The 57002-nt window shown below is 53.2% G+C and carries 63 protein-coding genes and 3 tRNA genes (1 of these 66 running past the window's edge); 25 read left to right on the top strand and 41 right to left on the bottom strand.

Annotated features, from left to right (window positions below; translation table 11 throughout):
• Positions 1-66: 66 nt before the first annotated feature.
• The 9 genes from ORD20_RS02575 to ureA form a co-directional block, all read right to left on the bottom strand.
• Positions 67-1350 (bottom strand): MFS transporter, encoded by a 1284-nt coding sequence (locus ORD20_RS02575; RefSeq protein ID WP_207654687.1) that lies wholly within the window; start codon positions 1348-1350, stop codon positions 67-69.
• A 127-nt stretch (positions 1351-1477) separates the two neighbouring features.
• Complete coding sequence (locus ORD20_RS02570; RefSeq protein WP_103376318.1) at positions 1478-2350, bottom strand: acyl-ACP desaturase; 873 nt, start codon at positions 2348-2350, stop codon at positions 1478-1480.
• 257 nt (positions 2351-2607) lie between these two features.
• Positions 2608-3450, bottom strand: coding sequence for an urease accessory protein UreD (locus tag ORD20_RS02565; RefSeq protein WP_103376319.1), 843 nt, complete (start codon positions 3448-3450; stop codon positions 2608-2610).
• Positions 3440-4066 carry an urease accessory protein UreG gene (ureG, locus tag ORD20_RS02560; RefSeq protein ID WP_103376320.1) on the bottom strand — a complete coding sequence of 209 codons (627 nt, stop codon included), beginning with the start codon at positions 4064-4066 and terminating at the stop codon, positions 3440-3442. Before ureG ends, ORD20_RS02565 begins: the two co-directional genes overlap by 11 nt.
• A 71-nt stretch (positions 4067-4137) precedes the next feature.
• Positions 4138-4830, bottom strand: a complete 693-nt coding sequence (locus tag ORD20_RS02555) for an urease accessory protein UreF (protein WP_103376321.1) — start codon at positions 4828-4830, stop codon at positions 4138-4140.
• Entirely contained in the window at positions 4820-5284 is a 465-nt protein-coding gene (locus ORD20_RS02550; RefSeq protein ID WP_103376322.1) for an urease accessory protein UreE, read from the bottom strand. Before ORD20_RS02550 ends, ORD20_RS02555 begins: the two co-directional genes overlap by 11 nt.
• Before the next feature lie 23 nt (positions 5285-5307).
• Complete coding sequence (gene ureC / locus ORD20_RS02545; protein ID WP_103376323.1) at positions 5308-7023, bottom strand: urease subunit alpha; 1716 nt, start codon at positions 7021-7023, stop codon at positions 5308-5310.
• Complete coding sequence (locus ORD20_RS02540) at positions 7020-7394, bottom strand: urease subunit beta (RefSeq protein WP_103376324.1); 375 nt, start codon at positions 7392-7394, stop codon at positions 7020-7022. Before ORD20_RS02540 ends, ureC begins: the two co-directional genes overlap by 4 nt.
• Positions 7391-7714 carry an urease subunit gamma gene (gene ureA / locus ORD20_RS02535; RefSeq protein WP_103376325.1) on the bottom strand — a complete coding sequence of 108 codons (324 nt, stop codon included), beginning with the start codon at positions 7712-7714 and terminating at the stop codon, positions 7391-7393. Before ureA ends, ORD20_RS02540 begins: the two co-directional genes overlap by 4 nt.
• A 148-nt stretch (positions 7715-7862) precedes the next feature.
• Between ureA and ORD20_RS02530 the strand changes: the two genes are divergently transcribed.
• Positions 7863-9380 (top strand): phytoene desaturase family protein, encoded by a 1518-nt coding sequence (locus ORD20_RS02530; protein WP_103376326.1) that lies wholly within the window; start codon positions 7863-7865, stop codon positions 9378-9380.
• A 66-nt stretch (positions 9381-9446) separates the two neighbouring features.
• Here the strand turns inward: ORD20_RS02530 and surE are convergent, their stop codons facing one another.
• From surE to ORD20_RS02515, 3 genes are all read right to left on the bottom strand, one after another.
• Entirely contained in the window at positions 9447-10202 is a 756-nt protein-coding gene (gene surE, locus ORD20_RS02525; RefSeq protein WP_158246352.1) for a 5'/3'-nucleotidase SurE, read from the bottom strand.
• A gap of 93 nt (positions 10203-10295) precedes the next feature.
• Entirely contained in the window at positions 10296-10943 is a 648-nt protein-coding gene (locus ORD20_RS02520; RefSeq protein WP_146039084.1) for a winged helix-turn-helix domain-containing protein, read from the bottom strand.
• Between the two features lie 307 nt (positions 10944-11250).
• Entirely contained in the window at positions 11251-11595 is a 345-nt protein-coding gene (locus ORD20_RS02515) for a hypothetical protein (protein ID WP_103376329.1), read from the bottom strand.
• Positions 11596-12207: 612 nt separating this feature from the next.
• On the opposite strand from ORD20_RS02515, the gene ORD20_RS02510 reads away from it, so the two are divergent.
• From ORD20_RS02510 to ORD20_RS02485, 6 genes are all read left to right on the top strand, one after another.
• Positions 12208-13092, top strand: a complete 885-nt coding sequence (locus tag ORD20_RS02510) for a cytochrome c oxidase subunit II (RefSeq protein WP_103376330.1) — start codon at positions 12208-12210, stop codon at positions 13090-13092.
• Positions 13093-13127: 35 nt separating this feature from the next.
• Positions 13128-15095: a cytochrome c oxidase subunit I gene (locus ORD20_RS02505; RefSeq protein ID WP_103376331.1), complete on the top strand. Its 1968-nt coding sequence runs from the start codon at positions 13128-13130 to the stop codon at positions 15093-15095.
• Entirely contained in the window at positions 15092-15712 is a 621-nt protein-coding gene (locus ORD20_RS02500) for a cytochrome (ubi)quinol oxidase subunit III (RefSeq protein ID WP_103376332.1), read from the top strand. Before ORD20_RS02505 ends, ORD20_RS02500 begins: the two co-directional genes overlap by 4 nt.
• Positions 15713-15738: 26 nt before the next feature.
• The gene (locus ORD20_RS02495) at positions 15739-16140 is read left to right on the top strand and encodes a cytochrome C oxidase subunit IV family protein (protein ID WP_103376333.1); all 402 of its coding nucleotides are present in this window, start codon (positions 15739-15741) and stop codon (positions 16138-16140) included.
• A 47-nt stretch (positions 16141-16187) separates the two neighbouring features.
• Complete coding sequence (locus ORD20_RS02490) at positions 16188-16601, top strand: hypothetical protein (protein WP_103376334.1); 414 nt, start codon at positions 16188-16190, stop codon at positions 16599-16601.
• Between the two features lie 172 nt (positions 16602-16773).
• Positions 16774-17490, top strand: a complete 717-nt coding sequence (locus tag ORD20_RS02485; RefSeq protein ID WP_146039085.1) for a zinc ribbon domain-containing protein — start codon at positions 16774-16776, stop codon at positions 17488-17490.
• Here ORD20_RS02485 and ORD20_RS02480 read toward each other — a convergent pair.
• The 12 genes from ORD20_RS02480 to ORD20_RS02425 all read right to left on the bottom strand — a co-directional run bounded on the left by ORD20_RS02480 (position 17487) and on the right by ORD20_RS02425 (position 32927).
• Positions 17487-19814: a M1 family aminopeptidase gene (locus tag ORD20_RS02480; protein WP_430626491.1), complete on the bottom strand. Its 2328-nt coding sequence runs from the start codon at positions 19812-19814 to the stop codon at positions 17487-17489. The two genes, ORD20_RS02485 and ORD20_RS02480, sit on opposite strands and share 4 nt — an antisense overlap.
• A 1485-nt stretch (positions 19815-21299) precedes the next feature.
• Positions 21300-22799, bottom strand: a complete 1500-nt coding sequence (locus tag ORD20_RS02475; RefSeq protein WP_103376337.1) for a DHA2 family efflux MFS transporter permease subunit — start codon at positions 22797-22799, stop codon at positions 21300-21302.
• A gap of 44 nt (positions 22800-22843) precedes the next feature.
• Positions 22844-23830 (bottom strand): dimethyl sulfoxide reductase anchor subunit family protein, encoded by a 987-nt coding sequence (locus ORD20_RS02470; protein ID WP_430626490.1) that lies wholly within the window; start codon positions 23828-23830, stop codon positions 22844-22846.
• The gene (locus tag ORD20_RS02465; protein ID WP_103374507.1) at positions 23830-24492 is read right to left on the bottom strand and encodes a 4Fe-4S dicluster domain-containing protein; all 663 of its coding nucleotides are present in this window, start codon (positions 24490-24492) and stop codon (positions 23830-23832) included. Before ORD20_RS02465 ends, ORD20_RS02470 begins: the two co-directional genes overlap by 1 nt.
• The gene (locus ORD20_RS02460; RefSeq protein WP_430626671.1) at positions 24492-27383 is read right to left on the bottom strand and encodes a molybdopterin-dependent oxidoreductase; all 2892 of its coding nucleotides are present in this window, start codon (positions 27381-27383) and stop codon (positions 24492-24494) included. Before ORD20_RS02460 ends, ORD20_RS02465 begins: the two co-directional genes overlap by 1 nt.
• 62 nt (positions 27384-27445) lie before the next feature.
• Positions 27446-27988: a YceI family protein gene (locus tag ORD20_RS02455; protein WP_103375853.1), complete on the bottom strand. Its 543-nt coding sequence runs from the start codon at positions 27986-27988 to the stop codon at positions 27446-27448.
• Between the two features lie 52 nt (positions 27989-28040).
• Positions 28041-28364 carry a winged helix-turn-helix transcriptional regulator gene (locus ORD20_RS02450; RefSeq protein ID WP_103375852.1) on the bottom strand — a complete coding sequence of 108 codons (324 nt, stop codon included), beginning with the start codon at positions 28362-28364 and terminating at the stop codon, positions 28041-28043.
• A gap of 468 nt (positions 28365-28832) precedes the next feature.
• Positions 28833-29354 carry an inorganic phosphate transporter gene (locus ORD20_RS02445; RefSeq protein ID WP_430626489.1) on the bottom strand — a complete coding sequence of 174 codons (522 nt, stop codon included), beginning with the start codon at positions 29352-29354 and terminating at the stop codon, positions 28833-28835.
• Between the two features lie 234 nt (positions 29355-29588).
• On the bottom strand, positions 29589-30683 hold the full coding sequence (locus tag ORD20_RS02440) for an MBL fold metallo-hydrolase (protein WP_103375851.1): 1095 nt from the start codon (positions 30681-30683) through the stop codon (positions 29589-29591).
• 418 nt (positions 30684-31101) lie between these two features.
• The gene (locus ORD20_RS02435; RefSeq protein WP_103375850.1) at positions 31102-31314 is read right to left on the bottom strand and encodes a YwbE family protein; all 213 of its coding nucleotides are present in this window, start codon (positions 31312-31314) and stop codon (positions 31102-31104) included.
• Between the two features lie 18 nt (positions 31315-31332).
• Complete coding sequence (locus tag ORD20_RS02430) at positions 31333-31842, bottom strand: MarR family winged helix-turn-helix transcriptional regulator (protein WP_103375849.1); 510 nt, start codon at positions 31840-31842, stop codon at positions 31333-31335.
• A gap of 8 nt (positions 31843-31850) precedes the next feature.
• Positions 31851-32927 carry an alkene reductase gene (locus ORD20_RS02425; RefSeq protein WP_103375848.1) on the bottom strand — a complete coding sequence of 359 codons (1077 nt, stop codon included), beginning with the start codon at positions 32925-32927 and terminating at the stop codon, positions 31851-31853.
• 666 nt (positions 32928-33593) lie between these two features.
• Between ORD20_RS02425 and ORD20_RS02420 the strand changes: the two genes are divergently transcribed.
• From ORD20_RS02420 to ORD20_RS02400, 5 genes are all read left to right on the top strand, one after another.
• Entirely contained in the window at positions 33594-33794 is a 201-nt protein-coding gene (locus tag ORD20_RS02420) for a hypothetical protein (RefSeq protein WP_146039057.1), read from the top strand.
• A 173-nt stretch (positions 33795-33967) separates the two neighbouring features.
• A complete protein-coding gene (locus ORD20_RS02415) occupies positions 33968-34930 on the top strand; it encodes a glycosyltransferase family 2 protein (RefSeq protein ID WP_103375846.1) in 963 nt (320 codons plus the stop codon).
• Positions 34927-35289 carry a hypothetical protein gene (locus ORD20_RS02410; RefSeq protein ID WP_103375845.1) on the top strand — a complete coding sequence of 121 codons (363 nt, stop codon included), beginning with the start codon at positions 34927-34929 and terminating at the stop codon, positions 35287-35289. Before ORD20_RS02415 ends, ORD20_RS02410 begins: the two co-directional genes overlap by 4 nt.
• 123 nt (positions 35290-35412) lie before the next feature.
• Positions 35413-36327, top strand: coding sequence for a hypothetical protein (locus ORD20_RS02405; RefSeq protein ID WP_103375844.1), 915 nt, complete (start codon positions 35413-35415; stop codon positions 36325-36327).
• Between the two features lie 802 nt (positions 36328-37129).
• A complete protein-coding gene (locus ORD20_RS02400) occupies positions 37130-38224 on the top strand; it encodes a hypothetical protein (RefSeq protein WP_103375843.1) in 1095 nt (364 codons plus the stop codon).
• Positions 38225-38628: 404 nt separating this feature from the next.
• On the opposite strand, the gene ORD20_RS02395 is transcribed toward ORD20_RS02400, so the two are convergent.
• The 3 genes from ORD20_RS02395 to ORD20_RS02385 all read right to left on the bottom strand — a co-directional run bounded on the left by ORD20_RS02395 (position 38629) and on the right by ORD20_RS02385 (position 38872).
• Positions 38629-38704, bottom strand: a tRNA-Lys gene (locus ORD20_RS02395).
• A 13-nt stretch (positions 38705-38717) separates the two neighbouring features.
• A tRNA-Met gene (locus tag ORD20_RS02390) sits at positions 38718-38794 on the bottom strand.
• A gap of 1 nt (position 38795) precedes the next feature.
• A tRNA-Met gene (locus tag ORD20_RS02385) sits at positions 38796-38872 on the bottom strand.
• Positions 38873-39064: 192 nt separating this feature from the next.
• Here ORD20_RS02385 and ORD20_RS02380 point away from each other — a divergent pair.
• The 8 genes from ORD20_RS02380 (at position 39065) to csrA (ending at position 43816) form a co-directional block, all read left to right on the top strand.
• Positions 39065-39280 (top strand): hypothetical protein, encoded by a 216-nt coding sequence (locus ORD20_RS02380; RefSeq protein WP_103375841.1) that lies wholly within the window; start codon positions 39065-39067, stop codon positions 39278-39280.
• Positions 39281-39366: 86 nt separating this feature from the next.
• Entirely contained in the window at positions 39367-39564 is a 198-nt protein-coding gene (locus ORD20_RS02375; RefSeq protein ID WP_242968556.1) for an aspartyl-phosphate phosphatase Spo0E family protein, read from the top strand.
• A gap of 365 nt (positions 39565-39929) precedes the next feature.
• Positions 39930-40307 (top strand): DUF327 family protein, encoded by a 378-nt coding sequence (locus tag ORD20_RS02370; RefSeq protein WP_103375838.1) that lies wholly within the window; start codon positions 39930-39932, stop codon positions 40305-40307.
• 22 nt (positions 40308-40329) lie between these two features.
• A complete protein-coding gene (locus ORD20_RS02365; protein WP_103375837.1) occupies positions 40330-40659 on the top strand; it encodes a hypothetical protein in 330 nt (109 codons plus the stop codon).
• A gap of 26 nt (positions 40660-40685) precedes the next feature.
• On the top strand, positions 40686-42125 hold the full coding sequence (gene flgK / locus ORD20_RS02360) for a flagellar hook-associated protein FlgK (RefSeq protein ID WP_103375836.1): 1440 nt from the start codon (positions 40686-40688) through the stop codon (positions 42123-42125).
• A gap of 48 nt (positions 42126-42173) precedes the next feature.
• A complete protein-coding gene (locus ORD20_RS02355; RefSeq protein WP_103375835.1) occupies positions 42174-43070 on the top strand; it encodes a flagellar biosynthesis protein FlgL in 897 nt (298 codons plus the stop codon).
• A gap of 43 nt (positions 43071-43113) precedes the next feature.
• Positions 43114-43581, top strand: a complete 468-nt coding sequence (fliW, locus tag ORD20_RS02350) for a flagellar assembly protein FliW (protein ID WP_103375834.1) — start codon at positions 43114-43116, stop codon at positions 43579-43581.
• Positions 43553-43816, top strand: coding sequence for a carbon storage regulator CsrA (csrA, locus tag ORD20_RS02345; protein WP_103375833.1), 264 nt, complete (start codon positions 43553-43555; stop codon positions 43814-43816). Before fliW ends, csrA begins: the two co-directional genes overlap by 29 nt.
• Here csrA and fliN read toward each other — a convergent pair.
• The 3 genes from fliN to ORD20_RS02330 are packed head-to-tail and all read right to left on the bottom strand — an operon-like array spanning position 43752 to position 45599.
• Positions 43752-44177, bottom strand: coding sequence for a flagellar motor switch protein FliN (fliN, locus tag ORD20_RS02340; RefSeq protein ID WP_103375832.1), 426 nt, complete (start codon positions 44175-44177; stop codon positions 43752-43754). The genes csrA and fliN overlap by 65 nt on opposite strands.
• Entirely contained in the window at positions 44161-45081 is a 921-nt protein-coding gene (locus ORD20_RS02335; RefSeq protein ID WP_103375831.1) for a flagellar motor switch protein FliM, read from the bottom strand. The genes fliN and ORD20_RS02335 overlap by 17 nt, the downstream gene beginning before the upstream one ends.
• A 41-nt stretch (positions 45082-45122) precedes the next feature.
• On the bottom strand, positions 45123-45599 hold the full coding sequence (locus ORD20_RS02330) for a flagellar basal body-associated FliL family protein (protein ID WP_103375830.1): 477 nt from the start codon (positions 45597-45599) through the stop codon (positions 45123-45125).
• 87 nt (positions 45600-45686) lie between these two features.
• On the opposite strand from ORD20_RS02330, the gene ORD20_RS02325 reads away from it, so the two are divergent.
• Positions 45687-46223: a lytic transglycosylase domain-containing protein gene (locus ORD20_RS02325; protein WP_103375829.1), complete on the top strand. Its 537-nt coding sequence runs from the start codon at positions 45687-45689 to the stop codon at positions 46221-46223.
• Here ORD20_RS02325 and ORD20_RS02320 read toward each other — a convergent pair.
• From ORD20_RS02320 to fliO, 11 genes are read right to left on the bottom strand one after another with little or no spacing between them, the layout of a single operon-like run.
• Positions 46220-46996: a flagellar hook-basal body protein gene (locus ORD20_RS02320; protein WP_103375828.1), complete on the bottom strand. Its 777-nt coding sequence runs from the start codon at positions 46994-46996 to the stop codon at positions 46220-46222. The genes ORD20_RS02325 and ORD20_RS02320 overlap by 4 nt on opposite strands.
• Positions 46997-47036: 40 nt before the next feature.
• Entirely contained in the window at positions 47037-47765 is a 729-nt protein-coding gene (locus tag ORD20_RS02315) for a flagellar hook basal-body protein (RefSeq protein WP_103375827.1), read from the bottom strand.
• A 16-nt stretch (positions 47766-47781) separates the two neighbouring features.
• Positions 47782-48681 (bottom strand): MinD/ParA family protein, encoded by a 900-nt coding sequence (locus ORD20_RS02310; protein WP_103375826.1) that lies wholly within the window; start codon positions 48679-48681, stop codon positions 47782-47784.
• Positions 48674-49249: a hypothetical protein gene (locus ORD20_RS02305; protein ID WP_430626670.1), complete on the bottom strand. Its 576-nt coding sequence runs from the start codon at positions 49247-49249 to the stop codon at positions 48674-48676. The genes ORD20_RS02310 and ORD20_RS02305 overlap by 8 nt, the downstream gene beginning before the upstream one ends.
• 57 nt (positions 49250-49306) lie before the next feature.
• A complete protein-coding gene (locus ORD20_RS02300) occupies positions 49307-50080 on the bottom strand; it encodes an FHIPEP family type III secretion protein (RefSeq protein ID WP_430626488.1) in 774 nt (257 codons plus the stop codon).
• Positions 49987-50946, bottom strand: a complete 960-nt coding sequence (locus ORD20_RS02295) for an FHIPEP family type III secretion protein (RefSeq protein ID WP_430626487.1) — start codon at positions 50944-50946, stop codon at positions 49987-49989. The genes ORD20_RS02300 and ORD20_RS02295 overlap by 94 nt, the downstream gene beginning before the upstream one ends.
• Positions 50943-52034, bottom strand: a complete 1092-nt coding sequence (locus tag ORD20_RS02290) for an EscU/YscU/HrcU family type III secretion system export apparatus switch protein (RefSeq protein WP_103375823.1) — start codon at positions 52032-52034, stop codon at positions 50943-50945. Before ORD20_RS02290 ends, ORD20_RS02295 begins: the two co-directional genes overlap by 4 nt.
• Positions 52031-52519, bottom strand: coding sequence for a flagellar biosynthetic protein FliR (locus ORD20_RS02285; protein ID WP_430626486.1), 489 nt, complete (start codon positions 52517-52519; stop codon positions 52031-52033). Before ORD20_RS02285 ends, ORD20_RS02290 begins: the two co-directional genes overlap by 4 nt.
• The gene (locus ORD20_RS02280; protein WP_430626485.1) at positions 52506-52631 is read right to left on the bottom strand and encodes a hypothetical protein; all 126 of its coding nucleotides are present in this window, start codon (positions 52629-52631) and stop codon (positions 52506-52508) included. Before ORD20_RS02280 ends, ORD20_RS02285 begins: the two co-directional genes overlap by 14 nt.
• A complete protein-coding gene (gene fliP, locus ORD20_RS02275) occupies positions 52632-53402 on the bottom strand; it encodes a flagellar type III secretion system pore protein FliP (protein ID WP_242968555.1) in 771 nt (256 codons plus the stop codon). It lies immediately after the preceding gene.
• Positions 53399-53758 carry a flagellar biosynthetic protein FliO gene (gene fliO, locus ORD20_RS02270; protein WP_242968554.1) on the bottom strand — a complete coding sequence of 120 codons (360 nt, stop codon included), beginning with the start codon at positions 53756-53758 and terminating at the stop codon, positions 53399-53401. The genes fliP and fliO overlap by 4 nt, the downstream gene beginning before the upstream one ends.
• 375 nt (positions 53759-54133) lie before the next feature.
• Between fliO and ORD20_RS02265 the strand changes: the two genes are divergently transcribed.
• The 4 genes in view from ORD20_RS02265 to ORD20_RS02250 are tightly spaced (at most 43 nt apart) and all read left to right on the top strand, a layout consistent with a single transcriptional unit that may run on beyond the window.
• Entirely contained in the window at positions 54134-54874 is a 741-nt protein-coding gene (locus ORD20_RS02265) for a GntR family transcriptional regulator (RefSeq protein ID WP_103375820.1), read from the top strand.
• The gene (locus ORD20_RS02260; protein WP_103375819.1) at positions 54871-55755 is read left to right on the top strand and encodes a carbohydrate ABC transporter permease; all 885 of its coding nucleotides are present in this window, start codon (positions 54871-54873) and stop codon (positions 55753-55755) included. Before ORD20_RS02265 ends, ORD20_RS02260 begins: the two co-directional genes overlap by 4 nt.
• Positions 55756-55759: 4 nt before the next feature.
• Entirely contained in the window at positions 55760-56578 is an 819-nt protein-coding gene (locus tag ORD20_RS02255) for a carbohydrate ABC transporter permease (protein WP_103375818.1), read from the top strand.
• 43 nt (positions 56579-56621) lie between these two features.
• Positions 56622-57002: the 5' portion of an ABC transporter substrate-binding protein gene (locus ORD20_RS02250; protein WP_158246297.1), read on the top strand. 930 nt of this gene lie beyond the right edge of the window; 381 of the gene's 1311 nt are visible here — the first part of the coding sequence; the start codon lies at positions 56622-56624; its stop codon lies off the right edge, out of view.

Raw genomic sequence — 57002 nt, 5'->3', positions numbered from 1 at the left:
CAGCTCGTATGTCGTTCGCGCTAAGCGTTTACGCGGGGCTTCTTTTAAAGGCAATAGAGGCGAATCTCAGGCACTTTCTGCCACCAGGGTTTGCCTACGGTACGCCAACAAGAAACCCAACGCTGCGATTAACAACACGACAGGCAGTCCGCCAAGCAAAATCCGAAATCCCCAAATTGCCCGCGCACTTTGGATAGTGCGCCGGGAATCAAATCCACTGACGGCGAAGAACAGCGCCATGATGGCATATTGCACGGATAATCCAATCCGTACAATGAAGCCATTCATGCCTAAATACATACCCTCTCGGCGCTGACCGGTTTGTTTCGCATCATAGTCAATAACGTCGGCTAACAGCACATTTAGCAAGACAAGAAATCCTGATATCGACAGCCCCAAAATCACTCCCGTACCAATGACGGCGCTCGGAGAGTGGTCAAACAAAAATGAGAGCAATGTGAGTGCACACAATGCCGTACTGAGAAGGGTCGCAGTCGCATTGGAGAAGCGATTAGCGATTTTAGCCCACAAAAACGACACAGGAATCGCCACAACAAAAATTGCGCCCATAAAAAGGCTATACTGCAAGGGAGACAAGGGCACCACATACTTCGTGTAAAAGGCTGCAATCGTCGTCAGCATGGTGGTGACCAGTTGAATCAAAAAGCTAGCCACCACATAAAAGACAAATTGACGATTTGAGAAGGTGGCCCGTATCGCATCCTTAAAAGCCAACGCGGGCACAGCCCGATATGCAGGATCTTCAAAACTGCCGAAAAGGGCGAGATATACGGAAGAACTGCCCAGCAATCCAAACGCCAACGCCATGGCTCCCCACCCAATGAGTTGGCCTAAAGACTTGGACAACGCAACCCCTAAAATGAGACCCACAATTCCAAAGACCTGCGACAAAGCCGAGACAAAATTACGTTGGTGCGACTCTTGATACATTTCGGGAAACAAGGCCATGATGTTGAGTGTTGTGACGGTAAAAAAGAAATCAAAGAGAAAGGTCAATGTCAAAAAATAATAAATCAATGTCGTAACCCCCAGCCGAGGCGGGCTAAACAGAAAATAAAAGGCGAGTCCAAAGGGCAATGCGGACACCAGCACATAAGGAATACGGCGCCCCCACCGCGTCGTCGTGCGGTCACTCAGGTAGCCGGCAAACAAATTGAAAAATGCGTTAATAATTCCAAAAGCAATCAAGCCGAGCGATAAAGCGGCGCCCGGCACGTTCAACACGGTGACATAATAAAATACCGCCACCGTATTGAACGCTTGCCACAATAAATTTACGCCAAGTTGGTTGCTGCTGTAAAAAATCATTTTCCACATTGGCACCCGCACGACCTACGCCACCTTATTCCCGCACTGAACAGCTCTTGGATATCAGCATAGCGAACTTGCTAGCGTTTGTCTTTGAAAAAAACGGGGTGGTACACGAAAGGTCACCCTACGTGACCCCTGTGCGGATTTAATCCATTGCAGGCGCTTGACGCCCTGCGAGACGCTGAAGCTTCACAAGATATTGATCGAGTGTCCGCCTTGCTTCACGAGTTCCTGCCGACACATCATAATGGAGCACTCCCCAAAATTCGAGAACCACTTTCAGGACATTTTGGTAATACGCGTAGATGCCGTAATTCGCGTACTTTGCAATGACGTGCAGGCGCTGGCGAAAATTGGGCATACCAAATCCGGGCATGACAAACTTCGGAATGATACGACACACGGTGGCAATCCGAGACGGGTCGTCATCAATATAAGCCTTTGCCGCATCCCGGTAAAAGGCATAATGGAGCGTCTCGTCTTTCGCAATCACACGGAGGATCTTTGATAACACTGGATCTTGACTCTCGGCAGCCCGTGCTAAGTTGAGATAAAAAACACGGGTGGCTAATTCCTGCAAGCTCGTATAGACCATTACCGCAAATGGATCCCCTTCGTCGTTTTGCCACCCGTTACTAATCACATTTTTGCGGACTTGGTCCCGCGCTTCAGGCTCCCCATTACGACTCAGCAAGAGATAGACATCTAATATCCGTCCATGCTGGTCCTCTTCGCGCGTCCATGTATGAACGAATGCCTTTAACGCGGACGGAGCTTGAGCAAACACCGCCTTAAGGCCCGCCGTAAACCATGGCAAATTAATCTCCGTCAACATGGCGGTTTCAACAGCAACCGTCAATTCAGGACTAATCGTTCCTTGATTCGGGCTCCACGGATGCTCATTAAAATTTTTCCCACGTTCCCACGGCAAAAGGTTGTGATATCCCCAGTCCACCTTGTTGCTAAGTTCTAGATGACGTTGATACAAGGTGTCTAGAGTACTCTCAAGATGACTCACGATCTTTCGCCCCTTTGGAATTTTTCCTACTTTACCACATCGGGCGTTAGAAGTCATTACCGTGTTCATGAGCTCCGTTTACCCCAGAGCTTTCAGCTCAAAGGGCAGACGATCAGGGTATGGATTTACGGAGAACTGTGCGCCCAAAAGCCCTGGCCCCCACCGAAGAAGCACTGGGACGAATCATTCTACAGAACGTTCTGATCGTTCAAACGTCTATTTTTGGAAGGAATTAAGGTCCAACCTCTCGTTTTTACTCACTGCCATTGTCCACCTTGTCCCAGCAGCATAAAAGGTTCTCCCATTTCAGGCCACGCCACCCTTTTCATAACCGCTATTAAATGTCTCTCCACCGTCGCCCCGTCGTCCGCCAACATGCGCCACAGCATGCCTCCCGCAATGGGAGAGGCACCCCAATAAATCTCCTGATTTTCTTGACGCTTTGCTAACGGATTATCTCCGTATGGTCCAGGCAAGATATCGGCCTGCGGTAACGCCGTCGTAACGCCGTTTGCCTTCCATCCCACCGCTAAGAGCTCGCCCCAAGCCTGAAAGGATCCCCAGTAGCCCTGCTGTTGAAGACGGACCCTGGCCGGTTCAAAAACTTGACGCGAATGATAGCTCGGCCATAGAGCCCCGTCTTGATGCACGGTCACGGTGCTGCTAAACGACTGGAATCCAAAGGCCTCACCCGAAGCAATCCGCCCTGCGACGATCTGTTCTCCCGTCATCAACCGACTCCGCTCTCCCACCGTACATACCATTGTCTGGCTATAATTAGCGTCTTTAAACGGAATAAAAAGCCCTGGGACCATCACGAGAGTTGCGTGGTCTTTGACATGAATTCGTCGGTCGTGACGTCCTGATCCATCAGGCATACTGAAAATCTTAGTCGCGGCTTGCTGGACCACAACAAGTTGGGCGCCCGGTTCCACCGTGATTTCTGTTTCCCAATGGTCGTCCTCCAAGATGCCCCCCAGTTCTGCCGCCACGACATAGGCCGGATCACGCTGTCGCAAAACAAATAGATGAAGCGGAGGCTCCGCGTACACCTCCACTCGGTCGGGGAAGGCGTGAATCCATTGCCGATTAGTCCCCACCTACAGCGCCATCCAATCCGGTAAAGAGTGCATCGCGTTTGACAATTCTCAAGAGTTCCCAAAACCCGTCCCCGGTTTTAAGGTTGGTCAAGACGTAAGGCTTGTGACGCATGCGCTCGGTGTCTGCACGCATCACCTCAAGCCGTGCTCCCACGAACGGGGCCAAATCTGTCTTGTTAATGACTAAGAGATCCGATTTTTGAATACCCGGTCCTCCCTTACGCGGCAATTTCTCTCCAGCCGCCACATCTATGACATAAATGACAAAATCGGCCAATTCGGGACTAAAGGTCGCGGCCAAGTTATCGCCGCCACTCTCAATGAGGAGAATGTCGAGATCTGGAAACAGGGCACACAAATCATCCATCGCATCTAAATTCACCGATGCATCTTCGCGAATCGCCGTATGGGGGCATCCCCCCGTTTCCACACCCCTTATCCTGTCTGAAGGCAATACTCCACTTTCCACTAAAATCCGTTCGTCCTCGCGGGTATAAATATCATTCGTGATAACAGCCACGCTATACTCCTCTTTCAACGCCCGCGCCAACCATTCTACGACCGTTGTTTTCCCCGACCCTACTGGTCCCGCCACGCCAATCCGCACAGGCTTCATGCCACCGCCTCCTTTGATTAACAACTCCGCCTGGCAGGGCGGACATTTTCACACAAACGGACTTAACGGCCTTAGGAGCGAAATAGACGGGAATACAATCCCTGATGACGCATGCCGGCAATTTCCCACATCGGCATATGATTACAAAGGTCATCCAGTGTAGTGTTTTGAACAGCCTGCAGGGCTGTGAATGCCACAGGCCGCAAGTGATGCAACATCCGTTGGCCCGCCGACTGACCCAAGGGGATTAGACGCACCAGTGCCTGCACCATGCCTGACAGAGAGAAATAGGCGTATCCTGTTAATGTCGCACGTTCCCCCCACCCTCTCACTCGGCCTAGAAGTGCAATTATGACTGCAGCGTTACCCAGCTCTTTGTAAACCCGCGTTAAATTTCGGTAGGCTTGCAGTTCCCTACTGTCTAACAACGCAGCCGCTTCTTGCAAAATCCGGCGTCCCGTTAATAAAGACCCTTCCCGGGATTCTTGACTAGCCCGGCTTGCACTCAACACCCCATCGATGGACGCTACCTCCTCCACAAGCGCATTATCATGCCCCCGCCATACCTGGGTTGCCGCGAGAGCATCTGTCCAAGCCCAGCTATCCTCAAGAACTTTTCTCAGATACTCCATCCAGCAATCCTCCCCGGAAACCCACCCTTCTTGCACAATCGTCTCCAACCCAAAAGAGTGGGCAAATGTCCCCGAGGGGAACAAGCCATCGAGAAATTGCAACATTTCCCAGAGGTGATGTTCAGAGGGCATGGCGATGCCCGCTCCGACTTCTGGTCGCAAAGCCCCGCGGCAAAATCCGTTCTTCTTGACGACACGAAACCTTCAGCGCGTGCGCTAATGCCCGCAAGCTTTCTTCCGGTGGCGCTAGCACCGTGTGCCCCTCCACCAAACACGGCTGGTGCAAATTGCCGATGTGATAACACAAAGTTCCCATTTCCTCAAACGTCTTGGGTTCCATAACCCACACCGCAACTGGCTGCATCCGCGCCACAATTTGATAGTGCCCATCATCATAAAGAACATCGTGATGGCCAATGGTCGTAAAGCGAGGTAAATCGACGAGCAGTAAGCGGCCTTGTTCTGTCTCTTTCTTCCAACGCAATTTGTCGCACAGCTCTACATCAATGTCCACCCAATCAATGGTTTTCTCCGTCTGATGCTCCTCATATATCCCAATCACGGCGGTCACCGATACGGGTTCCATAGACCTGTCTCCTCTCCCCAAGCTCAGAATAAGAAATACCGCTGCGCTAAAGGTAAAGCGGCGGCCGGTTTGGACGTCACACGCTCGCCATCCACATAGACGCGGTACGTTTCGGGATCTACGCGAATATCTGGAGTTTCGTGATTAAGAACCATGTCCCGCTTCGAAATCGCACGACAATGTTGGACAGGATACAAGGGGCGCTGTAAGTCATAGGATTGGACTTGGCCGCTATCAAACGCCGTGCGAGATACAAACGTCCATGCCAAGTGAGACGGCGCCGACCCTTGGGCCGCAAACATTTCCCGCATCAATACCGGCTCAACCGTGGGCACTGAGGCATTCGCATCCCCCATCATGGCCGCCACAATGAGTCCTCCTTTGATAACCAAAGACGGTTTTACGCCAAAAAACGCCGGATGCCATAACACTAAATCGGCCCATTTGCCAACCTCGACCGAACCGACGAGTTCCGCAATCCCATGGGTTATCGCGGGATTTATCGTATATTTCGCCAGGTAGCGGCGAATTCTCCAATTATCGCTCTCGCCATCATCTTCTCTTAAAGAACCCCGTTCCTCTTTCATCTTGTGCGCGGTTTGCCATGTTCGCAAAATGACTTCCCCGATCCGGCCCATGGCCATGGAATCAGACGAAATCATGGACAAGACCCCCAAGTCATGCAACACATCTTCCGCCGCAATGGTTTCGCCGCGAATCCGGGAATCTGCAAACGCCACATCTTCACGTAACCGCGGGTCCAAATGGTGGCACACCATCAACATATCCAGATGCTCTGCAAGGGTATTCACGGTATAAGGACGTGTAGGGTTTGTTGATGACGGCAACACATTGGCAAATGCGGCGACGCGCAATATATCCGGTGCATGGCCACCTCCTGCGCCTTCGGTGTGATACGTATGAATCGTACGGCCGCCTATAGCGTCCAGTGTCCGCTCGACAAACCCCGCTTCATTGAGCGTATCCGTATGAATTGTGACTTGGACATCGTATGCATCGGCAACCGTTAGACACGTGTCAATAGCTCGGGGCGTAGTGCCCCAATCTTCATGAAGTTTTAAGCCAATCGCCCCGGCTTGCACCTGCTCCACTAAGGGGTTTGGAAACGCAGCATTGCCCTTTCCCGTCAACCCGACGTTAACCGGGACATTACGCAAAGCTTGAAGCATCCGCTCGATATTCCATGGGCCTGGCGTGGCCGTCGTCGCATTCGTGCCTGTAGCTGGTCCCGTACCGCCACCAATAAGCGTTGTCAGACCGGACATAAGGGCTTGACGAGCCAGTGTGGGAGTAATCCAATGGACATGGCTATCAATACCGCCCGCGGTAAGAATCAGCCCTTCCGCTGAAATCACTTCCGTGCCTGGGCCTATCACGAGAGCGGGATGGACGCCGCCCATGATGTCCGGATTTCCAGACTTCCCTAAGGCAACAATTCTTCCGTTTTTGATGCCCACATCGGCTTTGACAATGCCCCAAGTATCCATAACAACAACATTGGTGATAACCAGATCGGGCGCACCCTCCGCCGATGTTTTCCATCCGGATTGGCCCATGCCATCGCGCACCACCTTACCTCCACCAAATTTGGCTTCATCACCCGGCACAGTCCAATCCGCCTCAACTTTGGCCCACAAATTCGTATCCGCCAACCGGATGCGGTCTCCGGTTGACGGACCATAGGCATGGGCATAGTGCTGGCGGCTCATGCGGCTCATTGGCTTTCCCCCATAAACCCCTGTTTGCGCGCAGCTTCCAATGCCGCCTTACGGACAAGGGGATCGTCCAACGACCCTTCCGTCAACCCATTGAGCCCAAAAATCCGACGAGCGCCTCCAATAGGGATCAGTGATACCTCTTGACTTGTTCCCGGCTCAAAGCGCACCGCAGTTCCCGCCGGTATGTCTAAGCGCATTCCAAAAGCTGTTGGGCGATCAAAGGCTAAAGCGGCATTGACCTCAAAAAAGTGAAAATGCGAGCCCACCTGCACAGGACGATCACCCCGGTTACTTACCGACAATACGACGGGATCGTTGTCCCCATTGATGACCCGCTGACCCTCGCCATAGCAAATCTCGCCAGGAATCATTTTGCCGCCTCCTTGGTCGCTCGAATGGGCTGGTGCACGGTCACCAGTTTAGAGCCATCGGGAAATGTCGCTTCAATTTGCACACTGTCCACCATTTCAGGCACCCCTTCCATGACCTGGCCCCTGTTTAGTAAGGTAGCGCCATAAGACATCAACTCTGGAACGCTCATACCGTCGCGCGCTCCTTCCATCAATGCCGCAGCAATATACGCAACGGCTTCGGGATAATTGAGGCGAAGACCTCGTTCTAGTCGCCGAGCCGCCAAGTCACCGGCCACGACAATCATCAACTTTTCTTGCTCGCTGGGACTTAGCAGCATGCCTTCCCCTCCTAATGCGCGCATTATATCAATCAATTCCAACAAATCTCTTGTTCCGCCTGCTAAAAATTTAGTGAACCACAGCCGTTTTTTATTAAATTGATGCCCGCAGTATAATAAAATGGTCAAACGACAGGAGCGATAACATTTGGTCAAACGAAGCGTCGGCATTATTGGCGGAGGGCTCGCAGGCCTGACAGCTGCCGCTTTTCTCACGCAAGAAGGTTGGTCCGTGGACGTCTTCGAACGCGCCGACGCCCCCGGAGGATGCGCCAGCGATTATCTTTTAGGGGGATGCCGGTTTCCAACCGGGGCGACTATTGCCTTTGGGCTTGAGGAGCATGGAGCGTTACAAAAACTGCTGACCGCTTTGGACATTAACGTGACGGCGCATGTCTTGCACCACCCCTTAGATATTGTGTTAGCTGATCGTGCCGTGGGCATTTATACTGAGACCTCTGTGCAAACGCAAGAATGGCAACAAAAATTCCCGTCCATTGCCCCACAAATATCTCGTCTCTTTCATCAAAGCCAGCTCATCGCCGATAGCCTATACGCATTAGCCAAGGTGCAATGGTCTTGGCCACTTAGCTCTTGGCATGACGTGTGGATAGCCGCAAGCACCCTATGGCAATATCCGCGGTCTTGGTGGGGCCTGGCTCGTTATTTCACCCAGCCTTGGCGTAGCCTGTTGTCGACTTATCACCTGTATCCTCCCAAGACGCCCGACCAACAAGCCTTTATGCAAATGCTGGACGCCTTATTAATCGATAGTATCCAAACCACCAGCGAAAACGCATCGGCACTCATGGCATCCCTCGCTTTGGATATGTATCGCCGGGGAAGTTACACGATAACTGGCGGCCTTCGCACGCTTGCAGACGCTTTAGTACAACGCATTGAGAGATCGGGCGGGCGTTTGCATTACCGCAGCATCGTCAAAATGTGTCGCTGGGACGAATCGTTAAAGCAGTGGTCTATCAGTACCGGTCCTCAAGAGCCCAACGAGTGTTCCGACGTGATTAATGCCACCGGGCGTCCGTTACCCGGGCCGTCCGCTCACGTGACGCACACCCCTTGGTCGCCCATGACCCCATCTACCGGGGCCTTTCGCGTTGATGGGGTCATAGCGCGTCGCCACTTGCCTATGCCGTTGGCCTCCCATTTGCCCCGTTCATTTCAAATCGTATTGCCTGATATAACAGGCCGCCCCTCTTATTTGCATGGGGCCGTCTACCTGACGTTCCATCACAACTTGTGCTCTAATGCTCAAGACATTTTGTGGACAGCAACAGCCCATACAGCCGTACAGTATTGGCACCCTCGGTTGCCAAGGTCCGTTTACCACGCCCGCAAAGAGCAAGCGGCGGCGCAGGTCATGGCCGCATGCGACCGGGTCCTGCCTCATCTCGCAGCGCTTTCCAGCGCGGTCTATGTCGCCACCCCTGTTACCTATTACCGCTTTCTCCATAAGCACGGCGTCGGTGGCATCCCGCTGACGGCCCAACAATTGCTTCATATCGCAGGGTCACGTACCGCCCACCCCCATCTCTATCAAGCCGGGGATACGGTATTTCCGGGTCCTGGCACCCTCTCTGCCGTGTTAAGCGGATTCTTAGCCGCCCAGAACGTCGTAGGCCACCGAATCCGCTTGCGTTCTTCCTAAAATACTTATAGGCACTAAAAAAGCCGCCCCAAGGCGGCTGAGGTGGATCCTCACCGTGATAAAATCCTATCCGTTAGATACATCCCAGTTATCGTCGGAGAATGGGGCAGCATCATCTTGAGTTGCGTGAAGAGCAGTGACGGATATCAAGCCCTCGGCGACCGCCTCACGGTCACCTAAAATCCCAGGCACACGAAGCGGGCCTTCATCCACCCACTCATACTCAATACGGTCCCCTAACAGACTCGGCTGAATATTCATTACCCGCATCGTGACCGGCCGTGCATCTAAGGCCGTCCACCGCCACTGTTTGGTTGCAGCTTCGGGAAGATTAATGTTGAGGTAGGTTCCTGGGCGACTTGCCGCATACGCAATCCAGTCGTCCAAATGCCGCGCAATCATGGGAGCAACATGATCCCAACTACAATGCTGCGAAGCCGAAAATGCTATAGCAGGAACACCATGCGCCGCAGCCTCACGTGCCGCCGCCACAGTCGCTGATGTCATCACATGCCTTCCCAAGTTCCACCCGAGATTAATCCCTGACAGGACACACAATGGACTTCTGTCGAAATACGACGACAGCCCCAATCGTACACAATCCACGGGCGTCCCTTTCACCGCAAACCAGCGCTGATCGCCTCGGCTAGCTATCCGGCGGACATGAAGATCCCCAAAACTAATTGAATGCGCTCGGCCGCTATGATTTTCTTCCGGTGCAATCACATACGTTTGAAATCGCGCCCCGGTTGCAATCTCTGCGAGTAGCTCAATGCCCATGGACTGATATCCGTCATCATTCGTGACAATAATGCGCTCCACGTTAGGGCCCCCTTTGGTATGCGAAAACGTTAAGACCTTTTGCGGTTCGAGTACAGTGTGGCAAGACCGCATTAAAGGCACGCGTCCATCGGATTAATCTCTCGTGATGATTGCGTTAAAAGACGATGCTTCATGCATTTCACACGGCACAAATAGATACCCATGACGCCTAATGGTCTCGACGTGTTCTTCCCCTAAGGCCCGCCGAATTTGATACACTGCGGCCTTCGTGGTGGCTTCCGTCCATAATGGCCAGCCAATTTCCAAAGACATCTGGTTGATATTGTCTAACGTCGCTGGAATACCAGGCCGCTGGCCAAGAAGCGCGAGCAGTTCTGCAGCTCGCCATGGTAGCGCAAGTTCCATACCATGATGCCAAACTTTACGGTGTTTGGCATCGAGCACAATGCACCCCACAGACTCTGGCGTACAGAAAAGACTCGACGAGGACGGATTGCCCAAGGGCACCCAGCGACGCTGTTCATATTCCACGAGCAGAAAAAGATTGATAGACGTCATCCAGCTATGGGCTAAAATTGCGGACAACCACGCGACATCATCAAACCACGTCAACTCCAAGGCCAATGCGTCCACTACGCCGTCACGCAAAGCATCAAAAATTTGGTTGACGGAAACCAACTCTCTCCACCGCACCGGACACGAAACATCACACTTCCATTGCGCTGGGTTTTGGGCCACAATGCCTACGATCTGCAGTCGAGCATCCCTCCTTCGTCCCACCGCCTTGTGGAAATGACAGCTTTGGGCAAGATACTGACCGAATAACGACATCTCAAATTATTGCGCCACGACGTTAAGGTCGAGTGTTGGGCACATGAAGAATCGGTTAACATCTGGTTACTTCTTGGTGAACCATGTTGTCCGTGGATACGGTAAGCACGAGGGAAAAAGACGCGCAAAAACCAAAAAGCGCCGCTCGTCATTGTGCGGCGTTCTAAAATGAGTGAACCGTAGAGCTTTATCCCCGAGGCTCTTTCTAGGCCACGTCACGGCAAGACTATGGTGACTATCCCCCTAGGATGTTGGCTTAAGAACTTGGAGGTAACAATGCAATGGTCAATTCACCGTGTGCCCTAAACCCCTGCACGACGCCTAATTCGGCTCCTTGAGGCGGTCGGCGCCGCAGAAACTGCAAATGTTTCCACGCAATGCCACGGACTACCATCCCCTCTTGGGACAAAACAGCCCGCACCGATTCCGCACTATCACGGTCCTCAAAAAGGGGGATCACCGTATGCCCTGCTTGATACACGGTCCAAAATTGGCCCGTCAGCTGCCCGTCATGCGTGGCCATGATGGCCCAATAGGGTTCTCCTAACGTGGTGTCATCGGGAAGAACCATCGAAAGTAATCGCGACATATCGGGTTGCACAAGACAGCCTCCTCTTCGTCCATTTCGCCCTATCTTACCACACCTTGTAAAATTCTCTCGGAAGTTCAGAGTCTCGTATAACTCCTTTCGACTAATCGCTTTTGAAGTTTTAACTTTACGTTCTTATTTGAACAAGTCCTTAAGTCTTTAATACATAACGCTCAATAACGCTGAACTTTCTCGTTTTTGCACACTCCTACCGACCGGTTTATCCATCGCGTTATCCCTTGTTGTGCCTTATAACTATACTATTTAACTCAGTTTAAACTCACTCGATTATCACGCGCTAAAAAGTCACTCTACACTTGATTATCAAGACCTCAGAACCCTTATGTTCCGCCTTCTGTGTACACATAAAAAATTATAATGAGGCCGCGCTATTTGAACTTATTGATCTTGCGATTTAACTAGATTATACTCAAAGCGAGATTTACGCCGTTGGCGATTAATCCCTATTGCATAAGCGTTTTGAGCTCGTTGTTTCTAGCACCAACCAAAGTTCATTTAAAGCATCACCGTTAACGATTCGCATTTAATCTTAGTAGACTAAATTTTCTCTATTTTCAAGGCTTAACCACTTGTACAACACCACCTGATGAAGGAGTGTTCGAGATGTCCCTTAAGCGCTCGAAACGAGCGATCCGCTTTACCGTCCTTGCGCTTGCCATAGGCTTATCGGTGTCGGGGTGTGGAAATGATTTTGTCATTCTCCATCCTGCCGGACCGGTGGCTGCCAGTGAATTAAACTTGATTGAAATTACCGCGGCGACAATGATAGTGATTATCCTTCTGGTTTGGGTTCTCTTTGGCATTGCTTTGGTCCGATTTCGTGAAAAGCCCGGTAATCAAGCTCCTTACCGTCCCCTATGGGATCACAACCGTGCTCTGGAACTGGGAGTGATTGCCGTGTCGGTTGTGGCCGCCACCATCATCGCCATTCCAACATGGAATAAGACCTTTGCCTTAGACCGCATACCCGCAGGAAAAACCCCTATCGTCATCGACGTGACCTCGTTGGATTGGAAATGGCTGTTCGAATATCCCGGCCAACATATCGCCACCGTCAACTATATTGACGTTCCCACCAACCGCCCCGTTCTCTTCGAATTAACCGCGAACTCTCCGATGAATACCTTTTGGGTGCCCCAGCTGGGCGGCATGGAATATACCATGCCCAGTGAAGTCTTGCCCTTATGGCTAGAGGCCAGCAAACCGGGACTTTATTGGGGCCGCAGCGGCAACTTTTCGGGTTCGGGTTTTGTGCATATGACGTTCGACGTGCATGCCGTATCTCAAGCCGCCTTCGATACCTGGGTCCACACCGTGCGCACCACGAAACCCCCCATGACGATGGCCGACTACAGACAGCTCTTAAAGTTTAACTGGATAGCCCCGCGCTATTACTCAGCCTACCCCGCTGCCACATTCCCAGCGGAAACCCATGGCTTTACCTTAGAAGGCGGAATGTACATGGAAATGCAGCCCACTCCGAAGTAGCTGTGGAGCATCTTTAATGAAAGGTGGACACTCTCATGTCTTCTCTCCTTGCCCAGCTGTTTCCGCCCAGCACTACGCGCAACATGGAGCTGAGCGCCGATGTGCTTATCATCCTAACCTCGGCCGCCATCATTTATTACCTCACCCGATGGCACCGGTGGAAGTATCTCTGGCGTGAATGGCTCACGACGGTGGATCATAAAAAAATCGGGATTATGTATCTGATCGCAGCGGTCACCATGCTGTTTCGCGGTGGCGTTGATGCATTGCTGCTACGAGCCCAGTTAGCTGTGCCCAACAATCACTTTTTGGGGCCCTTGCACTATGACGAGATTTTTACGACACATGGTACGATCATGATTTTCTTCATGGCAATGCCCTTGATTTTTGCCATGTTCAATATCGCCATTCCCCTCATGATTGGAGCGCGCGATGTCGCCTTTCCGCGCCTTAATGCTATCAGCTTTTGGCTTTTTGCCTTTGCAGGATTCTTGTTTAATATCTCCTTTGTTATCGGTGGATCACCCAACGCTGGCTGGACGTCTTATCCTCCTTTAACCGAACTTGCGTTTAACCCAGGCGTCGGTCAAAATTACTACCTCATGGCGCTGATTGTCACGGGTATTGGAACCACCGCCACTGGTATAAATTTTCTGGTCACGATCTTGCGTATGCGCGCCCCAGGCATGACATTGATGCGCATGCCCATGTTCGCTTGGACGACACTGGTAACCTCTGTCTTGATTCTTTTCGCTTTTCCGCCCTTGACGGTCGCTATGGTGCTCACCTTATTTGACCGCTTGTTTGGCACCGCTTTCTTCACAATAGGCCGAGGCGGCATGCCCATGATGTATGTCAATTTGTTTTGGCTATTCGGTCACCCAGAAGTGTATATCCTGGTTTTACCTTCATTTGGCATATTTTCAGAAGTTGTCGCCACGTTTTCTCGAAAAAAACTCTTCGGGTATTCCACCATGGTTTATTCCGTGTTGGCTATTACGTTTTTGAGTTACGGCACATGGGTGCATCACTTCTTTACGATGGGTGCGGGAGCCGCGGTTAACGTGTTTTTCGGCCTCTCAACAATTCTCATTGCGATTCCCACAGGCATTAAGATTTTTAACTGGATCTTCACTATGTGGAACGGTCGGATCAAAATGACCGTGGCTATGATGTGGGCATTGGCCTTTATTCCCACATTTGTCGTGGGAGGTGCGACCGGGGTCATGTTAGGGGCAGTACCTGCTGACTACCAGTTCCACAACAGTTATTTCCTCATTGCCCACTTCCACAATGTCATTATCGGGGGAACCGTCTTTGGCCTACTATCTGGCGTGTATTATTGGTGGCCAAAAATGACCGGACGCCTTCTCAATGAACGTCAGGGTAAATGGGCATTTTGGCTGTTCTTCTTAGGATTTTGGGTCACGTTCATGCCCCAGTACGCGCTGGGATTTATGGGGATGACGCGGCGGATGTATACCTATTCCCATGGATTTGGATGGAGCAGTCTCAATTTGATGTCAACGATCGGGGCCTTCGTGATGGGCGCAGGCTTCGTGGTGATGGTTTATAACTTTGTATGGAGTCAAATCCACGGGGAAATTGACGTGACTGGAGATCCGTGGGATGGACGTACGCTGGAGTGGTCAACTCCCTCACCGGCTCCCGAATACAACTTCGCACGTATCCCAGTTGTCACGGACCGCGATGCGTGGTGGGCGATTAAGCAAGACCACAAGAGCAACGTCATCCAAATTAAGCCACAAGAAATCCAGGATATTGAATTGCCAAAATCCTCAGCGATTCCTTTCTTAATGGGCCTCAGCTTCTTCGTGTTCTCGGTTGGAATGGTTTTCTCGTGGTGGTGGATAGCGGTCGTTGGGTTCTTGGGATTTGTGGTGTGTATGTTGGTAGGAACCTTTGACTACGACGATCACAAGGAAGTCCCGCGCCAAGTCATTCAAAACACAGAATCTGCACTGGGGAGGTTGCAAGGATGAATTTACCCGTTGAGCCCAACGCCACTCAGACCAAACTACCCTTGGAGTTTACCGACAACCATGAAAGTCTCAAAATTCTAGGATTCTGGTCCTTTTTGGCCACCGACCTCTTGCTCTTCGCCAGCTTATTTGCGGTCTATGCCGTCTACCAAAGCCGCATTGGCATGGCGGGGCCCTCACCTGATCAATTATTTAAACTGGGCCCCGCGGTCGTGGAAACCTTATTACTGCTGACCAGCAGCTTTACGTGTGGACTCGCCGTCTATGAAATGCGGCACGGTCACAAAACAGGCACCATTGCTTGGCTCATTGTCACGATTTTGCTGGGCATCGGATTTGTTACCACCGAAATTCGCGAGTTCGTGTCCTATATTGCCCTCGGTGATTCTTGGCATCACAGCGCGTTTTTATCGGCTTTCTTCACCTTAGTCGGCACCCACGGCGCCCACGTGTCCTTTGGCATCTTGTGGGCCATTACCCTTATCATCCAACTGGCAGGACGTGGTCTGACCACGATTACAACACGCAAAATGTATATGTTCGCACTCTACTGGCACTTTCTTGACATCATCTGGGTCTTCATTTTCACCGTTGTGTATTTAAACGGCAAAATTTAGTCGAGCGGAAAGGAGGATTTTCCACCATGTTCAATCGTGGATCACAACGTGGACGCCGCGTCATTGCGATCTCGCCCAATGGCCCTACCGGAAACGGCGATGAAGTCGAAGCGCGTTTTCTAGCCCCGCATTTTGAATCGGAAGGGTTTCCTTGGCTGCAGATCTTCGGCTATATAGGCTCTCTTCTTCTGACTATCGCTGCACTCTTGGCCGTTGTTCAACACATTTTGTCGCCCATTGGCCTACTTACGGTGATTCTCATCTTAGCCGTAGCACAGGCGGCGTTGCAGTTGGGAATCTTTATGCACTTACGCGAAAGCCGCGGGTCAACGTGGCACATTATCACCCTAGGGCTTGGCATCGTGATTGCCCTTGGATTAGTGGGCATGTCGATGTGGATTATGACGTTTAAATCAGGGGTTTCGTAAGAGCCTAAGCACCCAGAAATATATCGCGCCGAAAGGACACAGACGCCATGTCGATCTCTTGTGGATTGGAACAACTTGCCGCCCACCAAGCCATTCACACCTCTGTGACTGCCGACCTTGATGCGGCCATGCGTCTATTGCATGTATCGATGCGCTCAGGTTCCCACAACGAAGCCTACGAACTCGCTGGGGTGATTGTGGCCATCTGGACAGAGCGAGAATTATGGCACGTTCACACCGAAGAGGCGGCCCTATACCGCCATATTCCGGCGATGGCTCCTCTCCAGCGCGATCACGATTTAATGGAGCAGTGGGTCTGCGAAGCGCGTAGTGCGCTTGAACGCGAAGGACAGGTCTCAGCCTTTGTGCTTAGCCGATTAGAGGCCTTAGCAGCTTTGCTCCATACCCATAACCAAGAGGAACTGCGCCAACTTCGCCTCTCATTGCACGATCCGCTTTAAACTGGTTTGGGACAGATATCAGAGCTCCCAGAGACCCGACGCGGGTCTCTGGGAGCTCTGTTGCTAACAAAGCGACCGGTCAAGAGGATCTAAATCTAACCGCAGACTTCGCCAAAACAACGCCATTTCTTAGGATTACAATAGAAAAAAACGACAGGAGGCGCTTGCGACGTTGCGTGAAGACTCCCCAAAAACACCCCAACCCCTGGTTTGTCCACAGTGCCAGCATGCCATACGTGCGGATGACCGTTTTTGTCAGCACTGTGGAACCGCCCTTTTCCCCCAAGGGCCAACCAGGACTCAGCCTCGCTCCCTCAAGGTGGTTTTATGGGTCGCTTCAGCCCTCACCGCCGGGCTCTTAATCCTTGGCGTCGTCATCGTTCATAGCCTTCTCACGACGCGACTAGCCACCGGTCCGCTCCCCTTCCCTAAGCCCCATCCGCAGATCGCTGTGAAGAACAAACCGACGACGATTCCTGCAGCCCACTTACAAACGACGTCGGCTCCGACACCTCAAGCCAAGGCGCCGAGCTCAGTGTCAACGACATGGAAATCCGTCTCCGTGAATTTTAACGGGGCCACCATTTCGCTCACCCTGCCGTCACAAGTGAAGCCAATAGCTCCCCAAGCTTCCGGCCAGTGGGCATGGACCACTTCTCCCGCCACGACCCAAATTGTGCTTGACATTACCGCGGCGAAGTCCCCTCAAGCTACGCAACCTTTAGGCCCCGAAGCCTTTGGTTCCCCCATTACCCGCACTCCTCAGAGCGCATCTCAAATTTTAGATGTAGCGTGGGCGGGGCACGGATATGTTGCCTTATCCATGACGGTGCCCCTTCACGATATGGCCTGGCTGGGCACGATTGCCCAAAGCCTTCGTATTACTTAACCCCGGACCCACTCGCTGAGGTGGCCGTGAATGCGTCGGGCCAGCGCCTGATGAATGCCTTGGAATTCCAAGGTTTGTGTGATTTGGCGGGACGCCTCGGGGATCGGATGACTTTGCAGCCATGCTGCCGTACGCGAAGCCAGGTGCTCTTCAACAATCGCGGCAACTGGCGTCACCAGCGGCTGCAGCATAAACGGGGGATATTTGGCCAATAAAGCATCCCAATGCTCCTCAACAAGATCCCAGACCAACGCCCGTACATGCCGATTGCGCAGAGCCCGGCCTATCGCATAAGACCCATCTTGCACGCGTACTTCGGAGGAAAGGCATAAGTCAAAGGTCCGCTGTGCCAGAAGAGGATCCGGAAAATCTGCTAAGGCATACAAATAGCGGACGGCATCTTGTGGCGTTGCCGCGTCATTGAATTGCTGATACATGACCTCCCACTGCTCCTCATCTCCCGTATCGGCCACGACCATAACAACCGCGTTGAGCAAATCAGGCGCAATGCTCATACTCTTCTCGAGGTATGAGATAAAGCGTTGACGGGCTTTTGCACGAACCGCTTCATCGGCCCCCAGCGTTCCTAAAAGACGGATGACGACCGCCCGCAGTCGGGATTGGCTGACGTCTTCATCGGGCGATCCCTCCCACTTCACCTCCGCCAGCACGGGATGCGCTATGTGCCTGACGAACTCTTGTAACGCCTGTTGTCCGGACTTATCCGCCATGCTAAACAGTAGGCCAATATGGTCCGCGACGAGATTCCACACATTCGGATCCCGCTCGTCTTTCATCGTCCGCCACAACTGAATGGCTTGTGTCACAGGGATTTCATCAGCCAGCACGCCGGCCCACACATCGTCTACAATGCTCAGGCGCTCGAGTGGTGTCAAGCTCCCAAAGGCTTGGGTGAGACGTTGCCATAGCGGCGCATCGTAAGCCACCCGGTAGAATCCCCATCCCCCTTGATTCACCAATACCCACGCAGTGTTATCAGGTAGCGTCATGGTCAAGGGATCAGGGCCCAACAACACATTGCGTGTATCATGCGTCCCGTCTTGTTGGTGGATGCCTAGGACGACGGGTACTTGCCAGGTACCACTGCCCGCCCCTTGATAACGAAATGGCTTTTGAGATAAGGTCAATACCCTGTCCTGTGAGAACACGGCTTGCACTAACGGATAGCCAGGTTGGAAGACCCACGAGTCCATGACATCACGAATAGGTTGTCCCGAAACCTCCCCCAAGGCCTGCCACAAGTCTCCCGTCTCCGTATTACCAAAACGGTGTTGGTTCAAATAGGTGGTGACACCCTGACGGAACATCTCAGGCCCTAAATATTGCTCCATCATGCGTAAAACCGATCCACCCTTTTCATAAGTCAACACATCAAACATCGCCCAGGCCTCGCTAGGGGGACCCACAGGATATTCAATGGGTCGCGTAGAGGCCAGACCATCCACCGCAAACGCATGTGCGCGTCCCAGTCCAAAATGCGTCCAAATATTCCACTCTGGGTGCAAAGCATCGGTCGCCAACATTTGCATGAATGTCGCAAAGGCCTCGTTCAGCCATAGCCCATTCCACCAGCGCATGGTCACCATATCCCCAAACCACATATGCGCCGTTTCATGAGCAATCGTACTGACGACTTGCATCTTTTCCATGGCCGATGCCTGATTTTCATCCAGCAGCAACGCCTCTTCCCGATACGTCACGCACCCTAAGTTTTCCATCGCGCCGGCCGCAAAATCTGGGATGGCAACGTGGTCCAGTTTATCTGCCGGATAGGGGATATTAAAGTAGCTTTCAAAAAATGCCAAGGCATCCACGGCAGCCTGATGAGCATAACGTGTGAGATGCATAAATTCTGGGCGTGCGGCAATCCGCACCGGCACATCACGCACGGTGCGAGGAACGGTGAGCTCTAAAGGCCCCACGACAAGCGCCACAAGGTACGTGGACATGGGCATGGTTTCCGCAAAGCTCACGCGCTTCATTCCTGGTGCATCTAGCATGCTTGAGGTCTCATGCGCGTTGGACAAAACCGTTAGAGGCTCAGGCACTACCATTGTAATGGCGAATGTGGCCTTAAAATCGGGTTCATCCCAGCAGGGGAAAATGCGGCGGGCATCGGTTGACTCACATTGGGTCGAGGCAATAATCTCGTCACCATTTGTACCCTTAACGGTCGTGCGATAAAAGCCGCGCAAATCATTACCGAGTACTCCGCGAAACTCAAGCGATAACGTCCAAGTCCCAGACGCCAATGGCGCGCTTACGCGCAAAACCGCCTGCTCTTCTTCTTTTTTGTACGCCACAGAAGCGGGCCATGGTGTGGGGGGGGGGGGGGGTTGGGGGTGGGGGTGGGGGGGGGGGTGGGGGAGGGGGGGGGGAGGGGGGGGGGGGGGGGTGGATGGGGGGGGGGGGGGGGTGGGGGGGGGTGGGGGGGGGGGGGGGGGGGGGGGAGGGGGGGGGGGGGGGGTGGGGGGGGGGGGGGGGGGGGGGGGGGGAGTGGGGGGGGGGGGTGGGGGGGGGTTGGGGGGGGGGGGCTGGGGGGGGGGGGTGAGGGGTGGGGGGGGGGGGGGGGTGGGGGGGGGGGGGGGGGGGGGGGGGGGGGGGGGGGGGGGGGGGGTGGGGGGGGGGGGGGGGGGGTTGGGGGGGGGGGGGATTTTGGGGGGGGGGGGGGGGGGGGGGGGGGGGGGTGGGGGTGGGGGGGGGGGGGGGGGGGGGGGGGGGGGGGGGGGGGGGGGGGGGGGGGGGGGGGGGGGGGGGGGGGGGGGGGGGGGGGGGGGGGGGGGGGGTTGGGGGGGGGGGGGGGGGGGGGGGGGGGTGGGGGTGGGGGGGGGGGGGGGGGGGGGGGGGGGGGGGGGGGGGGGGGGGGGGGGTGGGGGGGGGGGGGGGTGGGGGGGGGGGGGGGGGGGTGGGGGGGGGGGGGGGTGTGGGGGGGGGGGGGGGGGGGGGGGGGGGGGGGGGGGGGGGGGGGGGGGGGGGGTGGGAGGGGGGGGGGGGGGGGGGGGGGGGGGGGTGGGGGCGGGGGGGGGGGGGGTGTGGTGGTGGGGGGGGGGGGGGGGTGTGGGGGTGGGGGGGGGGGGGGGGGGGGGGGGGGGGGGGGGGGGGGGGGGGTTGGGGGGGGGGGGGGGGGGGGGGGGGGGGTGGGGTGGGGGGGGGGAGGGGGGTGGGGGGGGGGGGGGTGGGGGGGGGGGGGGGGGGGGGGTGGGGGGGGGGGGGGGGGGGGGGGGGGGGGGGGGGGGGGGGGGGGGGGGGGGGGAGGGTTTTGGTGGGGGGGGGGGGCGGGGGGGGGGGGGGGGGGGGGGGGGGGGGGGGGGGGGTGGGGGGGAGGGGGGGGGGGGGGGGGGGGGGGGGGGGGGGGGGGGGGGGGGGGGGGGGGGGGGGTGGGGGGCCTGGTTCTTCAGCATGCACCACAACATTCTCAAGTGTTAAGTTCACAGCATTTAATACAATATCTTGCGTGGGTGTTAAGACCTCAATAGCAATTTCGGCCCTTCCCCAAAACACGCCTTGTGATAAATTGGGGTGAAATTCTAATTGATATCGGTGTGGCACCACAGTGCGCGGTAGTCGGTAGGGAAGTTGTTCGGCCACGCGTCATACCTCCTCACAAATAGGTGTTGCTCGTAGAACCACAACACCCCCTTCTTACTATGGATATTGTGTCCTATGCCTATTCGTGGTTGCGCTACCAAATTCCTGCCATTCCAAAAAAGTTGTCCCATGGAAGTGTTTAATAAAAAAAACCGCCGTAATCGCCGGCGGTGTCCTATGCATTTCACCTTATTTATTGATTACCATTCTAAAGGCATGCTTTCTTGCGACTGTCCCGAGGCAGGTCGACTGTTCCCTGCCACTCGAAAAATGGATAGCACCGCGGCTAAGGCAGACAGCCCCACTAAAACCAACAGCGCCACGCGGGTTGAAGGAATCCATGGCGCTTTGGGACCTCCTGGCTGCTCAATGCCCCCATGCGCCGTTAACAAGATGGCCAGCACCGTACCGGAAACAGCCGTCCCCAAGGCCATCCCAAGTGAGCGGGCCATATTGAGAATGCCTCCCCCAACGCCTAACCGAGAACTCGGCAAGCTCCCCATGACCGATGAATTATTAGGAGGTGTAAACATCCCCAATCCCACCCCCACCATGACCAACTCCATAACAATAAGAATGACCTGAGCATGAAGACTAATGGTCCACGCGAGCATCAACGTCGCCAAACCGGTTAAGGCCATCCCTCCCGTAGTTAACAACCGCGGGCCATAGCGGTCGGCTAAAGCGCCCGACTTAGGCGCAGCTACGGTCATCCCCAAAGGCACTGCGGTAAGAATCAACCCCGTAACGGCCGAATGATAGTTCAAGACGCGTTCAAAATAAAATGGCATGAGAAACAACACCCCAAACATCGCCAAATACGACAACAATCCCGTGAAGTTGCCCAAACTAAAAATGGCAATTTTGAACAACCGCATATCCACAAGCGGCGCCCGAAACGACAGCTCTCGTACAATAAACCCTGTAAGGAACAGTGCTGCTGCGACAAACATTCCGATGACAGCAGGTGATGTCCAGCCCCAGCTCTGTCCTTCGGTCAGGGCCATCATGAGTAACACCAGAAACGGTGTCATGAGCAAGGTCCCCCACCAATCAAATGTCGCGTGGTGTCCTTGTAGCCTGTCTTTTGGCAAGATCATAGCCGCCATAAGCGTCCCAATCAGCCCCACCGGTACATTGACATAGAAAATGGCTCGCCATCCAAAGAGGCCAATCAATGCTCCTCCAATCGCCGGACCAAGAGACAGCCCAATGGCTTGGGCCGATCCTTGAAACCCAATAGCCCGGCCGCGAACGGATGCTGGCACCGCGGCGGTGATAATAGCCACGGAATTGGCTTGCAACATGGCGGCACCCGCTGCTTGAAAAATTCTCGAAATAATTAACATCGGCAAATTGACAGCCGCCCCGCACGCCGCCGATCCCACAATAAAGACCAAAAATCCAAAGGTATAAAGGGGTCTTCTGCCCAAAATGTCGGCTAACCGGCCAAATAGTGTGAGCAACGTGGCCAAGGTTAATAGGTAGGCTATCAATACCCAACTCACCAACGACGCACTCGAATGGAAATAGGTGCTTAAATCCGGTAATGCCACATTGACAATGCTGGCATCTAGGGCTGCCATAAAGGCCCCAATGCACACGGTGGCCACAACGAGCCAGATATAGTTCTCTCGTGTACTAAATCGCTCAAGCGGCAACGAGTGCCATAACTGTCGAAGTCCCGCGGCTCTTGCCACAGCCTCATCTCCTCCAGATAGTTTCACAGGCCAGGCTGTCCTCTTTATACACTGTCTTCCCGGCGTCGTCCGTAAGGCCGCCCCGGCTCACGGCGGACGGGCGACGGGGTTTTGGGTTGATCGGCAAACCACACCCGCGAGCTATGTGTCGCATCCGCAAAGAACATCCAGCGGCTGAGCGCTACCCCCAGCCACGCGCTCCCTGCGCCCCACACCAGGCCTGTGGTCCCCTGCGCGGCCGCCAGACACGGCCCCACCACGGCCAAGACCAAGACAGCGGCATAGCCACTGGTGCGAACCGCGGCCGGCAGGACCGGCCAGATTTGTGTCTGCGTGCGGTACGGCGGCCGACTCCCGCCCGCGTCTTGCAACCGGTAGGGCCGCCCCGCGAGCCCCGTCCCCGTCGCCGCCAGCACCCCGGCGGCCGCCACGCGAAACGCCCGAATTTGCAAACTCACGAGCGCGCCAAAGACCAGCGCGAATGCCGCGTCCAGCCCCGGCCAGCCGCCCCAACCCGGTCCCCCGATGATCACGGCCACCGCCCCAGCTCCGGCCCCGCCACTCAGCAGCGCGGCCGCAAAGAACACCACCACCGTGAGCGGCGAATGCCAACTCCGCATCGCCGGAATCGTCGCATATAGCATGGCGGTGATATACACCGCCACCGCGCCGAGCCCCGCCGCGAGCAGCGTCGCGGCTTCCCACAGGCCGCGCGCCTGCGGCCACAGCACACGCAGGGCGACCGCGACCGACAACACGGCCATGTATCCTCCCGTGCTCAAGGCCTCGCGACTCAGCCAGGAACTGCGTAACCGGCGTAAGACATAGCGGGCCGCCGCCAACCGGTGCATGTGAAACACCGACGCGCTGCCCCCGAGGGCGCCCGTGCCCCACGCGAGCCACTCCCATGCCTGCACCGTGCCCGTCGACACCGGCCACCCGCCCACCAGCGCCGCGGCCACGACCGCCATCACGCCCCACGACACGCCTTGCAATAACGTTAATGCCAATAATGGCCACGTCGGACGCATTACGATCCCTCCCCAAGGACCCGATCAATCGTCTCGGGATCCACGATCCCCGGCGCATGCCGCCGGGGCAGATAATGGATGGCCGGGCGCGCGCCCAACTCGGGCAACAAGACAAACCCTTGCCGCTCGGCCACCAAATGCGCGACGGCCGAATCCGGGTCCTCTAAATCGCCAAAGGTGCGGGCGTGCGTGGGACAACTTTGCACGCACGCGGGCTGCCGGTCTTCGGGCGGCAGGCTCTCATCTTCGATCCGGTCTATGCACAGCGTGCATTTCTTGACCACGCCCTCATGCTCATCAAATTCCCGCACGCCATAGGGACACGCCCACATGCACAACTGACACCCAATACAGGCCTCGTAATCGACCAGCACCACCCCGTTATCGTCGCGCTTGTACGAGGCGCCGGTCGGACAGACCGGGACGCAGGGCGCGTCATAACAATGCATGCAGGCCTTGGGCAAGTACATGACCCCGACGTGTGGGTATTCCCCCGCCTCCATGCCGATGACCCGGTTCCACCACATGCCTTCGGCCTCCCGGTACGGGTCGTGATCGGGCACGGGCCCAAAGTCGCCGGAGGTATTGTGCTCTTTACAGGAGACTTGGCAACTCTTGCAGCCCACACATTTGTTCAAGTCCGTGATAATCGTCAGTTGCATTAACGTCCTCCCCCTTTGCGGGTCGTATACCGTAAGTGCGGCAAGTTCACCATGTCCGCCCGCCGGGGTTTCAGCGGGGCCACTTTCGGCCATACCTCGTGCAGCTCCGAGGGGTACACGCGGACCTTCGTGTCATACCATCCCGCTTGCCCGGTAATCGGATCATTGTTAAACGTCACCGTGCCATCACGCGACGTCAAGGTGTCGGGCACAATATGATTGACTAAAATGGCCTGCTGGCTTTCCGGGGCGTCGGGATGCAGCCCCCAGGCCCCCGGCGCCTTGGCAATCGCATTCCACGTCCACACGGTCCCCGGTTCCACCGCATCCGAGAAGCGCAGCTTCGCCGTCATCCGCCCCTGGCGCGATTCTATCCACACCCATTGCCCGTCCGTCAGTCCTAACGCGTGGGCCGCTTGCGGATTGATAAAGAGCGGATTCTCCATCAAGAGTTGCCGCAGCCACGCATTTTGCGAGCCCCACGAATGATAGTGGGTCATGGGCCGCTGCGTAATTAATATCAACGGATACGCCGCCGCCGTCGTCTCCTGCTCTTCTAAGGGCGGATACCAAAACGGCAAGGGATCACAGTAGGTGGCCAAACGCGCGCGAAGAGCGGGATGGGTCGGCTGCTTCCCGGGCCACAGGCCTTGCCCGGCCAGCCGAAAGGTCTGTAAGGGCTCGGAATAAAATTGCAGCACAATCGGATCGGCTGTCGGCACAAACCGCACACTCTGGGCCCAGTCCAGATACGCTTGGTTGGCCATCCGGTAATATTTGCGCTCCGCGGGAATCTCGTCATACCAAAAGGCGTGATGGGTCGCATACGCCTGCAACTGCTGGGGATTGGGGGCGCCGACATACTGGTCGGTACCTTGCGGCCCCCGAAAGCCCGCTAAGAGCCCCACGCCCGAGCCGGGGGATGTTTCCCATCCTTGCAAAAAGTCGGCGTAGGTCTGGTAGCGGCGCTGCCCGTTTTCCACAAATCCCGGCAACTGCAGCCGGTTGGCTAATTCAATCAGCGTGTCGGCCGCCGGCCGCACGCCCGGCGGCGGCGCGACGACGGGCTGGCGGATCGAGTCCGCTGGGCCATCCGGTTCCGAGATGGGCCGATCCTGTAACGAGGCCGCATCCCACCGTTCGAGGTACGTCGTATCGGGAAAAACAATATCCGCAAAGGCCACGGTTTCCGAATCATACGCGTCGAACACGACCACATGGGGAATGACATAGTTGCCGTCATCATCCTGGGCCTGCAGCATCGCCCGCGTCTCCAACGTATTCCAGCTCGAATTCCACGCCAGATTCGACATGTAGATCATCAGCGTGTCAATCCCATAGGGCCTCCGGTCATAGGCATTGCGAATCACGTTTTGAATCACGCCGTGGGCCGCCAGCGGATATTTCCACGAATACGCCTCGTCAATCCGCAACGGCGTATCGCCGTCGACCAATAAATCGTCGGGAGTCTGGGGATACCCAAGTAACGGCCCCGGCGCCGGCTGGCCCGGCTGATAATCACGGCGGTTAGCGGGAGGGGTCCACGGAGGCGGCGCTGCTTTGGGATAGGGGCTCTTATACCGAAAGCCGCCCGGCCGGTCAATCGTCCCCAACATCATCATTAAATCAAACAGCGCGCGCACGGTCTGAAAGCCGTTGGTATGCGCCGCCAAGCCCCGCATCGCATGAAACGCCACGGGGCGGCCCACGGTCTGCGGATGCGTCACTCCATAAAAGTCGGTCCAAGGCTGCGGCACCACCACCGGATGCTGCAAGGCCGTCGTCCCCATTTCCAAGGCCAGCCGGACGATCGTCCGGCGGGGGATGCCCGTAATCGCTTCTGCCCAGGCGGGCGTACAGGTGGTCAACCGCTCTTGGAACACCGCAAAGGCCGGCCGATAGGTCCGACCGGCGTGGGTGTAGACCCCCTCTAAGCGGCCGTGGCCACCCGCTTGCCGAAAGGGGGTAAAGGTCTGCGCCCCGGTGGCCACCAGCACCTCCCCGTGGGCATCCTTCCACAGCAGACCATCCTCCGGCTGGCCCGGTGCCACGGTCACCAATCCCGCGGCATTCGTGTACCGCGTCAAGAATTCCCGGTCATAGAGCCCCTCGCGTTCCAGCACATGCATCATGGCCATGAGCAACGCCCCATCGGTCCCGGGACGAATAGGCACCCATTCGTCCGCCAACGCGCCATAGCCGCTCCGCACCGGATTCACGACCACAAACCGGCCCCCGCGGTCTTTCAGCCGGCCAATCGCCAGCTTCAACGGATTGGAGGGATGATCTTCCGCCACCCCCAGCAACATGAACCACCGGGCCGCGTCCAAATCCGGCCACCCAAACTCCCAAAAGCTGCCCCCGACCGAATACATCCCCCCGGCCGCCATGTTGACCGAGCAAAACCCGCCATGCGCTGCCCAGTTCGGCGTCCCAAACTGCCGCGCCCAATAGCCATTGAAGGCCTGCATTTGATCCCGGCCCGTAAAGTACGCCAACTGCGCCGGATCCGTGTCCCGAATCTGCTGCAACCACCCGGCCACCGTGCGGAGCGCTGTTTCCCAGTCGACGGGCACTAAGTCTCCGCTCCCGCGTTGGCTGCCCGGCGCCCGCATCAAGGGCGTCATCAGCCGTGCCGGCGAATATTGGGTCATGATGCCCGCGCCGCCTTTCGCGCACCACACCCCCTTATTCACGGGCGAGTCTTTGATCCCGGCAATAAAGCGAATCTGTTCCTGTTCGACGGTCACTTCAATCCCGCACCGACAGGCGCACATATAGCAGGTGGTATGGACCTTCCGTGTTCCCTCGACCGGTTCAGACTCCGCCTGCGCTGCTTGGCGAATTGTATGGCTGACTTCTCTCCCGTCACGCGCCCATGCTGGGCGCACCAAAAAAGAGCGTGTTGCCTCATCGCAACACGCTCGGTATAAAAACTTTTTGGCTCAGCCCTTTAATCTTTTAGTACAGTCTCCAACTCTACCGATAGTTTTACCTTGTCTCCAACAAGTACGCCACCCGTTTCCAGCGCTTGATTCCACTGTAACCCAAAGTCTTTGCGATTGAGTTCCGCTGTCGCCGAAAACCCTGCGCGTACGTTGCCCCACGGGTCTTTGCTTGTCCCCATGTACTCGGCGCGCACCACCAACGGCTTGGTCACCCCATGAATCGTCATGTTACCTTCAATGTCATAGACATTTTCCGACACACGCCGAATGTTAGTGCTATCAAAGGTCATAGTAGGGTAATGTTCAACATCAAAAAAGTCTGCCGACCGTAAATGAGCATCACGATCTTTCTGACGCGTGTCGACGGTACTAACGTCAATCGACACATGCGCCTTGGCCGTGGTCAAGTCATTCACATCAGCAATAATTTCTCCGGATAACCCAGGAAAAGAGCCTCGCACCGTAGAAATCATCATATGCCGGATAGAAAATTCCGCAAGACTGTGATCCGGATCAATCGCCCATGTCTTTATTTCTGATGTAGCCACTATGACACACTCCTCATCATCAAATAATTTCGCATATCCTGAGGGCGGCAAGCTACTCATGCGTCCACTTTTCCCCAAATTGTCGCAATGCCTCAATCACCGGCAGCAAGTCCCTACCTTTAATTGTGAGACTATATTCGACTCTAGGCGGAATTTCCGGGTACACCACGCGTTCGACAATCTGTTCAGTCTCCAGCATCCGGAGTCGCGCAGTCAAAGTACGCGCAGTCACCCCCAGCGATTCTTCTAATTCTCCAAATCGCTTCGAGCCCTCAGCCAAGTCTCGGACAATCAGAAGAATATAGAGATCTCCCACCAGTGCCGCACCACGGGCAACGGGGCAAAGCGCGTTCGACCCATGCAAGCTACTGCTCATGATATTGTCCCTCGCTCTCAGCAAAATCTAGTGTAACGATATATAAATATCGTGTCAATACTAACTTAAATAATATTTATTTATATACCCTTACTATACTAATGTATACTATTTAGTCTACCTGCAACGGCGAGAAGAACACCAAGTGCCCACCACCGGTTCCTGAAATCGCGCAGGGCGACCTCTTCCTACCCTTTTGCGCGGGCCATCTCTTTTGGGATCATCCCCTATGTCGGCCGTTGTCATCATGCCATACCCTTGCATAGGCTATAGTTTTTCTGTTGCTTGAATAATTCAGGGCGGAGTTTAACTTGTGATAGCGCCGGTGACCATCTGACGTGATTTCGCCTGACTGTAATTGGCCTTCTTTTTCCGGTGTGTCGGGAACGACAAGCCCAACACTTTAGAGACTTCACCTATCGTGACTAATCGTGGCATATGATCAGTATGGCATAATTTTAGGCCCATTTAAAAGAAAGCGTGTGATCCCTGCGAAAGACGAACAAGCATCATGAGCACAGCCCCCATCGCCAAAGCAATAGGCATCGTAATGATCCACACGCCAATAATCTTACGAACAACTTTCCAGTGCACACGGTGACGATTAATCATCGTGCCTGATCCAAAAATGCACCCATCAGTAGCCTGCGTCGTACTCACCGGAAACCCTAAAATCGCCGCTAAACTCACGGTAATCGCCGCTGCTAATTGCGTGGTGACCGATGTTTCCGGACGCAGATGAATAATTTGTGTGCCCACCGTATTTGCAATGCGCGATCCCCCTAAAGCCAGTCCCACGGACCAGCTTGCCAACGGGAATAGGATATCAAAAGAACTCACATGATACACGGCATCATGACTCAACAACATCATGACAATCGCTGTAAGGCCAATGATTCGGTAGGTCGCAACCAAATTGCCCCCATCATTAAACCCAGAGACCATCGCAAAGGCTGATAAACTAAGAAGGAGTAAGACGATTACCGCCACTGCGTCTCCCTTCCTTCCTGCCTAGCCAAACTCGCTTATAGACCGTGACTTGCGAATCCGGATTATGAGGTAAATCGGCACTAGACGGCCTGACATTCAATAGGCCCACTGTACCCAACACAAAATCACACGTCAAGCATGACAAAACGTGGCAGAAACCATAGAAAAAGCCTAAAGGGGGAGGAAACCCCTTTAGACTTTCCGTTATTAGCCGATAGAGCTTTTCTCTTTTCTTTATGCCGGCGCGGCACACCGGTTAGGGCCAATTTCCCACGACCGCAAGATCGCTGGATCTAGGGGACCCTTCTGAGACACATTAAACGCCACAATCGGTTCATAATTCGGCGGCGTCATCGCTGACGCTGAAGCCTCGACGTGGTTGACAAAGGATTCAAGGGGTTCATGCAATAAAGGGTTTTGCGCCTGCAGGTCGCCTAAAGTGCCTGCCACAATTCCATGGTCATTGATTTCTGACCAATGGGCATAATGCGCAGGCAAAATCACGGTTTCAGGGGCTAATGATTGCAATTGCTGCAATGACCGGTGAAGATCTTCGCCCCACTCCTTAGCGTGGCCTCCAAGATCTGGCCGACCCACACCTGAAACGAATAACGCATCACCTGTCAATAAATAACGGCCGGCAATAAGAAACGAAAACGAATCCGGCGTATGTCCGGGACTGGCGATCGCTTTAACCGTCACCGCACCCACTTTAAATTCCTGGCCATCTTGCAACAAAGAAACCCCTGGGCTATTTTGACCACGCCAAAACGGAACATGGTAGCGTTCACTAAGAAAGAACCCACCTGTAATATGGTCGGCATGAACGTGAGTGTCTGCCACCGCTTTTAGTCGCCATCCGTTTTGATCAAGAATCCTTTGGTACACGTCCACAAACTGAGAAGGATCAAAGAGCATAGCTTCTCCATTTGAAGCCAATAGGTACGACAGGCAGCCTTTGCCCCGGCGCTGAATTTGGAATAACGAAAATGTGGGTTCTTCCGCCACCGCATGCAGTTCATGATACCGGTTCCAAGCTGCCATGCCTCCTTCAAGCACCGTTACATCATAGCCCTCACGGTCCATGACAGCCCCCACAGCCTTAGCCGTTTCGCCTAAAGCACACACCACGACCCACGGCGTCTCAGAGTCGAGAGCTTGTAGCGTTTTGGCATCTCGCAAAATCGAGGTTCCATCGAGGTGCTGACTTTCAATCCGTGGTCCCTCAATGTGCCAGGCCTGATAATCATCAAATGGCCTGATATCCACAACAGCTAAGGGCTTTTGGTTCATAGCCTGCCCGAACTCTTCGACAGATATGGTACGCATGAAACCCCTCCTATTCGCTAAGATACTGCATATGCAATTTAATCGTATATGCGAAACGCCTTGAAAACAATGCCTCTCATATCCTAGATGCTAAGAACTAGTGCTTTCGCAAAGCTTCAACATCCTCTGCTGAATTCTCACTTGCTCTATAGCCATTCCCATAAAGGATTTCGTCAATACCAAAACAAAACAGCAATATAACTATGCGGATAGGAGGTGATTATAATGGCATATCCCATATCCCAAGAAACAGGCGACAATCGGCAAAATGCGTAGCCCCAAAGCGAGAAACAAGACGTCAATTTAACCCGAACGCAACAAGGACAACCTTTACTATGTAGTAGTAAATAGGCACATCCTAGTAGTTTCAGAGGATGGAAGCATCCCTGAGATCAACCTCATATTTGATGCCCAACCCTTATGCGTCATCTTCGATGATTTCTTGCACACGTCCCACTTGTCCGTCAACCAAGCGCACCTTAATGCCGTGCGGATGTGTCGGGGATTTCGTCAAAATGTCTTGAATAACCCCGCGTGTAAGCCGCCCCGTCGGCTGATCCGCCTTCAACACAATATCGACGGTGAGTCCCGGTCGCAAGTCCTTACGGATCTTCCCGCTCTTCCCAGCCATAGGGTTCCCCCTGTTCTTCTAATCATGGTCGCACGACTTTGGTGAATGGGCACCAGACGATCTTAGAGACCTTCTTAATGTCCTAGAAATTTTCTCCGTCACCTCTAAAAAACACCGACGCTCGTCGGCCGTCAAGGTCGACACGGTAACCTCTTCCAGCCGCCGAAAGATTTCTCGAACTTGCCCCTCTAAGGCACGCCCGGCCTCTGTCAACATGACAAGGGTCACTCGACCATCTTGCTCCGAACGCATGCGCTGTATGAAGCCCGCGCACTCCAGCCGACTCAACGATTTCGTTACAGTCGAGTGATCTAGCTGTAAAGCCTGGCTCAAGCACTGCTGAGATTGACCGTCTTGCTTCCCTAATTCCAGCAACAACATTTCTTGGCCAGGAAATAGCCCCAATTCCCGCAGCAACTCCGCCGCTAAGCTTCGGTGAGCACGAGCCAGTAAAATAACATTCGCACTGATGAGGCAATCGGGGGACCCAGCGGGCCCCTCGTTACCTCCTTCCTCATGATAAGGCATTCAGATCCTCAGCTTTCCTGCTGGAGTTCCGCTAACGTTGGATAATCGATATAGCCGTGAGCATCGCCTCCAAAAAATGTGGCGGTATCGGCCGGATTAAGCGAGGCCCCCGCCTTCAAACGCTCAACGAAATCAGGATTCGCAAGCGCCCATGCGCCAATTGGTGCAATGTCCGCTAAGTTTGCTTCAATGTCGCTAGCAATCTGATCCAACGGTCGGCCCGCACGATTCACTAACAATACATGCGGCCATAAGGCACGAATTTCTTTCAGAAATGGATCATTGCCGCCATGCATGACATGGAGATAAACTAAATTCAGTTTGGCCAATTCCGAAATTAAATACCGGTAGAGATCCGGGCCACTTGCCCCTTCATCGAGTCCTCCCAACGTCATCCCTGGCGAAATACGAAATCCAGTCCTGTCCGCTCCAATCTCTTGAGCAACCGCCGCTGCCACCTCAATGGCAAATCGCGCGCGATTTTCTATAGACCCTCCATATTGATCCTGGCGCTGATTGGCATTTTCAGCCATGAACTGTTGAATAAGATACCCGTTAGCGCCATGAATCTCCACACCATCAGCACCCGCCCGAATAGCCGCAGCTGCTGCCTGTCGAAATTCGTCAATAGTCCTGTGAATATCGGTTATGCTCATTTCCCGCGGTACAGGAATCTCTTGCATTCCTGTCGCTGTGAACATTTCAAGCCCCGGCGCTACCGCAGACGGAGCCAAACCCAGTCGATGATGGGGTGTGTTATCCGGATGTGACATGCGTCCAACGTGCATCAGCTGAATAAAGAGGTAGCCACCCTTGTCATGCACAGCGTCGGCTACTTTTTTCCAACCCGCCACATGATTATCCGTATAAATTCCCGGTGTGAACAAGTAACCTTGTCCATCTTCCGACGGCTGTGTGCCTTCGCTAATCAACAGTCCTAGAGATGCCCGTTGGGAATAGTATACGGGCGCTAAATCACCTGGCGTACCATCAGCCTGTGCCCGACTTCGAGTCATAGGCGCCATCACCAAACGGTGAGACAACGTCATACGTCCGACCGTTACCGTCTCCCATAACTTGTCCACGTTCTCACTCCTAACTCACTATGTAATATCACTGACAATAATCAGCATGATGTTGCCTGCACTACTGTATCAGATAAATACGTGGCTAGCCACATATTTTAATCAAGGCGGTTTATAACGCGGGTAACATAGCCCCTATCCGACCAACGATGGCTGGGTTCCAAGATATTCAAAAAATTTTTGGCATTTTTCTATGAAGATCACGAATAGGCAGGATTTTAACGCGCGACTGTCGAACTTTTGCACAATTATGACCAGAGAGGGCATTATTGTCAATCCGGTTCACATTGACCATAATTCGCCGCAAGATTCGAGAATTCCCCCGACCTCAGTGGTGGGTTTTGGGCATGTCGCTGCTTTGGACTATGGGATGGACCTTACTCAAAATCCGAAGGTATACGGAGGGGCACGCCACCGTGTTTGATTTAGGCAATACGGCACCGAGCCTTTATGTTATTTCGCACGGACACTCTTTAGCATGCAATTCATTTTTAAATGAACCCATTGTACTCAATACCGACGCATATATCTTATACCTTCTAGCGCGGCCTTTTCGATTTTTGAGTGGCCCTTACTTTTTGCTTGCACTTCAATTTAAGCAACAGGGAATGGTACTATGGAGCACCAACCAAGTTGTATCGGTCTGGCCGCCCTATGTGGGCTTTTTTGCCACAAGGCAGTGCCGGTCTCAAAATCAATGCCTTCGTCTGGCAAGCTTTGACCCATCATTACACCATAATGGCACAAACCCCAGTTGGCGTTGTCTTGTCGGGCCACCAGACCTTTCCCGGTTACCCTGTATTGGCGAATGCAACCCAATTAGACGACCTCTCCGTGCCGCTTTCTCGTCTGGCAGTGGACATTTGAACCTATACGTCGTCGGCACATGCTTCTATCAGGCCAACTTGACGGCAATTTCGGTAGGATTGTTTTGGATTGGCGAAATGGAAAGAATCAATGGGTCATCCCTGCAGTCGTATTGGATAGACAAGGTCGCATAAGTCTATCTGCGTGATTATCCAAAAGAAATGAGGACAAGTATGAAACTCGCAATTGTGGTACCAGTCTACAACGAACAAGATGGACTAGAATCGTTTTACATGGCCTTACGGGATGTCATGATGACCCTAAATTATTTCTGGCAAGTATTATTTGTCGACGACGGCAGTGAGGACAACTCATGGTCCGTCATTCAGAAACTCTCAACACGGGACCCAAAAGTTAAGGGGATTCGGCTTTCACGCAATTTCGGGCATCAGACAGCCCTGGCCGCAGGATTAACACATATTAGTGCTGATGCTGTAATCACCATGGATGCGGATTTACAACATCCTCCTGACCTTATTCCTCAACTCGTGGCCCAATGGCAACAAGGATACGCTGTCGTCAACACCATTCGACTCGAAACCGACTCAGTCCATTCATTGAAACGGTATTCCTCGGCGATATTTTACCGTCTCATCAATCTAATCTCCGAGGTGCCCATTACACCAGGAGGTGCCGACTTCCGATTGTTAAGCGAAACAGCATTACAGGCCTTGCAGTCCATGCCGGAACGCCAACGATTTCTTCGGGGCATGGTGAGTTGGATCGGGTTTTCTCAGACCGCTATACCCTTTGTTCCACGGCCTCGACAGTATGGTCAGTCTAAATATACATGGCGCAAAATGATGCATCTCGGACTGAACGGATTAACGTCTTTCTCTATAGCTCCACTACGCTTGTCTCTTCTGTTCGGAGTAATGAGCATCGCTGTCGCATTGCTGTACGCAATTTATGTCCTGGGGGTCAAAGTCTTTTCCCACACCGCACAACCGGGATGGGCCTCCATCATTGGTATCGGCTTATTTTTTGGCGGCGTTCAGTTGTTTAGCCTTGGGATACTAGGAGAATATTTAGGGCACGTGTTCGCGGAAGTCAAACATCGACCGTTGTTCTTTGTTCAGGAAACGGCGGGGATCATGACGCCGACTACGTCAAATATACCCGCGGAGTCGCAATGACGCTGACTAACTGGTTGCTTATCATCTTCTATGCTATTCTATCGTCCAGCGCTCTGATGCTCATGAAGGCGGGGCTAGCAAATCCCTCATTCCACCTACAAGTACGACCCCAATTCTCCATTATGCTCTCTTATACAGCGGTAGTTGGTATAGTTCTATATATTGCGAGTTTTATCACTTGGCTCGGTATCATCCGGAACACTACCATCGTGCTCGCCTATCCATTGAGCATCGGCCTCGTCCAATTAGTGTTGGTAGCCACATACCGTTTATTACTGCACCAACGTTTGTCAGTCCCCATTGTTCTTGGATCGGCTCTAATTCTCGCCGGGATCGTTGTGCTATCGCGGGCATCGTAACGCCCATAGGCTTTGTAGCATCATCCGCGCCGGGCACCATGGAGGCAATTCTTGACAGGCCGCGCACGTCTGCCAGACAATTCCATTAGATCGTATTCCTAGGATATTGGAGGTCTACTCCCTATGAAAAAGCATGTCTTGTCGATCGGTCTTGCGCTTGGATATGTCGCGGGCATGGTCTCAGGCCCTGTCCAGGCCGCGACGGTTCCCACCACACCCGGATCGCTCGTGCGGTTTATTGGGGAACCCGATGTCTATCAACTCATCAATCACCAACTTTATTGGATTCCCTCGGGCAAGCTGTTTCAAGCCGCTAGTGAGAATTGGCATTACGTGACCGTCCTGCCCGATACCGTGCCGCGTCCCCCGATTGGCGGAACGCTACGCGTGTATACGAATGACGCGCATATCCTCGCATCCGGGTCCCCCACACTGCCATCGGAGGTGGAACCGGTTTGGCTCTACAATGTCCATTCCCAGACGCTCTACCGGTGGCCGGTGAATGGCACGGTGGGCAATGATCCATGGTTTATGACGGTCCTTCGTGCCAATGGCATCGCCCCCAATCCGCCGAACGATATGATCCTGAGTCTCGGTACGGCGGGACAAACCTTTGGCACCATCACCAATCCGTTACCCGTGCCCTTGAGTCCATGGCCAACAAATCCCGCGTCCGTCTCCTTCGTCTCCCATGAAACCAGCGCGCAAGGCGTGACCTATCGGTTGGCAGGCAGTCCTCGGGTCTACTGGGCCTCCGGGGGCACCTTGCACTGGATTCCCAATCCGGCCACCTTTGACGCGGCGGGATTTCGCTGGACCCGCGTCGACACCGTATCCCACCTGACGGCCCCGATAGGCTATCCTGTTTTAGTTCGTGCACAGACAGCCCCTCAAGTGTACGTCGAAGGCTCCCACACACTACATTGGGTGCCTTCACCGAGCCAGCTCACTGCCGACGGCTTCCGATGGGCGGACGTACTGACCGTCTCCCATCTCCCCGAACCCGTTGGGAATCCATGGGCACCCTCCACACCGTAAAAAACGCGGCAAAACTGGCCCCATGACGCGCCAATGTCTCCCAGCCTGGGAGAAGATTGGTCATCGGGGCCGTTTTTCGCGTCTTAGGTTCTTCAAGGGTCATCAGAGACGGGGTGTGAGAATTCCTGCCTAGATTGATCCCTTCATCCTGATTAGTCGTCGGTACCCAACACCAGTTGAACCGCTTGTTCTTTAAACGTTCTGTCATACGGATTGGCCACCGGATTCACCTCCCGTGAAAAAGGTTGTATCATCCTGTCAATTCGGGGTGTCCACAATTAGACTGACATCCAAACTGATCAGAATTCCCCATTTCCACCACGCGATCCGGAATCGGCCGGTGTCATCATTCTATCTACACTACACAAATCCTTAACTACCTAAACCAAGACAAGGACTGGAAAGCCATAAATATTTGCGTTCGCACTATAGGCTCATCCAGTTATTTTTGATCGGGTCCTGCGTTACAAATTCAACCCCACATACGACATCCCGGTCTTCCCGCCGCATGTCGATGTACGCCAGCGCCGTCCTCCTCATATGATTGAGGATCTGGTGAATTATCGCACCATCTAGAAACGCCCCTGCGTTCCATCCCGCAGAGCATCGTCAAAAACGAGACCTAGGACGCCGTCGTCCCACGCTGCGCGCAAAATCAGCCCCTGAAGCCAAATCTTTCGGATCTCACGACATATCAGGGGCCGAGCCTTCCTCCGGCGCGGCTCCTGTCAAACATTGCTGGTAACCGGCGTAGGCCGGGGGGCGTTATTCTAAGGTAGAGCGGATTAGGAGGCTTGATGACATGATCATACGACACAATGGACTCGTCGGCGCAGCCATTTTGTTGGGCAGTATAGTCCTCACTGGCTGCGGTACGACCGCGCCTCCCGTGGCCAGTGCTCTCCCTCCGCATTCACACACGGTGAGTCCCGCGCCTAGTACATCCCCGCGGTCATCCCGTCCTATGTCCCCTTCCCCCACATCGTCGCCCGCCGCGTTGAGGGCTTCCACACCCGCGGCCCCATTGTCATACGTGACCTATCACAACAGCATTTGGGGATATTCTGTAGCCGTGCCCCAATCGTTTACCGAATCGGGACCCGTCGAAGATCGGGATGGAAGGTCATGGAGTTCCGGCTCGGTAAATATTGTCGTGTACGGGGAATATAGTAACGCCATGGGACACATTGAAACGGTCACATCTGCGTTGAGCACTTTGGACCATCAGAAACACCCTGCGTATCAGGCCCATGGATCCGATTGGCTCGTCGTGTCTGGAATCCATGGCTCCCAAATCTATTACACCAAAGAATTCATTGGATCCACTCATAGGGATGTGCTGTCCATCTCGTATCCTGCAATCGACAAGAACCATTGGTCATCGATAGTCAGTGCGGTATCCCGTTCATTTACTCCTGGGGAGCTATCTAACGTGACCCCTGCACCGGGTTTATTCCAAACACAACGGGTCACGATCCCCCCCAGTATTACCGTACAATTAGAGGTTCCATCGGGTTGGACAAAACAACGCTGGAGTGCGGGAGATGCTGGGGGCTTCGTATGGGTTAACCCATTGAATTCCGCTGAATGGGTTCGGATGCTATTTAGTGGCAATGCTGGAGCCCTGTTAAATAATCAAGGGCACTATGACGTAACCCAGTTTATTAATAACCCCGGTGTACAATGGCGTGTTATTCAGGCGACTCAACTCTCTGGCCAATTCACCATTCCGATCGGTGGCATTTCTATTCCCATCGGGAACATCAATTTCAATAAATATGTTGTCTATGGCTATGCCGCAGTCATTACACGTCCAAGCCCTTTGGGCGTGGAAATTGATGCAGTCGCTCCGAAAACTGTGGCGAAAGTCATTTCGACTAGTGTGATAATTCGTTGACAAGTGCCGCATCAATTATCCATAGTGATACCTCCTTCTCGCCAATTTTAACCGGTAGTTCGACAGCCATTAGCTTCGACGCATTGGAAATCGTTGACGTTGATAAAATGACAGAAAAATAAGTCCGCCATCAGGATGTTAGTCTAAATTGTGGACACCTCGAATTGCGACAGGATGATACAATCATTTTCACGGGTTTTGTGGATAGCGGACATTGGAAAGCGGAGGACCAAGCTCTGCGCAATTGGCCCCGGCGTATTCGGGATCTCGAAAAAAGGCCCACCGACCTGCGCTGGGCGGAAATTGTGCGGAAGACCGCAGGTATTTCATCAGATTTGGAGCTATTTTTCGGCCTACCATGGCCCGACTGAAACCCCGGAAAGTAAAGCAGGGAAGGAAAAACATGGTGGGCGCGCACAGATTCGAACTGTGGACCCGCTGATTAAGAGTCAGCTGCTCTACCAACTGAGCTACGCGCCCGCATTATATGATATGGTAGCGGCGGGTGGACTCGAACCACCGACATCACGGGTATGAACCGTGTGCTCTAACCAACTGAGCTACGCCGCCATGGTTGCGGGGACAGGATTTGAACCTGCGACCTCCGGGTTATGAGCCCGACGAGCTACCAGACTGCTCTACCCCGCGATATTAAGTCTTCCCACGCACAAATGATAGTATAGGAGCGTCATGATTATTTGTCAAGGAGCTTTTCTCGACAACTGACCGCTCTTCCAATGACGATACACTTAAACACCGCTGTATTGGTCACCATTTTTTACGCGGTGTGATACACTATGTCATATCAAACTACCGGACAGTGCACAAGGAGGCGCAGCGATGGCGCGTAAAACAAGACTGGGTGGTTACGACATTAGTATTGAAAAAAACCAAGAAGGTATTCATCTTGCTGTCAAACCCACTCCGGGCCATGCTCAAGCACAGGCTGAAGTCTTCCAAATGTTTGACCAGTTCCGCAATACAGCCCGACAAGCAGGAGTAGGGGGCGCAGAAATTTTCGCCTACTGGCTCAAGAAACAGTTGCGGATAAAGTAACATTTTTTTCCATAAATACCACGATCTTGAATATCTTAAGGATCGTGGTATAATTTTTTTATTCAAATCCACAAAGGGAGGGCATCATGAGCCCACTTAAGAGTGTTGCGGAATATCACCGTGCCATTGAACGCATTCGCATTCTGCAAGGAGTGCTCGATACTTTAGCTAAAATGAAGGGGAACATGGATCCCGACGTTCTCGCTGTGAGTCAAGAGATCGATTTGTACATTGTACGAGTGCAACAGTATTGGCAATCGCAATGCCAAAAAGGTGCTATGTAATAGCATCCGATATGTCGGAGACTACACCTTGGCTTCGTAGATAGTGGACAAATAGTGCATCTAACTCGTGGCTTACAGCCGCTAAGGTGTCGTCTGACAAATCATTAGTCACTGCATAGATACGGTCAAGTTCATTTTGTAGTTGCCGTATGGTTTCTAACATGGTGTTTGCATGGGAATTTGCCATTCTTTTTTTCTCCCCTTCTACAGTATGTCGGATAAAGAATGCGCCTAGACATTTCTACATTTTTTCCAAAAAATCCTTCCTCTTTTTGCAAAAACCGCAAAGAATTTTCGCTAAACCCGCCCTATTTTTCGTACTTTCGACAATCGTCTCGTACAATAAAAATATGGAAGCACAAAAAGTGTCGACGCGCTTGGCCCATACGACCTCTAGCTTGTCATCGCCACCCACTGCCCGTCAGCCGAAAGTTGATCTGACCAAGCAGTGGGAACGACTCGACCAACAAGAACATCGTGTGCTCACGCGCATGACACTGGAAGCCGTAGACGCTTATACGCGGACGGTTAAAGAGATGTTGCGCGGGGCGCTGGACGAGCAGCAAACGGAAATCGGAGGATATTTCTCTCCATCTGGGGGGTTTCGCTATATGGTCCGGATCAAATCGGTATCTACGGAACTGGAAAATCTGCGTCAGGCCATCCTTCATCACTCCCCCGCTAGTGTGGTCATGCAGCGGATGGATCTAATTCGCGGATTACTTTGTGATATTTTGCTATAGCGCACAGACCAAAGGAGAACTCATGACTGTTTTTGAAACTATCATGGATGCCTTAACACAACTCGAGGAATTGACCGAACGAAAAATTGAAGCGGCTACCCAGAGAAATTCGACGGTGCTCTTGCAATTGCTTCAATCGGAATTGGATCCACTAACTCAAGTCAATCGGTATCTTTTTGACATTGCTCGCCTCACTGACGAAGAGCGAGACGTCTTGCGCCGTCATGCGGAACATTGGCAAGCACGCTCCCAGCTTTTAAGTACGGTGCTACAAAGCCAATTAGGCTATTGTGATTTTGTCCTCACTCTACTCGGGCAGTCACAGCAACCATCCGTCAATGTTAATTTTTAGGACATTTCGTGAAGGAAGGTGATCGCATGTCATTTATGATGTTGAATATTGCAGGCCGCAGCCTCTCTGCCCAGCAATTAGCGATGGAAGTAACCGGAAATAACTTGGCCAACGCCACGACCACCGGCTATCACAATGAAATAGCGAATCTCGTCGAAACACCACCCATCCCATCGTCTCAGCTCAATGGCTCCTTGCAAGGGCAAGGCGTCAGTGTCGATGCCATTACGCGGGCATCTAATGCGTTCTTGGCTCGCAGTGTACGGACCCAACTCGGAACTACCGGCTATTGGCAGAGCATGAACACCAGTTTGTCTCAAATCCAAAATGTCTTTCAAGAGCCTTCCGCCAGTGGCTTGTCTGAGGCGATGGGAGCCTTTTTTAATGCCTGGCTGACGTTATCCCAGACCCCTTCAAGTTTGTCAGCGCGCCAAGCCGTCATTGACCAAGGAAAAAATTTAGCCAGTACGTTTAATAGCATGGCCAATCAAATCACCGGCGAAATACAAAATATCAATCAGAGCGTCGTCAATACGGTCCAAAAGATTAATACCATTACCAGTCAAATCGCCCAACTGAATCAACAGATCAGCGCCGTCACGGGCGCAGGCGGATCGGCCAATACGCTTTTGGATCAACGCGGCACATTAATGAACCAACTAAGCCAATTGGTCAATATCTCTTATACCGTGAATCCGGACCAAAGTGTCAATATCTATTTGGGCAGCAATGCCTTAGTCATCAATCAAACGGCCCATAGCCTCATGACCAGTGCTCCGACCACAGCCAATAGCGTCGACCAAATAGCTTTTCATGATAATCCGTCACAAACCCTCAATGCCTCGAATGGGTTGCAAAATGGAGAATTGGCTGGCCTTTTAACGGCGGGGAATCAAAATTTACCTGGATATCTCACCTCTCTTGATGCCCTGGCTGGGGATCTCGCGTCTGCGGTCAATGCGCAACAAGAGGCCGGATACACGTTAAATAGCGCCACTAACGGTCCCATTTTCTTTACGTCCTCCTTGTCCTCGACAGCTCCCGTGACGGCGTCAACAATTCAAGTCTCTTCAACCTTGACATCACAAGACGTCGCTGCCGCACAAAACCCTAACGCCCCGGGCGATGGTAGCAACGCCTTGACTATTGCCAATATGATCTATCAACCCGAAATATCCCCCACAACGGGGACTTTAGACACCACGTCAACGGGCGTGACGTTCAATCAGTTTTATACCAATTTAGTCGGGCAAGTGGGCAACGATGGTCAACAAGCCAGCAACCAGTTCGCAAGCGCCCAAAACACCTTGAACTCTTTGCAAAATGCTCAAGAGAGTGCCACCGGCGTCGATGTCAACGAACAATCGGCACAACTCATTCAAGAACAGCAAAGTTACCAAGCCGCCGCGCAATTGGTCAGTGTGGAACAGTCCACCATGGCCAGTTTGTTGGCCGCCGTCAGCTAATCCTATCTCAGGCCAATGGGCCTTCATTCAATTCGTAGGAGGATCGCTATGCAGATTACACCCCTTACCATTCGCAATAATCTTTTGGCCAACATGCAAACCCAATACCAAACGATTAATCAATTGCAAGAAGAAGCATCGACCGGACAAAGCTTTCAAGTCCCATCGGACAATCCCGAAGCCGTCACGAGCACCATGAGCCTGAGTGCGGCCCTAACCGAAACCACGGCATATCAAAATTCGGCAACCGCCGCTCAAAATGTCCTAAACGTCACCAGTGGTGCGTTACAAAACATGCAACAACTCTGGCAAAAAATGATATCGGTTACAGTCCAAGCATCAAGCAATGCGCTGACGCCAACCGACCGTCAGGCCCTAGCCCAAGAAGTGGAACAGGCCCAAACCTCGCTCGGACAATTACTCAATACCCGTTATGAAGGGGCTTACATTTTCAACGGCTATAACCAAGACACGCCGCCGGTGACCGCCTCTGGCGTCAGTCTACCGACCAGCACTCAGTCGAGCATCTATCAAATTGGTCAAAATGCTCAAGTCACCATCAATCTCACAGGCATGGAAAATGCGGGGCAGCCCAGCGGCACCAACTACCTTGCTACCGTATATAACGACTTAAGCCAACTCGCCACGGCTGTAACCACTAGCGCCTCGGCCAGCCAAGCGATGCTTGGCACACTTCAAACCGATGAGGGCTACTTATCCACAGCACAGAGTATTGTGGGAGGCCGCATGCAGCGAGTGACCCAAGCTCAAACGCAGTTGACCACCTTAGCTCAGAACCTCAATCAAACCATAGCACAAGTATCTGGTGCCAACATGACAGCCGTTACGGTACAGCTGACGCAAGAAGAACAGGCCTACCAAGCCGCCTTACAAAGTGGTGCCCAAATTCTCTCCATATCTTTACTAAATTACATTCATCCATAGAGGCCGCCATAGCGGGATATCATGCAAGGGAGAGATTAATAGGATGATGACGCAAAATACCATTCGGACCCGTTTTCATGGGGAAATCACCATTGTCGACCACGATATTCTGGTCATGGATTATCCCATTTTAGGGTTTGCGAATCACAAGGAATTTATTTTACTCCCACACCGCAGCGACAGCCCATTTTTATATTTACAGTCCATCACTGATCCCACTCTCGCCTTTATTGTCATTGATCCGTATACCTTTGATGCGACATATACGGTGCCCGCGAATGAATTGCCGGACTTGGGGAATCAGGAGACGTGGGCGATTTTATGCATTTGTACGGTCACACACTCCGCAACCGGCGCTCTAAAAGCCACGGTCAACCTCAAAAGTCCGCTAATCATTAACCGGGAGACGCGGCATGGCGGCCAATTTGTGTTATCCTTACCCTATTCATATCAATATCCCTTAATAGGGGAGGACACCACAAATGCTGGTACTGAGCCGAAAAACCGATGAAGCTCTGATTATTGGCGAAGGCGAAATCCGCATCGTCATCTTGGGAGTGCAAGGCGATCAAGTCAAACTGGGCATTGAAGCTCCTCGCGCCGTCAGTGTCATGCGCGAAGAGCTTTTTCGTGCCCAGAAAGAAAATGCTCTGGCGGCTCACTCGGTGTCCCCAGATGACCTTAGTGATTTGAAGGCCCCGGCTCCGGTCCCGCCATCTCCTTCACCGAAGCCAAAATCTCCGTAATCTTAACCCCAAACTGTTCCCCCACAATCACCACCTCACCACGTGCCACAATGCGGCCGTTCAGAAAAACATCAACAGGTTCGCCGTAGGCTCGGTCGAGTTCCACCACGGACCCCGGTCCCATTTCTAGGACATCATGCACTGCTAATGCGCTTGTCCCCAAAACAACCTCGACGTCCATGGGTACATCCCAGAGAAAATCTACGCCCGCCGTTTGCCCAGGCCGCGGCACCGCGGGGCCGGTTAATTCGGCAAACTCTACGGGACGTGCTTCAATCTCTTCGGCACCGGACGTATCAGACAACCCTTGCGTCAGCGCTGCCAGCTCCTCAGGCGTTAACCGACTATTGTTTTCCGCCATGTTCATCCTCCTTGTCGGCAATTCGTGCCGTAATCCTGACGGCCAAATGTCCTCCCATACGGCCAGCCAGCACTTGAAATTTTTCTTGATGCGCGACAGTCATCACGAGCGGTTGATCGTAGCGGTTCTTTAAGATCACCACATCTCCTGCCTTCAATTGATGGAACTCCCCCAAAGACAACGCTGTGCGCCCTAGAACGACTTGGGCCGGCACCTGGGTGTGATGCACATGTCGCACCATTTCCTGAGGCCGCGGCATAATCTCTTGATCATCTTCTCGCCCTAAAGCATGTCGGCCTAACAACATGGCAAATGGTTGAATGGCGGGATACGGCCAGACCCAAGAGAGTTTCCCTTTGTGGCTATCAATGGTAATTTGCTGCTGTTGGACGACCACCAGATCTCCCTCCGAGGCAACCTGGGTGAAAGCAGGGTTATACTCAATCGCATCCACCGCGGCTTCAAACGGCATAAGCGAGGACCAGTTTTGACTGAGTAAGCTCAACAGCCGTTCCATAATGCGGCGGTAAATAGTCTGCTCAATTTCTGTTAATTCGCGGTTGGGAAAGTGCCCTGTGCCTGGTCCCCCTAACGCGCGATCAATCATCGCGAGGGTGACTTCGGGTGAACTTTCAAAGAGACCAGATCCTGACTGATTAATGGTAAAAAGCGCTAACACACTCGGAATCGCCACGGTCTCCACATACTGCTCATAAGGCATCTGCTCGGTGCTCAAATGCTGGATTTGTACGGGCGTGCGCAGGTAGGTCGACAAGAAGTTTGACGCCATACGCAGATATGACTCCATCATCAACGTAATGGCATCCAACTGCAAGCGGCTGAGCTGATGCGGCCGTTGAAAATCATACGGCCTTACTTCTTTAAGATCTTTGACGAGTCCCATCCTATTTCCTCTCTTTTCATCCGCCTCATTTCCATCGCGAATTACTGGGTCATAAGCGATGAGAAGTATATGGGGCCAATCGTATTCGGGCCAAAAATCGATTCCAAAACCGTTCGCACCTGCGTCTTAAATGTCGACAACCCTCCGGACGCCGTAAACTCATGGTATGGAGTACTGCGGGCTAGATTAATCAAATCATTACGGATGCGCGCATCAAGAACCGGAGAACCCGTTCCCGATCCCCCTTCAGCCCCTGCCTTGCTTCCCCCTTGGCTCGTTAAGGCCGCTAATGCTACATCAAATTCCACATTAAAGCTGACATAATGCCCAGAACTGCCTAAGTTGCTTTCAATACCGGATTCCGTAACCGAAACAGCTGTCAGAGGATTATACGGCAATGCTTCCACCACGGGTTTCGGCGCATGGCTCAACAAGGACGGATCCCCAAAAATCAAGCCAGCCGCACCAGCTCCTGCCCCCAACAAAAATACGAGAACAAACACCAAAAACTTTTTCATCCTGAAAATCCTCCCTAAAATCCCCCTAATTGTTCCTCAATCGCGCACGGTGCCTGTACACTGAAATCGAGGAGGGTACCTTGAACAATGGAACCATTACTGTTATGGGCGCTTGAAACCCTATTTTTCAATGAATTTACCCCACCAAGCACCTTGCCCAGCCCGTTTGCCACGGCGCTGTCAGAGGCCCAAAACAACGCAGCCACCCCAGAATCTTCGCAACCGTCCGCATCCATAGAAGCCTCTATTCAGCAAGCGGCCGCCAGCACGGGTTTGTCGCCCGCTTTGCTTCAGGCCGTAGCCACGGTTGAGTCGTCTTTGAATCCCGAAGCCGTCAGTTCGGCGGGCGCTGTTGGAGTCATGCAATTGATGCCAGGTACGGCGGCAGAGTTGGGCGTCAATCCCTATAATGCTGAGCAAAACATCATGGGGGGTGCCGAATATCTGAAAAGCTTGTTCGACTCGTTTCATGGCAACCTCCCTTTAGCCATCGCGGCATACAATGCGGGTCCTGGTGCGGTAGACCATTTTGGTGGCATCCCGCCTTATGAACAAACGCAGCAATACGTACAAAAGGTGCTCGCTACCTATCAAGCGCTGGCGAATACGCCGTCACCGTCTTAAGTCGTAATTTGTGTTAATCCGCGGCTAAGCGTTTCTTGGACGCTCATGACTTTAGCGCTTGCGGAATAGGCCGTTTGGGCCACAATCATATCAACAAGCTGCGACGCGAGACTTACGCCGCTGCCATTGAGGGCTCCATCCTCCAGCGTTCCAGCCCCTTGGGTGCCGGGCGCTGCGAGGATAGCTGGGCCCGAAGCCAAAGAGGCTTGATAGAGGTTATGACCCACACTGATCAACCCTTCAGGATTAGCAAAAAGCGCCAAAGATATCTTGCCAATGGCTTTTAGTGGTTGCCCAGCTGGCCCCGCCATCACCGTTCCATTGGGCGCAATGGCCCATTCTTGACCAGGCGGCACCGTCACCGGGGGATCTAACAAACTGCCCCCTGGCAAAGTTAGCTGCCCCTGACCGTCTTCTTGCAGCGACCCGTCGCGGGTATAGGCCACTGTCCCGTTAGCGGTTTTGACTTGAAAAAACCCTGAGCCATTGATGGCCACATCATGGGGATTCGAGCTGGACATCATTTGGGTACCAAACAAGGCGACATCTTGACTCATAAACGCCCCCGCAGTATAGCCTAATTCCGGCTGCACCGTCTGGGACCCCACCATACGGCCTGCTGCGCGACTCACCACATTGGGGCCGTTACTAAAAGCCGTGAGCCGCTCGCCATAGCCGGGAGTTTGGTTGTTGGCCACGTTGCTCGCAATCGCATTTAACCACAAATTACTAACCTCAATCCCACTTTGGGCTGCATGCAGCACACTAAACATCTCTAACGCCTCCTACCTTGTCATTTGCCATGCTAGTCACTTACCCAAGAACCCCCAAGGCTCCAGCCGTCTTCAGCCGAGTGCTTTCTTCATTCACCAAGGACGTCAGGGACTGATAGGTTTCTTCGGCTTGCATCAAATCCACGGTCTCTCCCGTTAGACTGCCATTTGAGGTGTTGACCGCGCCTTGAATCACGTTTCCCGTAAAGGCTTGCGGTGTCTTGGACTGATACAAACCTCCCCCCAGACTGGTTAATCCCGCTGCGGGTAAATCGACCAATCCTAACGTGCCAAGCGTGACGTTATTTTGGGACAGCACCCCAGTAATACTGACGGTAAAGGGTCCTGGAGCCAGATGCACCGGCTTTCCTGATGACAACAAAACCAGATCGCCATTGGCAGTTGCCAACTGTCCTTGAGAAGTCTGATGAAACCGCCCATCTTGGGTATAGGCGACGCCACCACTTGGCGTTCGCACGGCAAAAAAGCCGTTTCCAGAAATGGCCAGTTCGGAAAACACCCCCGTGGAACGGATGGCACCCGGGGCCACATCGTATTGCGAGATGACGGCTTGTGCGGAAATCACTTGGCCAATGGCCTGGGTGGATTGTGGCCCTACCGCCAGCACCGTCTGGGGTAAAAATCCCACCACCTGCGTCTTTTGAGCCAGGTAGCCCAAGGAGTTTTGGTTGGCTATATTACCCGCTGTCGCTTGAAGAATTTGATGTTGCGCTAACAGGCCTGATGCCGCGGTATATAAAGCATTCATGCAAGGCGTCTCCTTTCTATGACGGTAACGTAGGCCATAAGGCGGTCATTCGGGCAACAAACTGTCCAAAGCGCCCGCGCTTTGGCGGCTGAATGCGGTGAATCAGACGGTCGGCTAAGTGTCCAATATCCATAGCCGCTGGAGACGCGGGATACAACAGCAACAACGGTTCTTGTCGGCTTATTGCCCGCTTCGCATGCGGATCCTCATGCACAGTCCCCATAAACTCGACTTTCTGGTCCAAGACCTTCATCGCCAAGGTGACAATGCGCATCGCCATCTCCTCTCCGCTCTGAGCGGTGGTACTGCGGTTCATGACCAACTTCAACGCGACGTGGCCTTTAGCCTCCCACACGGCTTTAATCAATCCATAAGCATCCGCTAACGCAGGCGGCTCAGGATTGGACACGACCAGCGCCTCGTCGGCCGCCAACACAAAGGCCAGCACGTTGGCGGCAATGCCCGCACCGGTATCGACCAATAACCAATCACATTCGCTCTCCAACTCCTGAAATCCTTCTATAATCCCCGAGATTTCGACAGGGTCTAGGCTCGCCAATGCACTAATCCCCGACGCCCCAGGAATGATGCGAATCCCCAAGGGACCTTTTTGCATCACATCGGTTAAAGTCGCCGCACCTTGAACGACATCCCACAAGGTAAAGCTGGGCTCATACCCCATTAAGATGTTGATATTGGCCAAACCAAGGTCGGCATCTAAGATAACCACCCGCTGTCCTCTCTGCGCTAACGCAAGGGCCAAGTTTAAGGTCAACTGGCTTTTGCCTACGCCGCCCTTCCCTGACGTCACGGCGACCACACGGCTGCCTTGCGCGCGTTCCTCTAACACCGTTTCTTGGGCCTTAAGACTTTTCTCGCGAATCCACTGACGCAACCTTTGGGCTTGATCAGCCATGATATGCCCCGCCTCTCATCAGCCACTGGGCCAAGCCATCGGCTGACGCCGGTCCGATATCTTCCGGCACATTTTGACCATGCGCGATATACGCCAAGGGCCATTGCAGATCCATCAAAGCGCCGAGGACCGTACCTGGTGAGAGCACTTCATCCACTTTCGTCAGACATAAACTCACCGCGTGATCTCCTGCTAGCGTCTGGGCTGTCTTAACGAATAGGGACCGAGACGCGGTAGCCGGCATACACAAAAGGACGTCTGTAGCGTGAGCGTACTTCATGACACTTTGACTCTGCCGAATTTGCATGGGCTGGCTCAGACTATGACCTGGAGTATCCACAAACACCACTTCGGGACTGTGTTCCCGAATGATTGCCGGCAGATCCTGCGGCCGGTTGGCCACGGCAACCGGCACATCTAAAATGCCGCCAAATGTCTTGAGTTGCTCGACAGCAGCGACCCGGTAGGTATCTGTGGTCACAAGCAGTACAGACCGCCCCAATTCCAAACGCGCATAAGTAGCGAGCTTGGCAATTGTCGTGGTCTTGCCGGCGCCGGTCGGTCCGATGACAACAAATCCCAGCGCTCATCTTGAGTTGTCTGGATTCTCTCCACCATTTGGTGTTTAAAGTCCCCTGAATTTTTGCTCACATCGGTCTTGAGCCACTTTGGGATCGAGATTTAAATAGGTGCCAGTATCGGTTGTCTCCATCGCATCCTTCATGGCCTGTTCAATGCGCGGCGACAAGACCACCGCATGCAAGAAGCCTTGCTTAATCAAGGGCTCTGTAATGTGACGAGACAACTGTTGTCTTACGGCTTCAGTGAGGAGATCAGGATCGCGTGTCGTGCGGGCGCGGTCCGCCAAGGCCTCTAAAATCGTTGGCATATCGCGAATCGAGATTTTCTCTCGCAGCAAATTGGCTAACACGCGTTGGACCTCGCCTAACGTTAGCAAGTCGGGCACGAGTTCAGCCACGACCACCGGATGCGTGAGTTTCACATGGTCGAGTAATTTTTTGACATCCTCACGCCCTAAGATTTCATAGGCATGAGAACGAATGACTTCGGCCAAGTGCGTCACCAAAATGGACCCGGCATCAATCACGGTGGCCCCCGCTAATTCGGCCCGGTCTCGCGAGTCTTCGCGAATCCAATAGGCGGGCAAACCAAACACGGGGTCTTTGGTTAGAATGGCACTCTCTATCCCCAAGTCTTGTCCCCCCATCGCCAAAAAACGGTCCGGACGCACTTCCGCTACGGCGATACTGGCGCCACGAACGCGAATGCGGTATTGATTGAGACTTAAGTCCAAACTGTCACGTACCCGCACGGGAGGAATAACCAAGCCCAGCTCTGTCGTAATTTGCCGCCGCAAGGCCACAATGCGGTCGCGCAAATCCTGCCCAATAAGAAGAGCACAATCGCCACAATGTAGAGAACACGCGGTAATTGCGTTAATTGGGACAGGACATCATCGTTCAACGTTCCGGTGGCGCCCGAGCGCGTCACTAAAATACCGGTCGCGGTCGACAGCAACAAGGCAGGGATTTGCGTGGTGATACCTTCGCCAATGGTGAGAATCGTGTACGTATTCAGCGCAACGCCTATCGCCAAATGCCGTTCAGACAGCCCAATAATTAAGCCACCCACGATATTAATCAGCACGATAATAATGCCCGCAATCGCATCGCCGCGCACAAATTTGGATGCCCCATCCATTGCTCCATAAAAGTCCGCTTCGCGCTCAATGTCGGCGCGCCGTTGTTTCGCTTCGGCTTCTCGTATCATCCCGCTATTGAGTTCCGCGTCCACGGCCATCTGTTTTCCGGGCATCGCATCTAAGGTAAACCGCGCTGCCACCTCACTGACCCGTTCCGCGCCACGCGTGATCACCATAAACTGAATGACGATCAAAATAATGAAAATGATAATCCCCACGACGACATTGTCGCCCACAACCATGCGCCCAAAGGTCTGAATGACCGAGCCAGGATTGCCTTCTAGTAAAATCAGGCGCGTCGCCGTCACTTCGAGCGCCAACCGGAATAACGTCGTTAACAGCAAGAGTGATGGAAAGACGGACAACTCGAGCACTTGGTTGATAAACATCGTGGATACCAAGACCGCAATCGACAAGCCAATATTAATGAGCAAAAAGAAATCTAAGAGCCAAGGAGGAATCGGGATCACGAGCATTAAAATCGCAATGACGGCGGCGACAGGAACAAAGGCTTCTTTGAGGATCGCTCGACTGAACTTCATGGCTCACGCCTCCCCATGGGACGCCCCTGACGCTTGCGTATCAAAAACGCTAAAATATCTGCAACGGCTTGGTAATGCTCTTCCAAAATCGCCTGCCCAATGGGCAATTCGTAGAGGGAACGCGCCAGCGGAGGATTTTCAACAATAGGCACTTCATAGCGCATGGCCATGTCGCGAATATTTTTGGCGGTGCCATCAACCCCTTTAGCCACGACAATAGGGGCTGCCATCTTTTTTTCGTCCCATTGCAAAGCCACTGCATAATGCGTGGGATTTGTCACGACCACTTGCGCATTTTTTACCTGACGCACGCCCGACCGCCAAATCCGCCGCGCCAGTTCTCGGCGTTTGCCTTTGACACGAGGATCCCCCTCGGTATTCTTGAACTCGTCCCGAACCTCTTGGGTCGTCATGCGAATCTTTTGCTGAAACGCATAAGACTGATATCCCATATCCGCAATGCCAATGATAAAAAACGCTAAAGACATTAACAGCAATACTTGCCCCATCATACTTAAAGCCGAATGTAAGGCGCCTCCCAAAGATTCAGCCATCAAGCCCGCATAATCCGCCACTTGGCGGTGAATCAACCACGCCGCAAGCGAACCCATGATGGCAATTTTTAAGACGCCCTTGCCGAGCTGCCACATACTGTCTTGGGAAAAGAGGCGCTTTAAACCTTCAACGGGATTAATCTTCGTAAAATCCGCCTTCAAACCACTAAACGACAGACGAAAGCCTTTCTCCAAACTGCTCGCAAAGAGCCCCGCGATAACCAGCGGTAGAGTGATGGGCAGCAAAATGCGAATCATGATGGCAAAAGCTTCAATCCACGCTTGCCCTAACGCATTGGCGGGGTTTGCCGACAACTGCAACACCATGGACTCTAGAAATCCTAATTGGGATCCTGCCCATGGCAAATAATGGCCGATCATCAAGAACCCGACAAACAAGCCTAAAGCCGCTTGAAAATCCGGGCTTTTCCAACTCTGGCCTTGTTTTTGTATTTCTTGCTTTTTATGGGGTGTCGCTTGGTGGCTCTTCTCTCCCGCCGACGCATAATAAATACGCCCAGCTATTGCTGTCACGGCTTTCCCTCCAATAACGCTAAAAGCCGACTCACATCGGTAAACGCCTGGTCCCAAAAACTTGGTAAGATTCCCATCAACAACGGCAACATGGCCGCAAACACCAAGAGGCTAACGCCAAAATTGACCGGCAATGAAAGATAGTAGGCGTTCATTTGTGGAAACGCCCGCGACATAATGCCGACCGCCATGTTGACAATAAAGCCCGCCAATAGCAAAGGAAACGCGACTAATAACGTCATCGTCAACGCGCTCGTCATGAGTCCCGTGACAAACGATAAAGCGGGTAGAGGAAGTGCCATAATATTGAGCCCAATGGCCCGAAAGCTTGCATGCAACGCGATCACCGAGAGTTCCAGCCCCCCAGTCGCCACAAAGACGAAGAGGGCTAAGAGACTTTGCCATTCCGAGAGAAAAGAGCCATTTTCGTCGAGCCCAGGATTTGACGCAATCGCCAAGCCCAGACCCAATTCATACGTGACCACCAAAGAGCCCCACCAACAGTCCCACCAATAGCGACGCCACGAGAACGGGCCCCAAAATGATACCCGTAGTGAGCATCGCCGACTGACTCAATGCAATGGCATGATCAAACATTTATCGCACCCCATGAAAGGACAACACTAAAGACTGCACCACTAAGCTCCAGCCATTAGCAAGAACAAACAGCAACAATTTCAAAGGCAAAGAAATCAATGTCGGCGGCACCATCATCATTCCGAGTGACATGAGTACCGTGGAAACAACCAAATCCACAATGACAAACGGAATAAAGATATAGACTCCAATTTCAAACGCTGTTTTCAGCTCCGAAATGATAAACGCCGGAATCAATGCCACAGTCGGCACCTGACTAAGACTTTTGGGGGGAGGCAGATGATCGAGTCGCAAGAATAAGGCGATATCCGTCGGACGCGTTTGTTGATACATGAAAAGACGCAAAGGGCCAAGAGCTTTATTGGAGGCCTGAATAAGACCCATATGGCCATGCATATAGGGGATCAGGGCTTGGTGGTCAATTTGTTGAAAGGTAGGCGCCATAATGAAAAAAGTGAGAAACAACGCCAACCCGATCAGCACCTGATTAGGGGGCGTCTGTTGCAACCCCAGCGCACTGCGTACAAAAGCCAAGACGGTAATGACACGCGTAAATGCGGTCATTGTCAAGAGCAAGGCAGGCACAAATGACAACAACGTTAATAAAGCTAAAATACTGATGACTTGAGAGGGAGAGCTTCCTCCATGCGTGTTAAGCGTCACTGAGGGAATCGACAGACTACTTTGGGCAAAGGCCTGTGGACCCGTCGAGATAAGGATGAGGACAGCCCCCAGGCCTCCCCACCAACGCGACAAACGGCGGCTTCTCACGACTTGCCCTCACCTCGGCGCAACTTGCGCCACAGCTCCTCGGCAAATGGCGGCAAAGTGGTTGAGACGACACGACTCGCCGTGGGTGCTTGCCTCGTAATCGCGTCCGCGTCCACTTCCATCAATAAAGAGACCGTTTGTTCCGTGACACCGAGTGCCACCGTCTTATCCGCGATTTGCACCAGCGCAATGCCGCGTTTAGGCCCTAATGGGAGATAATCTATTTGCTCCAAGTACTGGGCATGGCTAACCTTGCCCCAGCCCATCTTCTTTAGTAGGCGGGCAGCAACATACGCCAAGCCAACCACTAAAATCATCGCCCATAAAAAATTAAAAAACAGGCCTAACGAATTCAAAGAATGCCCCCCTAGCTAGGGCATATTATATAAAGAACCAAATCTCGACACGAAACAACAAGACGCATTTAATCGAAAAAATTTTCGACAGCATTCCCTAGGCCCCAAGCCATATATATTTAGAAGATTTCGTGCGTAGTCTTGAGGTCACTCTCTTCCGCCAAATCCCCGCCCATCGTCTCGCCCATTCATTGAATGTCTTGCAATCCCTCGCATACGTTCTCTGATTCCCGTATACCAACCCTATCGCCTTGGTGTCTATATACGGCAAAACCTCCAAATATTTTTGCAAAAACCAACAAAATCTCTTGCATTTTTCGTCAGTAAAGGCGTTATAATCGAGTCGTAAAACGTCTTACCTTAGGAGGGTTGTCATTGACCAGTCGCTTCGTTCCCCGCCAGCGTCTCGCTCGGGAAAGCATTGAAGCACTGCTATCAACCATGAGCGCTGGCAGCAAGCTCCCTTCCGAGGAACAACTGGCCAAGCAACTAGGCATTAGTCGACCGACCATTCGTTCAGCACTCAGCGCGCTGGAACAAGAGGGTCTCATTGTTCGTCGCCATGGCGTTGGAACGTTTGCCTCCACGCCTCACACCGACATGGACGCTTCGTTACAGGTGTTAAACAGCGTGGCGGATATTGTCCGCAACAACGGTTATACACCCGCCGTGACCGACGTCCATATCACCTCGGTGTCCCTGCCGACCGCGGTATGTGATGCCTTGTTGCTCCCGACAGCGACCCCAGGATTTCGCGTCGTGCGGACAGTGACAGCCGATGGCCAACCCGCGGTGTTTCTAGTGGACTATCTGCCAGAAACGATTGGGAAAATTTCGGTAGACTTATCTGTTTTTTCTGATAAAATGATCGCCGCTTTAGCGCATTTGGGTGTTTTCATCTTATATGCGCGCACCCATCTCAGTATTCAACGAAGTACAGCCGAAGCGGCTGAAGCGCTGAATATCGCCACAGGCGATCCCGTCTTGTATCTTCAGCAAGTAGCTTATACAACGGACCACACACCAGCGATATACAGCATTGGCTATCACCGTGAAGGCGTTATCACGTATACCTTAACCCGGTACGCGGACGTATCAGAAAGGGCCGAGCCGTGAAAACCATCAAACATTCGCCGCCGCATAAAGGATTTTGGTATCTATTGCCAGCGCTAATTATTTTGGGTGTCTTCTGGATGATCCCATTGGTGATGGTTTTTGGTTATAGCTTCTTTCATTTTATCTATGGCACACATCCTCACTTTGTTGGCTTGTCACAATATCAACAATTATTCACCTCCAGTCTTTTTTGGTTGTCATTACGCACCACCTTGATTTTCGCGGCAGCGGTTGTAATCGGGGGGAGTGCCATTTCTTTGCTTTTCGCGGTTCTCTTGTTTCGCGGCATCCGTGCCGTAGGCCTTTTTCGCGCCTTGTTTTTTCTGCCCTATGTGATGCCAGTGGTTGCCACGTCAACGGTATGGCTCTGGATGTACCAGCCCTCGGTTGGCGTCATCGACCGTATCTTCGCAATGGTAGGACTGCCAGGCAATATTGGCTGGGTAAATGAGCCGCGGTTGGCGCTGATCAGCTTGATTATCTATACCATCTGGTTCAGTTTTGGATTTACCATGCTTCTTTTCATGGCAGGACTGACTAATATCTCTAGGGAATTGTTAGAGGCTGCAGAGGTGGATGGCGCAAGTCCCTGGCGGCAGTTTTGGAGCATTACGTGGCCTCTATTGTCTCCAACGACCCTGTTTGTGGTGGTCATCAATACGATTAACGCCTTCCAAACCTTTACGCAAATCTACGCCCTGACACGAGGCGGACCCGTAAATGGCACCACCACGCTGACGTATTTGATTTATGAAACAGCTTTTAATTACTTTCACTTTGGCGGGGCCTCGGCGACTGCCGTGGTATTCTTCCTGTTGATTCTGGCGCTGACCGGGTTGCAGTTCTGGATATCCCGCAAAGCGGTCTATTACGGAGGCTAAAAACATGGTTCACGGCCGTCGCCTGCTTGTTTATGCGTTCTTGATTATCAGTGCGGTCATCACCTTGTTTCCGATTTGGTGGATATTCGCCACGTCTTTAGAAACCGCCGCGCGTGCCTATTCGTTTCCTGGAGCGCTCATTCCGCAAGGGATTTTGTCGAACTACCAAGCCGCCTGGCGTCTTGCCCCTTGGCTCCGGTTTCTATTGAACTCGCTTGGCATTGGCATCGCCACCACCGTACTCGCTTTGGGCACGTCATTACTGGCGGCGTATGGCATTGTGTATCTGCCGGGACGCTTTAGTAAAGTCGTGCTCGGGCTGATTCTGGCCACTATGATGATCCCTTTTTACTCCATATTAGTCCCTGACTACTTAATCGTTCGCGACCTCGGTTGGCTCAATACCTATGCGGCTCAAATCGTTCCGTTCGCGGCCAATGGCTTTGCCGTCTTTATGTTAGTGCAATTTATGCGCCAGCTGCCCAAAGAACTCCGCGATGCGGCTCGGATTGACGGCATTGGTGATTGGGGCTATCTGTGGCAGATTGTGGTTCCCAACTTAGGCCCGGCGTTAGCGACCGTTAGCATCTATTTATTTCTCTTGAGCTGGAATGCCTTTCTCTGGCCGCTTATTGTTACGACCGGCCCGAGCGTCCAACCTATCCAAGTTGGCCTCGCCGATTTTCTGTCCACCGCCAACGGTACCGATTGGACGGTGTTGTCGGCCGCGGCCGCCATCACGACCTTGCCTGTATTGATTTTGTACATCATCGCACAGCGTCAAATTGTGGAATCTGTCAGTCAAACAGGTATTAAGGGATAGAACTTCGAACACAATCGATAGAGACGATATGAGGAGGGTTTTTATGAAACCGAATACCAAAATCCGCTGGGCCGCGTCCGCTGCGGGAGCCGCTGTCCTGGCGGCAGGATTGGCGGGATGTGGCCAATCGACAGCCACCCCGTCCACGCCCAAAAACAATGCTCCGGTCACTATCACATTTTGGAACGAAATGACGGGCCCCTATGAGACAGCCTTAGCCGGCGAAATTCAGCAATTTCACAAGCTTCACCCTAACATTACCGTCAAAGATGTGGTCGTCCCCAACGACGCCGCCTTAGAGCCTAAGCTCCTCTCCGCTGTCGTCGGGCAAAATCCTCCGACAATCTCCCAAATGAATCCTCCCTGGGCGACCGGCTTTATCCAGACCGGCAGCTTGGTGAACTTAAGCCCATTGATTGCCGGA

Source organism: Sulfobacillus thermotolerans (genome assembly GCF_039623705.1).
GTDB lineage: Bacteria > Bacillota > Sulfobacillia > Sulfobacillales > Sulfobacillaceae > Sulfobacillus > Sulfobacillus thermotolerans.
Note: the sequence above shows the minus strand (reverse complement) of the source record. Positions and strands in the feature narration are given on the sequence as shown.

What these genes read in the sequence shown, in the direction of transcription:
- ORD20_RS02500 (WP_103376332.1), top strand. Translation starts at nt 15,092, where the DNA reads ATGAATTTACCCGTTGAGCCCAACGCCACTCAGACCAAACTACCCTTG.
- ORD20_RS02375 (WP_242968556.1), top strand. Translation starts at nt 39,367, where the DNA reads ATGAGCCCACTTAAGAGTGTTGCGGAATATCACCGTGCCATTGAACGC.
- ORD20_RS02295 (WP_430626487.1), bottom strand. Translation starts at nt 50,946, where the DNA reads ATGAAGTTCAGTCGAGCGATCCTCAAAGAAGCCTTTGTTCCTGTCGCC.
- ORD20_RS02280 (WP_430626485.1), bottom strand. Translation starts at nt 52,631, where the DNA reads ATGTTTGATCATGCCATTGCATTGAGTCAGTCGGCGATGCTCACTACG.
- ORD20_RS02400 (WP_103375843.1), top strand. Translation starts at nt 37,130, where the DNA reads ATGATCATACGACACAATGGACTCGTCGGCGCAGCCATTTTGTTGGGC.
- ORD20_RS02335 (WP_103375831.1), bottom strand. Translation starts at nt 45,081, where the DNA reads ATGGGACTCGTCAAAGATCTTAAAGAAGTAAGGCCGTATGATTTTCAA.
- ORD20_RS02255 (WP_103375818.1), top strand. Translation starts at nt 55,760, where the DNA reads ATGGTTCACGGCCGTCGCCTGCTTGTTTATGCGTTCTTGATTATCAGT.
- ORD20_RS02330 (WP_103375830.1), bottom strand. Translation starts at nt 45,599, where the DNA reads ATGAAAAAGTTTTTGGTGTTTGTTCTCGTATTTTTGTTGGGGGCAGGA.
- ORD20_RS02365 (WP_103375837.1), top strand. Translation starts at nt 40,330, where the DNA reads ATGACTGTTTTTGAAACTATCATGGATGCCTTAACACAACTCGAGGAA.
- ORD20_RS02470 (WP_430626490.1), bottom strand. Translation starts at nt 23,830, where the DNA reads ATGCGTCCGACGTGGCCATTATTGGCATTAACGTTATTGCAAGGCGTG.
- ORD20_RS02415 (WP_103375846.1), top strand. Translation starts at nt 33,968, where the DNA reads ATGAAACTCGCAATTGTGGTACCAGTCTACAACGAACAAGATGGACTA.
- ureG (WP_103376320.1), bottom strand. Translation starts at nt 4,066, where the DNA reads ATGAAGCCTGTGCGGATTGGCGTGGCGGGACCAGTAGGGTCGGGGAAA.
- ORD20_RS02380 (WP_103375841.1), top strand. Translation starts at nt 39,065, where the DNA reads ATGGCGCGTAAAACAAGACTGGGTGGTTACGACATTAGTATTGAAAAA.
- ORD20_RS02550 (WP_103376322.1), bottom strand. Translation starts at nt 5,284, where the DNA reads ATGGAACCCGTATCGGTGACCGCCGTGATTGGGATATATGAGGAGCAT.
- fliW (WP_103375834.1), top strand. Translation starts at nt 43,114, where the DNA reads ATGATGACGCAAAATACCATTCGGACCCGTTTTCATGGGGAAATCACC.
- ORD20_RS02310 (WP_103375826.1), bottom strand. Translation starts at nt 48,681, where the DNA reads ATGGCTGATCAAGCCCAAAGGTTGCGTCAGTGGATTCGCGAGAAAAGT.
- ORD20_RS02510 (WP_103376330.1), top strand. Translation starts at nt 12,208, where the DNA reads ATGTCCCTTAAGCGCTCGAAACGAGCGATCCGCTTTACCGTCCTTGCG.
- ORD20_RS02540 (WP_103376324.1), bottom strand. Translation starts at nt 7,394, where the DNA reads ATGATTCCTGGCGAGATTTGCTATGGCGAGGGTCAGCGGGTCATCAAT.
- csrA (WP_103375833.1), top strand. Translation starts at nt 43,553, where the DNA reads ATGCTGGTACTGAGCCGAAAAACCGATGAAGCTCTGATTATTGGCGAA.
- ORD20_RS02410 (WP_103375845.1), top strand. Translation starts at nt 34,927, where the DNA reads ATGACGCTGACTAACTGGTTGCTTATCATCTTCTATGCTATTCTATCG.
- ORD20_RS02325 (WP_103375829.1), top strand. Translation starts at nt 45,687, where the DNA reads ATGGAACCATTACTGTTATGGGCGCTTGAAACCCTATTTTTCAATGAA.
- ORD20_RS02495 (WP_103376333.1), top strand. Translation starts at nt 15,739, where the DNA reads ATGTTCAATCGTGGATCACAACGTGGACGCCGCGTCATTGCGATCTCG.
- ORD20_RS02320 (WP_103375828.1), bottom strand. Translation starts at nt 46,996, where the DNA reads ATGTTTAGTGTGCTGCATGCAGCCCAAAGTGGGATTGAGGTTAGTAAT.
- ureA (WP_103376325.1), bottom strand. Translation starts at nt 7,714, where the DNA reads ATGCTGCTAAGTCCCAGCGAGCAAGAAAAGTTGATGATTGTCGTGGCC.
- ORD20_RS02555 (WP_103376321.1), bottom strand. Translation starts at nt 4,830, where the DNA reads ATGCCCTCTGAACATCACCTCTGGGAAATGTTGCAATTTCTCGATGGC.
- ORD20_RS02315 (WP_103375827.1), bottom strand. Translation starts at nt 47,765, where the DNA reads ATGAATGCTTTATATACCGCGGCATCAGGCCTGTTAGCGCAACATCAA.
- ORD20_RS02435 (WP_103375850.1), bottom strand. Translation starts at nt 31,314, where the DNA reads ATGGCTGGGAAGAGCGGGAAGATCCGTAAGGACTTGCGACCGGGACTC.
- ORD20_RS02440 (WP_103375851.1), bottom strand. Translation starts at nt 30,683, where the DNA reads ATGCGTACCATATCTGTCGAAGAGTTCGGGCAGGCTATGAACCAAAAG.
- fliN (WP_103375832.1), bottom strand. Translation starts at nt 44,177, where the DNA reads ATGGCGGAAAACAATAGTCGGTTAACGCCTGAGGAGCTGGCAGCGCTG.
- ORD20_RS02505 (WP_103376331.1), top strand. Translation starts at nt 13,128, where the DNA reads ATGTCTTCTCTCCTTGCCCAGCTGTTTCCGCCCAGCACTACGCGCAAC.
- ureC (WP_103376323.1), bottom strand. Translation starts at nt 7,023, where the DNA reads ATGAGCCGCATGAGCCGCCAGCACTATGCCCATGCCTATGGTCCGTCA.
- ORD20_RS02405 (WP_103375844.1), top strand. Translation starts at nt 35,413, where the DNA reads ATGAAAAAGCATGTCTTGTCGATCGGTCTTGCGCTTGGATATGTCGCG.
- flgK (WP_103375836.1), top strand. Translation starts at nt 40,686, where the DNA reads ATGTCATTTATGATGTTGAATATTGCAGGCCGCAGCCTCTCTGCCCAG.
- ORD20_RS02450 (WP_103375852.1), bottom strand. Translation starts at nt 28,364, where the DNA reads ATGAGCAGTAGCTTGCATGGGTCGAACGCGCTTTGCCCCGTTGCCCGT.
- ORD20_RS02430 (WP_103375849.1), bottom strand. Translation starts at nt 31,842, where the DNA reads ATGCCTTATCATGAGGAAGGAGGTAACGAGGGGCCCGCTGGGTCCCCC.
- ORD20_RS02465 (WP_103374507.1), bottom strand. Translation starts at nt 24,492, where the DNA reads ATGCAACTGACGATTATCACGGACTTGAACAAATGTGTGGGCTGCAAG.
- ORD20_RS02355 (WP_103375835.1), top strand. Translation starts at nt 42,174, where the DNA reads ATGCAGATTACACCCCTTACCATTCGCAATAATCTTTTGGCCAACATG.
- ORD20_RS02490 (WP_103376334.1), top strand. Translation starts at nt 16,188, where the DNA reads ATGTCGATCTCTTGTGGATTGGAACAACTTGCCGCCCACCAAGCCATT.